Origin of the sequence: Ancylomarina subtilis, from assembly GCF_004217115.1 — a bacterium.
In the GTDB taxonomy this organism is placed as follows: domain Bacteria; phylum Bacteroidota; class Bacteroidia; order Bacteroidales; family Marinifilaceae; genus Ancylomarina; species Ancylomarina subtilis.
Map to the genome: position 1 here is coordinate 1 of NZ_SHKN01000005.1, position 57,671 is coordinate 57,671.

Genomic DNA, 57,671 nt, shown 5'->3' on the forward strand with positions numbered 1-57,671 from the left:
GCATTAAAAATGGGTGGTGGTGGGGCTAGTTGGTGGTCATTACGCCGAGGCTTCATAAAAGGCGCGAGCCGCCTGCGAGTGGGAGGCCGTGACTGACAAGTAAAACAAGGCACTTGTGATTGCCAGCCAGCGGTTTTTGGCGGTTTTTTTGAGGCTGGGTGGTTGTAGCTGGGTGGAGGGCAAGTCCAGCTATGTTTCATATCCTCATCTAATCAATACTAATCATGAAACATATTAGAATAGCCATTGCCCTTTGCCCAGGTGTGTAGGTAAAGGGCTTGCGATTGAGTTAAAATATGCGGTGGACTCTCCTTTTAGAAAATGGGAATCTATAAATTATCATTTTACTAATTAGATTCCCAGTGGCGGAGATAGCATTATTTTACGAAGAGCAAGTACTGTCCGTGGCCTCTCAAAAAAGATGACAAAAACCGATAGCGGCCGACCTAGCAGGCGAGCCTAAAATGAGCAATGGAGGCACTTTTGACTGGTGGATTTTGCTTGATAAAAATAGATAATCTTTATACACCCCTACCCTAACAATCATATACACTTAAATAATAAACAGCCACGAGACAAAAGGGCCGGGAATTGCTGTGAACGACGAAGGGCGGAGCGCGAAAAGTATGACAGGGTTGCGATAATAGAACTGAGCTCAAAACTTATTCGGAGCCTCAACAAAAGTGAGACCCCGAAAGTATTCTAATGAGTTAGCAACTTTAGGTAACAAATACCTGTTGGCAGTGGAACCTATTTCAATAAAAAATAGAAAGGATGAGGTTTAAAAACAGTGGAGCAGACAATAGGATTTTGGAAACCCCTGGCGAGCTTTTTGCAGCAGCCCGAGGAGAGAACGCCATATTTCCTTTTCAAACTTTAAACGCTGTCAAGCCTAAAAAAACACTAACAGTTTATTATACGAATCTTCAATTGATGTTTTATTATACTCGAAAACTAAATATTACTTTTAAGAAATAGTTGTTAGCAACAGAAAATTGTTACAGTTTAGAATCGACCATATTATAAAACGACTAGGATTAGGAATTACATAATTCAATTCACAGGCAATTGTTTTCCAGCATAAGTACCATAATTTTTTCCAGATACTTTTCCTTCTTTATAATAATCACACAATAACTTTAATGCTACATCAATATCATTTTTGTCTTCAATTTGAATTTTACCATCCTTACACTTTAACTCAAGATTAAATTCTTTACCCACCTGACGCATTAGAGCAATTGATTCAGTAGTAATATTATCTGCATTTCCAGTTTTCTGCAAACGAACAAGTTTTTTATGAATTGATGGTGTTTCCGCCACTTCTTTAGAAATTAACTCTACGCCTTCAATCATATTAGAATTTTTAAGAGATTCCACAACATCTTCGGCAACTTTCTTGAACTCTTCTGCTAATCCAACAATTTGTTCAAATTGAGTTTTCTTAAAAATATAGAACGCATCTTCCCAGAAAACACAATCAATTTGTTTATCCAAATTTACTGTTTCACCATGTAATAACTCTAACTTATTGCTCTTAGTACTAAAGTAAGTACGAATAGAATTCATTTTTCCTTTTTTACTCCCCTTTTTTTCATCAATAGCCACTTTCCCTGAAAGAATTTTACGAAACGTATATATCCATTCGCCCTCATTATCAAAACCAACACAATAAGCCCACATCTCCTCATCAAGAACAATAGATTCTATATTTTGAATTGTCTTAATTTTAGATTTTTTGGGTAGAACATTATAAATGACATCAGCAAATGATAAAGCTTTCGTTTTCATCTGATAAGTGAAAATTTGCTGAGTATCATCGGAGATCACATCATAATCTGAGACTTCAAAATTCTTTTTATGCATAAACTCTAACTGATCAACTGTCAAGTCATATAAATGTTCTCTTATATCAGGATTAACATCTACTCGATATAACTTATAGTCAAACTTATCCATTGATTTTGCCGATTTTTTCAACCCTTTTTTCAAAACCCTAGTTATAAAATATAATTGCAGGTTCTTAGGTGTGAGATCCTGAATCGTTTCAAGTAAATTCTCAATCATTATTTATTGTTTTAGAGTAATACATTTTATGACCAATTTCGTATATTTTTATTCTTTCATCTTCCTGAAGATATTTATCTCTAGAAATAATAAACCCTGTTCTTGTTGCATTGCTTTCTTCATAATCAACTTCATATAAAGAATATTTTATACTCAATACAGGATTAATTAAAACTAAGGAAGAGTTAATGTAAATTCTATAAATAATTAATATTAAAAACAGAATTGAAAACAGCTCAAACCAGTTATTTAACTCTAAAAAAACAAATGGAATAATATAAGTTGCGATATAGCTAATTGCTTCGCTGTTTTTATTTCGTATATCTTTTACCTTGACTGAAAAACCATTTTCTACATCACGATCCAAATTTGAAACTGTAAAAAGGAATCCAACATATCCAATTATGGAGATTAAGGTTAAAATAACTGATAAGCCAAATTTTGTAAGAAAGATTTCAAAAGCTTCAGAATTTACCCCTCCAAAGTGAAAGTATTTGTAATTAGAATTGAATTGTTTAGCTATCAATAACACAAACAGCGGCAAATAAGATGTGGCAAACAATGAAAATTGTGCCATAGATTGCAGTCTATTAGTTCCGTCTTTTGCCATTACCCTTACAATTATTTTGTCAAATAAAATAAACGTAAATCTAAAAAATTATTTAAACAAACTCGAAGTACGACGAAATTAATTCACTATATACAAAAGATATAAACATCTTCACCAACACATAATGACAAGACGTCATGACTACACAAGCAAACATGACAAAAATTGATAATACATTATAGTAATATATTTTTTTTTATATCACATTAATCATCTGTTCATCCCCAAGCGATGGACACTTAACAATTATTTGAAATTATAACATAGTATTGTTGATTTGTGGCAGGGAATTTGGGAAGTGATAGCAGACCGAAGGAATTGTGTCGGTCTGCTGTTTAGTCATTTAAGACATTTGTTTTTAGCGACACAAAAATATCACTTTTGACTGAAAGTAAAAAAGAAATCACAATTGCTTGAAGTAAGCAACTTCACTTGTTGAAACCATAAATATTAAGATATGGCTACAAACCCACCCAAAGGTGATGGACACAGAAATGGAGCCGTCCGAAAAAGATCTCAAACACATAATCCTAAAACGGATCAATATGTCAAAAGAGATACAGAAACTGGACGCTTTATGGATGTAAAAAAGGACGGTACTCCTTTCAAGGGTGTGCGTAAAGAGAAGTAAAGCAATTTCACTTTTTTATGAGTAGGTAAGTTATCTAGACCTTTGGAACTTAGATAAAAACATCTAATAATATTTTAAAAGTATGGCATATTACTATGTAAACAAGAATGCACAATCAAATGGAGATCATGAAGTGCACAAATCAGGCTGTTCTCATATGCCCGATACTGAGAATAGACATTATGTAGGAGATTATTCAAATTGTAGTGATGCAGTTAAAAAAGCTAAGCAAACTTACAAACAATCAGATGGTTGTTATTATTGCTGCAATGCTTGTCACACAAGTTAGATTATCTTAATAATTAAAAGCCACACAATTGTGGCTTTTAATTTTATGACATCTCATTATTATAATTTTAACAGTAGATTGCATAGAAAACCTTATTTCCCTGTTTCTAGATACTAATGTCATGCTAATGAGTTTCTGAGCATAATTAATTCCAATATACCATGAACAGAATTGTATTGGTACTATATTTGTTAACAAACAAAAAATTAAAAATTCAATACAACGAGAATAAAACAGTTATGCAGACTGAATATGACAAGAATAAACTAGTAGATAATGTTTATGCTCATAATATAAAACGTGAGGTGGTATATATTAAAGATGTACCAAGCGGAAGGAATGGCTATTACTGTATGGGCTGCGATCATCCTATGCAAGCGGTAAAAACAAAAATAGCGAATAGAAAATCTTTTTTCCGACACGATGTAACTGATGTCAAGATAGAGAGAAAATGTACATATTCAGATGTGGACTACAGGCAAAAATTCGCTAAAACAGTCTTACAAGAAATCAAACGTATTAAAGTCCCCACACTATACAAATATCCACCCAAAGGATGCGTAGGAGTCAAAAATCTCTTAGCTAAATCAAAATACATTACTGCCCATACTGTAAGGATTAACATGCCTTTTTACGAAGATAAAAAAGGTGAAATACAATATGGAAAAAATGAAGATGGAAAAGATAGATATCTTTTAGAGAAACCTGATGTCAGTTTCTTTGATATCGAAGGAAAGCCAATACTCTTTATTGAGCTCGTGACAAATCACAAACCAAATATTGAGAAAATACAAAATTACCATCGGTTAGGAATCGATACGGTACAAGTACTAGTCCCCAAAAGTTCACGAGAAGATATTGAAGAAGCATTTAAAATAACATCCCATACTAAATGGCTATACAATTATGAAGAATCAAGCACTGAATATATACAATCTGCCACTCCATCTACAGAAGGAATATCACCTATTGATAAAGACCAAAGACGAATTTTCGAAGAAACAATCTCGTGCAGATCAGTACGAATTAACAACCTTATACGATCAATTAAACGATGTTTGGAATCTGAACACTACAGAGGCATTGAAGATGGAATTAGATCAGAAACATCAAGAGTTAAGAGAAATACAGAAGGAGCTAGAGAACAATTGCGAGGAGTACAAGATAAAAGAAGAGAAGAAATACAACAAAAATATCGAGGACAGGAAAGTGAGCTTGAAGAAAAAGAGCGAGAACTTAGAGAAACAAGTGGAAATTTGGAAACAAGATATTATAATAAAAAAGGAGAACTTGAGAAAGCTCACAGAGAACAACAAGAAATTAACGGCGGAGGAAGTTCAAAAATTAAAGACATTGACAGCGCTATCGAATACAAGAAAAGTGTACTTGACAGAATTTTGGAAGAGCAGAAAAAATGGAATGAAGTGTCAAACCATTTTGAAGAAAACAAAGAAGAACTTAGAAAAGAATTTGGAGAACTTAAACGAACAGAACAAAATAACATTAAACGAATTTCAGAAAGAAGAAAAGATCTACCAGAACGATCTAAACAACTTGAAAATATCGAACGAGATAATTTTATCCGACTTAGAAAATCAACTGAAAATAATCTTAAAGAAGAACAAGAAAGAACAAATACAATATCAATCGAATTTAGAGAATCTGAAAAAGAAGAATCAAGAAGCTTTGAAATTGGAAAAGACAAAATCAGATCAGATACTCAGAAACGATCTGAACAAATATGTAGAGAAATTACTGAGGGAAAAATTAGAAAAAATGGAAGACTTACCGATACAATTGAAAAGGGTATTAAAGCCATCTCAGCCCTCGATGATATTGTTGAGGTACGAGAATTATATAAAAGATACGAGACTGCTGAAAAACAATTTAGAATGGGATCTTACAAAAATTGGAATGAGTGAATCTTATTTTTTTAGAAAATTAGAAGAATTAGGGATATTAAATAATTTGTGACATTCTATCGTCTTTTCTATTTTAATCCTAGCAAATCATATTAACATAAGACACTCTTAAAAATATGCATGAATATGACGCTATACTTTTAATACGATTTTAATTAATTTCTCGTCGATAATCTTGTGTAAATCCTTTTGGTTAGGATTCATATTTATAAAAATTGAGGCATCTGATTTGTCTGCCTCTATAATAATTAGATCATTTCGAAGCTGGATTATCTTTAATTTCCAAATACCCAGATCATTATAGAATGCATCTATAGAATACTGAATATAATCGTGGGAATCAAGTATCCAAATTTCTGCTTGAATCCCAAATTTCTCAGATGAATCTTTTGAGATCAAAAATCGTTTTTGAATGGTAAAACCTCCTTTTTGAAGATCCTTTTTTAATGTTTCTTCAGTCGAACCCCACTTACCATGAATTACTTTCCAAACCGGCCAAGTCATACTATTTCAATTTCGTTTACTTAAGCATTATTAACCTTAATTTAAATGGATAAAATCTTCTGGACACTTTTAGTGATGATGCCCATGCGAATGATGCTTTTGTTCAATATCCAATAATACACTTCCTGAGCCTTTAAGCAATCCAATTGCCCATTTTATAATTACCAGTGAACTTAAGATGGCTGCAATTGTATCAATAAATGGAATATCCCAAATCATGGCTACTGTCAATCCCAGTATAGCAGATAAACTTGTAAGTGCATCAGCAATAACATGAAGATATGCTGCTCGAATATTATGATCTGAATGCTCGTGGTCATGATGCAATAAAAATGCACTTATAATGTTTACAATAAGACCAATAATTGCAACAAAGATAGCTTCCTTAAAATTTATGGATACAGGATAAAAAAAGCGTTCAATAGCTTCTACCATGATTACTATCGCAAATATTAGAAGCATTAATCCACTACTATATCCAGATAAAGAAAGAATTTTATTCTTATCACCCGTGAATTTACCTTTTCTAGAAACCCTTCTTACTATTAAATATGCTAACCAACTTAATCCAATAGCAAGTACATGAGACCCCATATGAATTCCATCTGCAAGTAGTGCCATTGAGCCAGATGTAATACCGAAAAATATTTCAACAAGCATTGTCAGGAAAGTTAAAACAACAACCCAGCTTGTTTTTTTTTGATTTTTATTTAAGTGAGATTCGTCCATTGTGTATGATACTTTTTATTAAAAAAAATCAAAAGATATTCTGTTCTGCATTGAATTCCCGAACTTTTGGATTAAAGTCCGGGAATATAAATACCATTAATGCTTATGACCACTATGGTCTTCTTCTTTTTCAGGTGCTCTTTCATATTGACAACATCCTGGCAACTCGTTATAAATTTCATCTTTAGCTTTGTGCATCATCGTATCATGCCCAGCTTTGGCAATAGCCATATGCACTTTGTGAATGTCCGTTTTAGAACTTTCAAAAGCGACTTCAATCATCTTAGTCTCTTTATTCCAATCTGCTATAGTCACACCATCTACAGCAAGAGCAGCTTTTTCTATTCGCTTCTCGCACATACTGCAATTACCAAAAACTTTAAACTTAACGTTCTTTGTTTGAGCAGATAAACTCAAAGTACTAACAAAAAACAAACCGATTAATCCTACTAATTTTAATTTCATAATTTCTATTTTTTATCGTTAATAATAATTTTAAACACTAGCAGCCTGAATTACTCTTTTGATCGCCAGAATGACCGCAACCTGAATGAGAATCATGAGTTTTTCCATTTTTATGAGAATCCTTAGCGTGTTTATGACCTTTCTTCTTATCCTTTTGAGAAAGATCAATTCGATTATATTTACAACACCCATGAAGTGCACTATACACCTCATCCTTTGCTTTGTGCATCTCAGTATCATGCCCTGCATTTGCAATAGCCATATGCACTTTATGGATGTCAGTATTAGAACTATCAAAAGCGACTTCAATCATCTTTGTCTCTTTATTCCAATCTGCACTGGTAACCCCATCCACTGATGAAGCTGCTTTTTCAATACGGCTTTCACACATTCCACAATTCCCTGAAACCTTAAAAGATTCAGTTACATCTTGCGCTACACTTAAGGTTATTCCTAAGAAGGAAAAACAGATTAGACTTAACATTTTTCTGTACATAACATTACTTTTTATTAATTATTTTTAAATATTGGTTGTAAGTCTCATTCGACTTAAAGAAAAATACTCTTTTGTTATTCTGAGGATCCTGTCGGATAATGGCATCAGCTTTATCTACACTTTGCCCCGAGAACGGATCCAATGCGAATAATGCATTGTTCTCATTCCTCATTAATTTGCCTAAACAATTTTGACAGCAGCCCCAATAGGTTTTACTGTTAATTTCAATCGGTAAGGTTGGTCTACTCTTTATATCTCCTCTTAGCATACAAACCATACTATCGGTAATTATTTCCCCCTCAAATGAGGAATAATCCATTTTATCATCACTATTCAACACTGGACCATATACAATTATACCAGCAAGGAATACCAGTAAACCAAGGATTATTAATCCTTGTGCTTTGCCCTTTTTATGGGAAATATTTTTTTCTAGTTTTTTTCGATTTGATTTCGTCATGATTCATTCAATTTTATCAATGATTGTGATAATCATCATTTTGTTTTTCATCATCGTGGTCGTGTTTCTTTGAGTTTATTATTTCTTTCTTAGATAATACTCCTTATTCGTAGACCATTTTACCCACATGTATTCTGAGTAAGCCTAGATCCCAACTCAAGAATAAGCAGTACTGTAATCCTTGTGAATGCTAGAGATTTCATAATCTATCTAAGTCAAGTTATTATTCTAAAAATCATAATCTTCGTTTATGATTTTCGAAGGCGTAAAGCATTTGTAATAACTGAAACTGAACTAAAACTCATAGCAGCTGCTGCGATTAAAGGGCTTAATAAAACCCCAAAAAATGGAAACAAAAGACCTGCAGCAATAGGAATGCCCAAAGCGTTATATATGAATGCAAAAAATAAGTTTTGTTTGATATTACGCATTACACGAATACTTAAATCTCTTGCACGAACAATACCATTAAGATCACCTTTCACAAGAGTAATCTCGGCACTTTGCATGGCAATATCAGTTCCTGTTCCCATAGCAATACCAACATTGGCTTGCTCAAGTGCAGGAGCATCATTTATACCATCACCCGCCATAGCCACGATATGACCTTGTTCTTGCAATTCTTTTACTTTATTGAATTTATCCTCAGGTAAACAATCAGAAACATATTCATCGAGTTCCAATCCATCGGATATTGTTCTCGCAGTATTCTCATTATCACCTGTTAACATCACAACCCTAACATTCATTGCTTGAAGCTTTTTGATAGCTTCCTTAGATGATGGTTTTAATTTATCGGACACACTAATTATACCTTCCAATTGATCTTCCGCAATTAAAAACATAACTGTCTCGCCTTCGGTTTGCTTTTGCTTAACGAGCTCTTCCTGTAAATCTGTCAATTTAAGATTATGATCTCTTAACAATCTTTGATTTCCAAGACTAATGTTCACTCCTTGACAAAATGCCTTGACCCCTTTTCCTGTTAGCGACTCAAACTTGGTAACAGGTAATGGCTTAATATCAATATTAATGGCACCTTTCACAATGGCTTCCGCCACTGGATGTTCGCTTAGTGCATCAACTGAAGCAGCTAACTGCAATACATCCGAATTCCTTAATTTATTAAATGATTGATAAGTTTTAAGGGTCGGTTTTCCCTCTGTCAAAGTTCCTGTTTTATCAACAATTAAAATATCGACTTTATTCATTTCTTCTATTGATCTTGCATCCTTAACTAATACTCCAGATTGCGCTCCTCGCCCAGTTCCCACCATAATAGAGACTGGAGTAGCCAATCCCAATGCACATGGGCACGCAATTATCAAAACCGAAACCGCATTAATAAATGCGTATGCATATGCAGGTTCAGGACCGAATATTGCCCAAATAATAAAGGTGCAAATCGATATAGCAAGTACAACAATTACAAAATATTTGGCTACTATATCAGCTAACTTCTGAATTGGTGCTTTTGAACGACTGGCTTCATTTACCATCGCTATTATCTGAGATAAAAGCGTATCAGAACCAACCTTTTCAGCTTTAAAATCGAAAGATGTTTTACCATTTATTGTACCTCCAGTAACTTTATCATCTTTACTTTTTTCAGCTGGAATTGGCTCACCAGTTATCATACTTTCATCTATTACAGCTTCACCTTGAATAATAAAGCCATCAACTGGTATTTTTTCTCCTGGCTTAACCCTTAAAACATCACCGATATGAACCAGTTCAAGTGGAATTTCTTCTTCATTTCCATCTTTAAGTCTATGAGCAATCGGAGGAGACAGATCGAGTAAGGCCTTTATTGCTGCATTGGTTTTACTGTGAGCTTTTAGCTCGAGCATTTGACCAAGCAATACCAACGTGAGTATTACTGCGGCAGCTTCGAAATACAAATGAACATTTCCTAAAGAATCCTTAAATTGATTAGGAAAAATATCCGGAATTAGAAGAGCTAATACACTAAAGATATATGCACTACCGACTCCAATTGATATTAAAGTCCACATGTTCGGATTCCAGGTTCGAATCGATTTCCAACCACGGATAAAAAATTCTCTACTCGAATAAAAGACAACTGGAGTCGCTAAAATAAATTCAACCCATCCCCAAAAGAATTTAGAAGCAACTAAATCTAACTGTAGAAAACTAAAAAAATCAGACATCGCAATAATAAAAACAGGAATACTCAAAATTAAAGCAAGTCGAAATTTTTTCTTCATCTGTTGATATGCATTGTCATCACTAGATCCAGTTTCCTTTTCAGCAACCAAGTGCATTCCACATACTGGACAATCACCGGGTTCAGCATACATCTTATCTCCTTCACAACGCATAGGACAAAAATATGTACCATTGGATATATCAAGATTTTCACTATTGTTCCTTTGATGATGAACATGATCCTGATTATTTTTTTTGTTCACAGAAATCAGGTTCATATTGCAAACTGGGCATTGCCCTCCTTTGGAATACACCTTATCACCTTCACATTTCATAGGGCAATAGAAAACTCCTTGAAAAGAATTTGTTTTTTTTGCTTCCTCTGAACAACATTCATGATTTTTTTTGAACTCTTTATTCATAGCGTGAATTTTAGTAATTTTCAATCAAGTCAAGGGGTATCCAACCCTAATTGGAACTATAAAACTGACAACCCCACAACACTAAATCTTCATCTGACTACCAACACCTTGCACCTAAACATGTGCCTATTGGCATATTAAATTTGTTGGCTATTATTTCAAAGACAATTTTCCAGTTTGATTTCTATCAAGCTATATTGTCAAAACCTAGGGTACCTGAAAAAAGGAAATAGATAAAATTACTATTGCGAATATATCGTTCATGGTGTCAATTTCTAATACAAATAACCCTTCACAGACTTGCCACAACTACCCATCCACAATCAGAATATGAGAATCAAATCATTTTAGATTCAATAAATTATTTCCCTAAGTCACTCCTAAGGATGAATTTATTTTAAGTTATAGTAGAGAAAATTAGGGGACCAAAATTAGTTTTAAACCATATTATGGTCCCCACTCTTCAAAAACTAACCTAACCTTTGCTAGCTATAGTAAACTAGCACCCAAACAAAACATTTTAATAGAAATTTGACACAGACGACTTTAGAGTTAAAAAGAAGTCATCATGTAATTCTCTTGGCTTAAATTTTTCTTGATTAACCCCTAGATCCACGATAAATTGAAACATTTCAACTTTACTTATCTTAGTGCAATTATATTTTAGTTCTATTATATTTTGATAGCAAAACATATCAACAACCCCATCTATACCAAAAAAAAGAGTGTATAGAGATGTTATTTCAAAAGTTGTCAAATTGCTTTCTGCGATGAATTCAATTATTTTTAAATCATTCTCCATAACTATATAATTAAGGCAAATTATAAATTAGTGTTTCATCTCCATTATTAAACCTTTCACTAACATGCTTATAAACAAGCATTTTGACTCCTCCTTCAGTTGTAATTATCTCCATTTCATTACTATTTTCAACCCTTAACAAAGATTCACCACTCTCAGTGATTACATTGAGTGTAAAATTGATTTTGAAATATTCTTCAGCAGGATCTTCATAATTATCTGACATAGTATATTCGACGCAAGAATATACAAGCTCAACTTCTTCGTCCTTATTGAATGTTTTTTGGGAGATAAGTTTGACCTCATCTAAGAAATGATTTTCAGGTAGTGGAAGCTTCACTTTTTTCCAAAGTGTGTTATTCAAATTATATATGTAAATCGTTTGATTCTTTTTATCATACTTCACATACTTAAAAGATCCATCTTCCAATTTAATAGACTTGTATTTCGAATCCATTTTACCCTCATATTTGATTTGTGAAAATCCTGTAAAACAAAAAAATAATACTAATAAAACTGTTATTGCAGTTGCTTTCATAATCTTAGCTCTTTAAAGTTTGACTCGATTGTAAATACCTAACTGTTTCGCTAGTCGTGAGAGGATTCGTTACATTACCTGTTCTTAAGTAAAAAACAGTTCGGTTATTTTCATTTAAATAAACTGGTCTTTCAGATGGTTTTATAACAACAGTACAAATTTCTTTCTCATCAATTCGATGAAAATAGATATGAACATAAGAACATATATTGCGGCCAAAAGCATTAGCGATTATCGTAATTATTCTTTGTTGGAATCCATCTTTATTATTTTTCTTAAGAGTTAAATAATCATTTTCTAATCCCAAAATATTACTCTCATCATCTACACCAATAATTAAAGTTCCACCATTAGCATTAAGAAATCCAGCTATTGATTTTAGAATTACTCCCTCAAGGTTTTTATTGGTTTTAACTTGTCGATAATCGTGTCTGAGAGAAGATTTAAATTCAACGAACTCACTTTCTCCATTTTTTATAAGTGTAGGAATACTTTGTTGTAACAACTTCCTTTTTCCATGAAGCAGCCCATTCTTCTTTTTTAAAGACCTATAATATAACCCAGAGCCAGCTCCAATAGTAGCTCCAAGTACAGAGAAGGCAATAGACATTCCTATCATATGCAAACTAAAGGTGTGAGAAATATTTTCTGCAATTGTTTTTCCCAAACTAATTAAATTATAATCTGTCCCATTTGTATCAAAATCATAAATAAGCATGCTTATTGGGTGCAGAATAAAAAAACCAATTAACAGACCAACTATTGAATGTACGATCAACTCTTTGTTCCGAATTTGGAGATTTGCTTCTTTTATAATATTCATGATATCTTTTTTAGTTTATAATTCAGGAAGGAGCAATTGCTCCTTCCTTACTTAGAAATCACTATTTGATGGTTTCTTTTACCTCACCACATCCTATCATTGCATCACCAAAATAAGGGTTTTGGATATCTGCAGAATTACTTAACCAATATGCTCCTTTATCCCCATTCGCCATTGGACAGAATTGATAGAATGTTGTTACTTTATTCAAACCAAAAGATTTCACACTTTTGTAAAATGTCAGATTAAAATCTGCAAAAGCAGCTCGTTGAAGGTCAATATCCATTTTAGATGCAATTACTTTCAATTTGGATTCAAGTATTTTTAGATCCGCCATCCAAGACATATGAGCGTCACCTTTTAATAAGCTCATATCGATGCCTCCCAATTTTGACAATGATGTCTGTGATACCTTTTTCACTTCCGATGAATTAGAAGTAACAAAAGCCTTAGCTAACACTAAATATTCATTATAAAATGCTGTTAATTGCTTTTTAAATTTCACATCTACATCGAAGTTTTCAATTTTGTGTTTGGATTGATCCATTCCCATATCTCCATGATTATGACCTACAGGAGCAGCACCACCATCCGGGTTCATCATACTTCGTAAACCAACCAATTGAGCAGCAGCATCGATTTTAAACACGCCATTGGTTACAATTTCCTCACCTTCCTCTAAGCCTTCTGAAATCACATAATAGGCACCTGCTTCCGGTCCTAAAACAACTTCACGATATAGAAATGAAGGCGATTCACGATCTTGAATTTTCACATAAACCACTGATCGTTTCCCTGTCCATAAAACCGCTGATTTAGGCACCATGATTTCACTGCTGTTTCCAGCAATTTTTGATTCCAAAACACCTTGAACAAACATTTCTGGTTTTAAAACACCATTCTTATTTTTTGCCTCCAAGCGAACCTTAGCCACACGGGTTTTCCCATTGATAAAAGGATCTATATAAGTCACTTTTGCCGTATAAGATTTCCCTGGCAAACTCTTCAGATTAAAATTGACTTTATCTCCCAATTTAATCCAAGGCAGATCACTCTCGTAAGCATCAAACATCACCCAAACCTTTGAAAGATCCACGACTTTAAATAAGGCCTTCCCTTCTTTCACATAATCTCCCAAAGCAACGTGTCGCATACTTACGGTTCCCGTAATGGGTGATAAAATATTGAAATAGACCTGAGGCTCTCCTTTTTCTTCAATCGCTGCAATTTGCGTATCTGTTAAATCCCAAAGCTTCAATTTGCCTTTAGCAGCGGTATATAAACCTGGACGACTTTCTTTAAAACTAATTGCTTCTAACAACTCTTTCTGCGCACTCAGCAATGCCGGAGAATAGATGCTGGCAAGTTTCTCTCCCTTTCGAACCTGTTGCCCCGTATAATTGACAAAGAGCTTCTCGATACGACCACCAAAACGTGCCGTTAATTCTGAAATATTTCGCTCATCAACCTGAACTTTTCCCTGAAGATTGATTGTCTTAATTGGGGTTCCCTTTTCTACTCTTATAGTCTGAATAGAAGCCAACTTCGCTGCTGATTCCGACATGACGATTTCATTTGGATCCACATCATCTCCTCCTGACTGCATGCTTTTTAATGGAATTAAATCCATTGCACAAATTGGACACAAACCAGGCTTATCCTGCTTGATTTGTGGGTGCATAGAACAGGTCCAGGTTTGAGGATCTGCACTCTCATGATTATGATCTTCATGATTCTCAATCCCCTGTTCTGATGTATTTACATTACCCGAGCCGCCTGACATTAACCAGCCTAGAAACAAGCCTAGAACTAGAACACCAACAACTAACTTGTAATTCTCTTTAATATTCTTGATTATACTTTTCATCGTATTTTATTTTTAATTAATTTATTGCCACCCTTCGACTCCACTCGGGGTTCGGAATTAGTTACCCATTAAATAGGAGATAAATGAAACAGCTGCTTGCTTATCTGCTTTAGCTTTTTCTAATTCTAAATTATATTTCAAGACTTTGCGTTCCATTCTTAAGATTTCCTCGAAATTCATATTCCCAGTCGCATAGTTGGTTTCTAATAAGTGTAAAGCTTTTCTGGCCAATTCGAGTTGTGAATGAAAAAGATGGATGCGTCTTTCTCCATCACGGTATTCTTTCCATCCCTTTTCAAAAAGACTCTCAAGAATATTGCTTTTGTTATCCTGTTCAAGAGTTTTAGCTTTTTCCTGAAAAACCACCTCTTTCACCATAGCCTTGTACTTATTACGATAAAGAGGAATCGTTAAACCGATTTTAGGAAAAACAAAAGCATCGGTTCCAGGTAAATTCATATCACCCCTACCTGTTACGATATAATCAAAGCCGATATTGACATTAGGCTTTCCTGCCTTCCTGGCTACCTCTTTTTTGAAACTTAAAGCTTCTTGTTGAAAACTTAAGCTTAAAAGTTGGTGATTATTGCTTTGAATAGAGTCTAATATGGCCTCTCTGTTTAATGCCAAATCTGTACGCCATAATTCTTCCGGAAGCCAGATCTCTTTTTTACTGTCTTTATTCAATAAATTATTAAACATCACCTCCAAAACAAACTGCTTATCCTTAAGTAAAGCCAGCTGGTTTTCAAGATCCCCCATTTCAATCTCAATGCGATAACCATCGAGTGCAGATACGAGTCCTGCCTCTAACTTAATCTCAGACATCTTTCTAAAAGACTGAAGAATATCTATATTCTCGAGACTAATGGCAATGCCTTTTTTGTTAAAATAGAGATTGTAATACGTAGCTCGTATCTCGTGAAACAACTTTGCTTTAGCCTCTTCAAAGGCCTCATATTTAGCCTTTGCAGCTTGAATCGCACGATTCTCTTTCGCCTTTAATGTTCCAAACCAGGGAAACATTTGAGAGGCCGAGAATTTGAATTCCTGTGGTCCCATTCTTGTTTCTACAGGTTTTATAAAATAGGCAAATGCCACTTGCGGATCAGGCAATGCCTTTACCTGAGGTGCACGCTCCAATGCTGCCAAATAATCGTTGAACTTTGCTTTAAGTCCGGGATTATTTTCTGCAGCCTCTTCCAAATAGCTCCCAAGTTCGCTTTGTCCAAATCCTGAGATAGGGATCGCGAACAATAGAAACAGATAGAAACAGATCGATATATAATGTTTTTTTATCTTCATTTTCTAATCACTTACGTGTTGTAAATTTTAAACAATTTAAAAACCACCTCCCCCTTCGTTCCTCGGGGACTCCTCCTACCCTTCGACTCCGCTCAGGGATCGGGGGGAGAAATATTTGGCTCTTATTCTTGATTTATGGAATCTTGCTTCTTTATACCTCTTTCCTGCCACATGCTATAAAGTACAGGAACTACTAACATGGTTAATACCTCAATGGTCATACCTCCAAATAGTGGAATTGCCATCGGAATCATGATATCGGAACCTTTTCCTGTTGAAGTAAGTACAGGTAAAAGTGCAATGATGGTCGTAGCCGTCGTCATAATAGCTGGGCGAACTCTTTTTGAACCTGCGTCGATAATCAATTCCCGAACTTCCTTTACCGATTGTGCAGACTTCCTTTCTTGCAATTGCTTGATATAAGTACTAATCAAAACCCCATCGTCAGTCGCTACACCAAAGAGAGCGATAAAACCAACCCAAACGGCGACACTCAGATTAATGGTCTGAACTTGAAACAAGTCCCGAAAATTCATTCCTCCCAAAGAAAAATCTAAGAACCATGTCTGACCGTAAAGCCAAAGCATGATAAATCCTCCTGAAAGCGCAACGATAATTCCAGAAAATATCAACGAGGTCGAAACAACCGATCGGAACTGGAAATAGAGAATCAAGAAAATAATCATTAGTGATACAGGAACCACAATCATTAAACGCTTGGTCGCTCTAATCTGATTCTCATAATTACCTGTAAAGACATAAGAGACACCTGCTGGCAACATAAATTCACCAGATTCTAGTTTTTCATTAAGATATTTCTGAGCATTCTCTACCACATCGATTTCAGCAAAGCCTGCTTTTTTGTCGAAAATCACATAACCAACAAGAAAAGTGTTCTCTGATTTGATCATTTGAGGCCCACGAACATAATGGAATACAACTAAATCTCCCAAAGGAATCTGAACACCTGTTGGTGTTGGAATCAAAATCTTCTTTAAAGCTTCTGGGTTATCACGGTATTCACGTGCATATCTCAATCTCACAGGAAAACGTTCACGCCCTTCAACTGTTGAGGTCAATTTCATACCACCAATGGCAGAACTGATAACCGCTTGCATATTCTTTATGGATAAACCATAACGAGCAATGGCATCCCGGTCAATCTCCATTTCCAGATAAGGTTTCCCAACCACTCTATCTGCAAAAACAGACATGCCATTTACACCTTCCACTTGTTTAAGCAGTTTCTCTAATTCGAAGCCAACTTTTTCAATACTCTCCAAATCAGGTCCAAAAACTTTAATTCCCATTGGCGCACGCATCCCAGTCTGTAACATCACCAATCGAGTTTGAATAGGCTGCAACTTGGGAGCTGAGGTCAAACCAGGTATCGTAGCCTTATTGATAATCTCATCCCAAATGTCATTAGGTGATTTGATTTTATCTCTCCACTGACGGAAATATTCACCGTTTTTGTCAATCACTAAGTTTTCCTTTGCAATCAAACGGAATCCTTCTTCCTTGGGATTATAAACCGATCCATCTTTTAAAATAAAAGCGCCATCACGATCTACATTAAAACGCATTTTATGCCCATCCTCGTTTAGAATGTATTCTGATTTGTAATTAATCACATTCTCGTACATAGAGGTTGGGGCAGGATCGAGTGCAGAATTCACACGTCCCCATTTTCCCACTGCAGATTCTACTTCTGGTATGTTATTCAGTTTTTTATCAAGGATGCGAATAACCTCAAGGTTTTCTGCTATACCCGAGTGAGGCATGGTTGTAGGCATCAGTAAGAAAGACCCCTCATCCAATGATGGCATAAATTCTTTTCCAATACCTGGTAATTTTTTATCCAAGTTCTGATAAAGGGCCATTTCTTTCACAAAATTTGGTGCAAAACCAAACATCTTATCAAAACCTTGCCAGCTAGTTACACCGAATAGAACTATTAAGATTGGCAGACTCAAGAACTTCCATTTGTTACTTAAACACCAAGTTAAAATTCTTGAGTAGAAATATACAAAGCTTGACATCAATCCTAAAATCAAAGCAACAATCAGGATAACGAACATGAAATTAGCAAACATACTGTATTGCGCACCCATTGGCATCCAAGCCTTAGTCAGGAAGAACACAATCACCACAATTGTAATGGCAATATTGATAACATTTACTAAATATTTTTTACTCTCATTCCATCTATCAGTCATTAAACTATTTAATCCATAGGCAGAAATCACAATGGCAATATAAAAACCTGAAAAAACTGCAATAAGCAGACCTGCTGCAATCAAAAAGATACTCCAGATTTTCTTATACTTATTTTTATCTACTCGTATTGAAAAAATTAAATGAGCCAGAGTTGGAATAATAATAAGTCCAATCAAAAGGGCTGCAAGCATGGTAAAAGTCTTTGTAAAGGCAAGGGGTCTGAAGAGTTTTCCTTCGGCTGCTTCCATAGCAAACACAGGTAGAAAACTGACGATAGTCGTTGTAAGAGCCGTAATCACAGCACCTGCAACCTCAACTGTACCTTCGTACACCACATTCAGCAATTGCTTGCCCTTGGCTCCTAGATTCTTTGGCATATCAATATGCCTAATGATATTTTCGGTAAAGACAATCCCCACATCCACCATCACACCAATTGCAATGGCAATACCCGAAAGAGCCACAATATTGGCATCAACACCAAACTGACGCATGGTAATAAAGGTGATTAAAACCCCAAGTGGTAATAAAGAAGAGATCAAAAATGAAGCTCGAAGATTCATAACCAAAACGATCACAACCAGAATACTGATTAAAAGTTCCAGCGATATGGCTTCTTCAAGGGTTCCAAGCGTTTCTTTAATTAGACCAGTACGATCGTAGAAAGGTACGATGGTTACTTTCGAAACCGTTCCATCTTCTAATGTTTTAGATGGTAAACCATGTGTAATCTCAGCAATTTTTGCTTTTAAATTATCAATCGCCTCCAAAGGATTGGCTCCATAACGTGCCACAACAACACCACCAACGGCTTCTGCTCCACCCTTATCCAGACCACCACGACGAGTTGCCGGACCAAAATTGATTTTGGCAACATCCTTCAATCGTATCGGTACATTATTACGAACTGTAACAACTGACTTCTCAAGATCTTCAAGATTTTTTATATACCCCAAGGCTCTCACCAAATATTCAACGCGATTGAACTCAAGGGTACGAGCACCAACATCAAGGTTACTGTTCTTTACAGCAGCCATTATCTGAGCCACATTCACACCATGTGCTCTCATGGCATGTGGATCAATATCAATTTGATATTCCTTTACAAACCCCCCAATCGATGCGACTTCAGCGACGCCTGAGGCTGATGTTAAAGCATAACGAATTTGAAAATCCTGAAGACTTCTCAATTCATGAGGGTCCCAGCCGCCTGCTGGATTTCCGTCTTTATCTCGACCTTCAAGTGTATACCAGTAAATTTGACCCAAAGCCGTGGCATCAGGACCTAAAGCTGGAGCAACATCATCAGGCAAAGTACCTGATTGAAGCGAGTTTAGTTTTTCTAAAATTCGGGTTCGACTCCAATAGAATTCCACTTCCTCATCAAATATGATATAGATACTTGATAAACCAAAAATGGAATTACTTCTAATGGTTTTCACACCAGGTATTCCCAGTAGTGAAGTTGTTAATGGGTAAGATATCTGATCCTCGATATCCTGAGGCGAACGACCTGGCCATTCGGTATATACTATTTGTTGATTCTCTCCAATATCAGGAATGGCATCAACAGGAACAGGATCATTAGGTAAAATACCTGTATCCCACCCGAACGGAGATGTTACAATACCCCAAGAAATAAAAATAGTAAGTACCAGAAATGTAACCAGTTTATTCTCGAGGAAAAAACGGATGAATTTATTCAGCATAGTTATTCAATTATGATTTATTACTCAACTATAAATTACATTACATATCAACAAGATAGCTAAATCTAGTTAACATATAGATAAAATTGAATGATAAATCACAGTAAATAAGTCTGCAAACTTGAAAGTATGGTTTGAATTTTGGGTGGCGGAATAGTGTTTCTCAAAGAATACACTTTAGCCTTAATTGGATCTTCTACCTTAATTAGCTCAATTAAAATTGGCAATACAATTTCAAATTGAGTAAAATCAAAGGAATATGATGAAATTGAAAAATCATTTTCAATTTTAATCGTATAAGCCTCGTCATGGCAACATCCTTCAGGATTTTCACAACAAGATTGAGTTACTGATAAAAAAGACACATCTTTTACATTACCTCCACAATAATGTGCGGAAAAAGTCATACCTGTTGTAAGAACAAATATTACTAAGGTTAATAATGTATGTGTGATTTTTTTTAACATCAGAATAATTTATAACACAAAACTAGAAAATGTTTAGACAAGCTATGTGTATAATTTTATAAAAAATGTATACAATTTTAAACGTACAGTTATTAAATTTCATTAATTGGGCTTCGTCCAATATTCTTATTTTTACTAAACTCGCTTGGTGTTAATCCAGTTATAGATTTAAACTGTCTAGAAAAATGCTGACTTGAACTGTAATTTAACTGATATGCAATCTCACTTATATTTAACTCTTGATATAGAAGTAATTCTTTTGCTTTTTCTATCTTCTGGAGAATCAAATATTTTTCGATTGTATGTCCTTCAATCTCTGAAAACAGCTTGCTTAAAGAGGCATAATTATGCCCTATCATTTTAGGAAGATGCTCAGTTAAATGTCCAATTTTTTCAGGTTGATCTTGATAGTGAACAATTTTTATAATTTCATTTTTGATCTGTTCTATCAATTGTGTTTTTTTATCACTCAAAAGCTCAAATCCTATCTCCTCTAATGCCATTTGAAGCTTTAAGATTTGTTCTTCGTTTAAAGCGTAGTTCAATTTAACAGAACCTAATTCCACATCAATATAATGCAGGTTTAATTTCTCAAAAACCGTCTTAACTGCCATGATGCATCTAGGACACACCATATTTTTAATGTTGATTTTACATTGTTCCATACAGTAAATTTAAAATGTGTTATACCATTTTATGCAAATTTCCACAAAAAGGTATTTCAAAAGAAACAAAATAAGGAAACTATTTAGACAAGCTCACATTGATAATAGAATAATTTAAATTTTCTATTCTTTAATAGTTGTTCTGTTCAAAAATGATTTATACTTCATGATATAAAAAAACACCCTTAATAAATTTAAGAGTGATTTCTTTTTATGAATTAATCCCTTGATTTACATGTCTGTTTGCTGTCTTAATCCCTGGAATTGAAAATCTCTGATTTTTCCCTTAATAGTGTAATCGAATGTCTGGTTTCTCATACCAAAACCTCCAAAGTGTAAATCATCAGAAGCATGTTCTTCATTCATGTGGTTCATCCACTCTGAGTGGCCAGTGCTTGTTCCACCCATCATTCCACCGTTTGAACTACCACTTCCCATCATATGGCCATACATCTCTTCGAAAGCAGCGTCGTCATGACACAGCATAATACTATCGTTATTCTGAAAATAATTCATAGTAAATGTGGTATCCAATTCACTACCAAAACAATGAATTTCGACCTGTCCATTACCCAACTCGCTCACAACCGCTGTTCCATCCTGACTTGCATCAGATGTATTATTAGACGTACTTTTTAATCCATCTTTATAAGAAGGACATACGAGGATTTAGACTGTAGTCCCAACAGAACCCCGACAAAAAGAATTTAAGCTCTGTTTATTAACGACTTATGGGATTAAAAACATTTTAACGTCCCCTTATTTGTCACCCTTAGAAATTTAGACTGACTATTGAACTCAATTAGTATTAACGGTTGGTGGTATGAACAGTTTGACTTCCCTCGGCACAACCGTTTTCAATTTTCACTAAACTTGATTAAAAGCTATGACCTAAGCAAACCACAGCACGCCAAATTATTTTAACGCGTGTTAGTAAAAGTTTTTATTCAATTTCGTAACTGCTAATTAAGTTATTCTTTGATATATATCTTCCCACAATTTTGAGCATAATTACTACCCCATTCACTTAGCGATTTTATAATTGGGATTACAGATCTTCCTAAATCACTAAGCGAATACTCCACTTTTGGTGGAACTTGGGGATATACTTTCCGATAAATAAACCCGTGTTTTTCCATTTCTCTTAATTCTTTAGTAAGCATACGTTGGGAGATGCTCGGAATAGCTTTTTCTAATTCGTTAAAGCGCAAAGTATCATTTCCAATTAAATGCCATAAAATAATCCCTTTCCATTTTCCAGAAATCATAGATAAGGTTAACTCAATTGGGCAATTGTAGTACTCACCCTTTACTTCAATAAAATATTTCAGTTTAGCCTTCATAGCTGCAAAGATAATAAAGACGCCTATACTTACCTAACTGGTGGTACATCACAAAACTGTAAGTACTTGTTTGGAGGTTGGGTGATCCATACCTTTGTTGTGTAATAAATGGAAATTAATTTAAAGTTATGAAAGCAGTTGTTATAGAAAGTTATGGAGATCATACACAGTTTCTGGTAAGAGAAGTATCTAATCCCGAAATTACTGATGATCAAGTTTTAGTTAAAGTGGAGGGTACAAATATTAATCCTTCTGATTTGATGATTCGAAAAGGCTTACTTCCTTTTATACAGGAATTTCCTGCCATATTACATACGGATGTAGTTGGTGAAGTTGTAAAAATCGGAAATAATGTAGAAAAATTTAAAGTTGGACAAAGAGTTATTGGTTTTGCAGGGGTCCTTAGCGGACGACAAGGTGCATTAGCCGACTTAATGGCTATAGACGAAACATTGCTTGCATCTGCTCCTGATCATTTGAGTTTGATGGAACTGGCCGCCTTACCAATGATTAGCGTAACTGCATGGGAAGCTGTTGTTGATAAAGCAAAATTACAAAAAGGAGAAACTGTCCTAATTCATGGTGGAGTAGGTGGAGTTGGGTCTATTGCGGTACAAATTGCAAAATCGTTGGGAGCAAAGGTTTATACTACTGTTGGGAACGATAAAGATGTTGAGTTAGCATTGCAATTGGGAGCTGATTTCGCCATTAACTATAAAAGCAAATTAGTAAGCGATTATGTGAATGAATATACATCAGGCAAGGGCTTTGATGTTGTTATTGACACAGTGGGAGGACCCAATTTTGATATATCTCTTAAAGCTACAGCTTTATACGGACGCTTAGTTTCGACTTACTTATGGGATAAAGTTGATTTATCGGAAGCTGCTCAGAAAAGTATTAGCGTATTTCCTATTAATATATGGATACCAATGATGGCTAATATTCGACTTGATTATCATAGCTCCATTCTTGAAGAAATTGGCAAGTTGGTTACTTCAAACCAATTGAGACCATTAGTAAATAGTAAAGTATTTAATTTTAATGAGGTGGCAGAGGCTCATCAATTTGCTGAATCTAAAACTGAAATTGGGAAAGTAGTATTGTTAAATAACTGATTTGAGAGAGAATATAAACCCATGATTTAATATCATGGGTTATATTTCGCAATAACTATTACAGTTTAAAAAAGATTAATCAATACCTTTTGCGCTACCATTAGGTTTAACTTTTAAATTATGAATAATTTAAAACAAACATTAGCTTCAATCATATTGTTTTGTGTATGTTCCTTATTGGTAAATAACATATCAGCTCAGAATAATCAAACTAAGTCTTTACGTTTTACAAAAAACGAAACAGGAAAGCATGAGTATGCTAACATTGCTAATCTGCCTTCTACTTTTGGTGTAGGTGAGTTTACACTTGAAATGTGGATTAAACCAGATAACTCATTTCCAGTTGGGCCGACTCCTTGGCCACAAGATCCATTCCCATTAAAGCAGGAAGATGTTAATCAATGGGCCAAAAACGAAGATCAATTAACTAATTGGTCAAACTCCAGCGAAGAGCCTTATTCTTCGACTGGTTGGTGGTGGCATGGTAATTGGCTTCTAGATGGTTTTTCAAGAAATTATGGAGATAGAGATGGAAGTTTTGCCTTACAATTTTATGGTGGAGGAAGACTAAGATGGCTCTTTGATGACGGTACAGGTCCAAGTGCCGACAAAGGTTATGTATATTCTGTGGGTGTATATCCTGCAACAGAAACACCTTCTCTTTTAGATGGGAAGTGGCATAATATTCAATGTGTTAGAAGATGGATTGGAAAGTCTGAAGCACAATTGGAATTATGGGTTGATGGAAAGATTATTGATAAAAAGGTGATTCCAACTCGTGTAGATATGCAAAAACAATTTTGGAATGATTGGGGAGTTGGAAACCCTCCTGGTCTTAAAGGGTGGCTTATTGGAGGAGAAGAACAGGCTTCTAGTGGCGTTCTTGTTGATTATTATTGGCATCAATTTGAAGACTACAAAGGTTTAGTGGATGAACTTCGTTTCTGGAACAAGGCAAAATCACAAGATGAATTGCAAAAACATTGGAATAAAGCAATCACAAAGAACATTTTTGGATTGGTTGGATATTATTCCTTTGAGAATATCAACATTCCTAGCAATTATCTTATAAAAGATAAAATTGAAGAAAATAAAGCAATAATGTCACTACATAAATTTGATTTACAAAATTTATCAAATGAAAATGCACCGATTAAATAATTTACATTCCGTAATGTGTTATGGATATATTGGGTTTTATACCCCCTTTAAATATTTCGGTGAAATTATATTAATATATCTATTCTCTACTAAATTTTCGTCTTTCCTTTTCCATAATCCAAGATATAAAATATTTAAATCTCTATATCTTAAGTCACTGTCCACGTAAATGGAGCAACTTCAATGACCTAAATACAAATAATCCTCCTAAGCATACACTTAAGAGGATTATATGTGACCCCAACAGAACCCAAAACGAAAAACATTAAACTTTGGAAACTAGCATATTAGTGGTGATTTAGCGTTTTAATGTACCCTTATTTGGCACCTCTGTAAATATTATTTGTTCATTAGGACTGGGCTGTCAATCTAATAATTATTTTAAAGCCTATGAGATTCGATTATTTCATAATTAGTTCCCCAACTTTAAAATCCTAAATGCACCCTTTACTACTATTAAAAACACAATTGCCCCAATGATTAAATCAGGATATTTTGATTGTGTTAACAATACCAATACACCTGCAATGATAACACCAGTATTGATAATTATATCGTTTGATGTAAAAATCATGGTGGCTTTCATGTGCGCTTCTTCGCTTTTTGATTTTTGCAATAAATAAAGGCATATTGAATTGGCAATTAGTGCCAGTACAGATACGATAATCATGATTTGAAAATTTGGCACTTCTTCAAAACTAATAAACCTGCGTATTACTTCTGTAAGACCAAGCAGGGCTAATGCCAATTGAAAATAGCCACTCAACTTTGCAACTTTTTTCTTTCGTATCACAGTTGAACCTACTGCCCAAAGGCTAAGACCATAAACCAAAGCATCTGCCAGCATATCCAATGAATCGGCAACCAAACCCATTGATTTTGAAATAAAACCCGTGGTAATTTCTATTATAAAAAAAACAAAATTGATAATCAGAACTGTCCAAAGTAGTTTTGACTGTACACTTGGATTATCAATAAATTCATCTTGCTGAACAATGATAGTTTCTTTGCATTGAGCGCCTAAATTTAGTTCTTTCAATCGTTTTCCTATTTCCGTACTTTCTTCGGAATGAAAGACGGTAAGTTTCCGGTTTTCAATATCGAAAACCAGGCTTTTAATCACGGGAAGCCCTTCCAGTTTCATCCTGATAAGGGATTCTTCGGAGGGGCAATCCATTTTTGAAATATGGAACGTACTCTTAAACATTGTCGATTTGTTTTTAATGTGAATTATTAAAACAGCAAGTTGACCAAAATATTAGGACAACCTGCTGCTCATTCTGCGATTATTTTACATCGTTTCAAGTCCTGTTTTTATACGGTGTACACTATCAACATTAGACACATATATTAATCCGTCTCCAGGATTGAGCGTTTTACCGTATTTTGAAATAATACAAACAACTTTTTCCACAAAGCTATCATAGACTACTATTTCAATTTTAGCAACGGGACTGTCTGTAACTGCAAATTTATCTGAAACAAATGCTTTTTCATCTTGAAATTTCCCTGTTCCTTCAGCAAGAGAAATTGTCATGTTCTCAAAGCCATTGTCTTTAAGTTGTTGAACAATTTCATTCACTTTGTTTGGTCGCACAAATGCTTTTATTTCTTTCATTTTCATTAATTTCATTAGTGATAGTTATGTTTTTTTGTTAATCATCATCTCCGGTTTCTTCTTTTTTCATATCTGCCAAAAGATAATAGGCTGCATTCATCACTATTTGAGTATCATCAGCTAAAGAATCAAGCAAATGGATTTCTGTATAACCATCGTCTTTCTGCCCGGTTATCACCTCTTTCATTCTGAAAGCCATTTTATTATCATCATCATCCATATTATATTCTTCTTGACTTTCACTTTTTTTGTGTTCATCATATTCGATTTCTTCAAGAGCTTCCTTATCCTGTATGAATATGTATGATTTCGTTCCTTCCTTAACTATTGCATCATTAGGTAGTGTTAAGGTATAGTTTTCATCAGTGTGCAAACGTCCGTTGATATACATACCAGGAATAAGATTTCCGACATTTTTTTCCAAACGAGCGTGAATAGAGACTGCTCTTGTATTCGTTTCAAACTCTTTCCCAATTGCAAAGACTGTTGCCGTAAGTTCTTCATTCGGTCGATTCGAAACTGTAAAAAGAATTTTTTGACCTTCTTTTACAAGATGGACATCTTTCTCATAAATCATAAAATCGGCATGAATTGTAGTGATATCGGTAATTTCAATCAGTTTGTCTTTTGCATCCACATAAGTGCCTACATTAATATTAATTTCATTTACATAGCCACTTATTGGAGATATAATGTTTATAGTGTTTGAGATTTCACCTTCTTTAACTTTTTCAGGAGAAATAAGTAATAATTTCAGTCGTGCTTTTAAACCTTCATATCTTGCTTTTGCGGTATTGTATTCAGCTTTTGCTTGTTGGTAATCTTTACCTGCACCAACATTGTTTTCAAACAGTTCTTTTTGTCGTACATATTCCTGTTCTAAGTATTCAAGTTTATTGGCAATCACAGAAAAATCCTCTTGAAGGGCTATGTAATCGGGATGTTCAAGGACTGCAAGTAATTGTCCCTTACTTACTTTATCACCATGAAATACTTTAATCTCTTTTACATTACCTCCAACTATAGCCGTAACCTCAGCAATACTAGATGGCGGAACTTCCAATTGCCCGTTAGTTTTTACCACCGTTGTTAAATTGCGCATCAAAAAAACTCCTAGTTTTAAATCAAGGGCTTCCCGTTGTTTTTCATTTAACATAACCACTCCCTCGGGACTATTCTCTTCATGTTCTTCATCTTGATGGCTATCCTTATTTTTGGAATTGCACGACATTAAGCTTGCAATGGCAATAAATGCTATAAATATTTTTGTTTTCATCTGTTTCTATTTTATCTATTTGTCAGATGGAACTCCCATGAAATTTAATCACCCTTTTGTATGTAAAATTTGGATGATAAAATGTACATGGTCGGTTCATCATTATCTTATTTTATTGATTATTTACCAGTAATATATTTCAGTTGGGCAGACAATTCAAAATACTCTGCCTGTTGCTTTAAAAAATCCTGTTTTGTTTTGATTGCCATTTCCATATTCTGAATAAACTGAACATAGTCAATACTACCGAGGCGATACGCCAGATTGGATGCCTGAATTTGTTCATCAGCCAATGGCAAAGCTTCCTTTTGATAGTAATCGAGAACTTCTTGTAAAGTGAGGTATCTACTAATCTGTTGATTATATCCAGCTTTTATTTCCAGTTTCTTTTGTTCGTATTGCTGACCAGCAATCTGGAAATTTATTCTTGTAGCTTTGGTTTTGCCGGATTGGGAAAAAAACAATAGTGGAACAGATATTCCCGCTTCCCATCCATAAAATCCTGAATTGCCGTCAACTGATTGCAATTTATATCCCAAGTCTAATTTAGGTAGGAAATTAGACTTTTCTGCTTTCCATGCTGATTCTGCAACATCGATTCCAGTTGAGTAATAATTCAGTAATGGACTTCCATTCAGGTAATTTTGCCCAGAAACAATATCAAAAACATGCTTTTCCAAATTCAGAATGTTAACATCAAATTCAGTAGGATATAAAAGGTATTGATTTAGAATTTGCAAGCTTGCATAATAGTTACTTTCAGCTTTCTTAATATTTACCTGTAATTCTTTGTATTTGGCCGATGCTGAAAGATATTCAATTTTAGAAGTTGCCTGAGTCTTGTATCTTAACTCCGCAGCTTTCTGGAAATTAGCGTACAAGCTATCAAGCTGTTTGAAAAGCTGAAATTGTTGTTTGGCATAGACGGCATTGTACCATGCCATACTCACATCACGAGCCAATGAATATTCGGTAAGGTTCTGTCCCGATACAGCTTGTTGTGTTCGGGCATTGGCTAATTTACTTTTTGAAGAAATACCAAATACATCGATATCCGACTGAACAATTCCTAATTGGTTTTGAACTCCTGGCATGCCATTTCCCACTTCTTCCTTACCTGTGTAAATTGATGTCCTGCCTAAATCATAAGCAGTAGCCTTAAGTGCTTTTTGTTTGTCAACTTCCAAACTGGCTGCCTTTATAGAAGGGTAGTTTTCTTTAGCCCTTTCAATAGCCATCTTCAACGTTAAGGTTGAATCCTGAGCCTTTGCATTTCCAGAAAAGCCTACACCTGCTAATATAAATAGCATAGATAATACAGCTGTACCAGGCTTAGGAAGCTTTATTCTTTTCCCTTTAGATTCAACAAACTTATAGAGAATCGGTAGCACAATCAGTGAAAGTAGAGTTGACGTGAGCATCCCCCCAATCACAACGGTAGCTAAAGGCCGTTGTACTTCTGCACCGGCAGACATTGATACCGCCATTGGTAAAAAGCCTAAAATATCCGTTGAAGCGGTTAATAGTATTGGTCGGATTCGTCTAATAGACCCCTTTTTAATAATTTCGTTAATGTGTAACTTGCCTTCCGCTTTGAGTTCGTTAAAACCACTAATCAATACTAATCCATTGAGGACAGCCACCCCAAACAGGACAATAAAACCTACCCCAGCAGAAATACTAAAAGGCATATCTCTTAAATACAAGGAAAATATCCCTCCAACAGCGGCAAAAGGTACTGCTACATAAATCATGAGGGTTTGTTTGAACGATCTAACAGCGAAAAACACCAACATGAAAATTAATGCCAAAGCAAGCGGAACTACAAGAGACAATCTTTTTGAAGCCCTTTTTAGATTTTCAAAAGCACCCCCATATCGAATATAATAACCCGTAGGTAGCTCCAATTTTTCATCTAAAGTAGCTTGAATTTCCTCTACAAGCGACTTGACATCCCTGCCTTCTACATTAATCCCTACATAGGTACGCCTGTTCGTATTATCACGACTAATTTGCATCGGACCCGGCTGATAACTTATTTCAGCAACTTCTTTTAATGGTATTTGATTACCATCGGGTAGATTTACAAACAGATTCCGGATATCGTCAATGCTTATGCGGTGCTCCTCGTCCAATCTAACAACAAGGTCGAACATTCGCTCACCTTCGTAAATACTTCCTGCAACCCCACCACTAAAAGCCGATTCAACAATGGTATTCAGTTCTTTAATAGTCAAGTTGTATCGACCAAGTTTATTGCGGTCGTAATGAACTGTAATCTGAGGCAAGCCACTTGTGGCTTCTGCTTTTACACCTGCGACACCTTCAATACCCGTAATAAGTCTGGCAATTTCTTTAGCTTTGTCAGCCAGTATATCCAAGTCATCACCATAAAGTTTTATGGCGACATCTTCACGAACACCTGTCAGCAATTCATTGAAGCGCATCTCAACAGGTTGAGTAAACTCATAATTGATACCGGGCAATACACTGATTTTTTCCCTGACTTTATCAATTAATTCCTCTTTTGATTCTGCTTTTGTCCATTTATCTTTTGGGGTCAATATCACAAAAATATCAGCAATGTCAAGTGGCATAGGATCCATGGGTAAATCTGCCACCCCAATTCTACTTTGAACACTTTCTACTTCATCAGGAAAGTTCTCCAAGACAATTTGTTCCAACCGGGTGGAGGCTTTTGTCACTTCGGTTAATGAGGTACCAGGCTTTAAAAACGCCTGAAAAGCGAAATCACCTTCATCGAGTTTTGGAATAAATTCGGCCCCCATTCTCGTAAACAAAAAACCGCCTGAGATTAATAATACCAGAGCAATTGCAATTATAATACGGCTTTTATTAAGTGCCCAATCAATTACAGGGCTGTATATCTTTTCGAGTTTTCCAATAAATTTATCTCCCCATGATTTTTTATTTGTTTTAGGTGGTTGAAGAAATGAGGCTGCCATCATAGGAATGTATGTAAGACATAATACCACCACACCTAATACAGCAAAGCCGAATGTCATAGCCATAGGAATAAACATCTTACCTTCAACGCCTTGCAAGGCTAAAACGGGTATGAAAACGATCAAAATGATTAGCTGTCCAAAAAATGCAGAATTCATCATTTTGCTTGCTGAATTATAGGCAATTTCATTACGTTTTTGTTGTTCCAGCTTTGTTCCTATAAAGCTTTTCCTATGAAGGTGAAAAATCATACTTTCAACTATAATGACTGCACCATCGACCAATATTCCGAAATCAAGAGCTCCTAAACTCATCAGGTTTGCCCATACCCCAAAAAGATTCATCATGATAAAAGCAAATAATAATGCCAATGGAATGGTTGAAGCTACAATTAAGCCACCTCTCAGATTTCCCAAGAATATCACCAGAATAAAAATTACAATTAACGCTCCCAAAGAAAGGTTCTCGGCAACAGTCGAAGTTGTACTTTTTATCAGCTTGCTGCGATCGAGAAAAGGTTTTATTATCACACCTTCAGGGAGTGATTTTTGTATTAAGGCCATCCGTTCTTTTACTGCCTTAATCACTTCGTTCGAGTTCCCCCCTTTCAGCATCATCACAATGCCACCGACAGCGTCACCTTTCCCATTTTTTGTAAACGCGCCAAAACGGACAAAACTACCGTATTTGACTTCTGCTACATCCCTTATAAATATTGGTTGACCGTCAATGTTTGCGACTAAAGTATTTTTGATATCATCAATCGACCTCATTAATCCTTCACCCCTGATAAAATTAGCCTGAAAGTTTTTTTCAATATATGCCCCACCCGTATTCTGGTTGTTGTCTTTAAGGGCTTCAAATATATCCGACATAGCCAATCCCATACTCCTGAGTTTGTCAGGATTTATTGAGACCTCATATTGTTTTCCCCTGCCACCAAAAGAGTTAACCTCCACAACACCAGGCAACATAGCCATTTGACGCTTTATAATCCATTCCTGCATGGTTCGAAGTTCCATATCATCATAAACGGTATCAAAACCAGGCTGCACTTCAAGCGTGTATTGATATATTTCGCCTAATCCAGTACTGATAGGAGCCATAAATGGTTCTCCAAAACCTTCGGGAATTTTTTCTTTCACCTCGGTTAATGCTTCACTAACCAATTGTCGTGGAAGATATGTCCCTGCACTTTCTTTAAAAACGATAGTTACAACCGAAAGCCCAAATCTAGAAACACTACGTATTTCTGTAACATCAGGCAGGTTTGCTACTGCCAACTCAACCTGATAGGTAACAAATTGTTCAATGTCTTCTGTGCCTAAATTGGGCGCAGTTGTGATGACCAATACCTGATTGTTTGTTATATCGGGCATAGCATCAAGTGGCACTTTGTTCATGGAATATATTCCACCTAAAATCAGACCAATAGTCATCAGCCATATTAGTGCCTTATTCTTTATTGAAAAAGATATTATTTTGTTTATCATTTGATTTCTTTAAGTTTTTGTTGTGAATATGGTTAATGATAAGGCATTTACCTATATGATATTAACCATAAAAAAAACTGTTATACACGCTGTTTCATATCAAGAAAATGATACGTGAGCGTGTTGCTCAATTATTAAGAAAGTATAAATGAATTATATTTTGGGTGGTTGCCAGATAGAGGCAACAGGGCTTGGGAATGTAAATTCTTTATATTTAATATCTAAAGTAATTTCTACTAAATTGATAAAAGAAATATTAAACAATGAGGGAAAAGATAGGGTTTGGCAACATTGACAAAAACAAAATGGGGAACATAAATCAACATCATTTGTCTGATTTGGGCTTTGTTTTGACAATTCAAAGGAAGCAGAATTTGTATCGGCAGTAATATTATCATTGCAAGTCATGGCTGTTAAAACCATTACATACACTGATAATATTACTGCTATATATTTCATTTGCAAATTCATCATTTCTTTAAAGTACAATGATAAAGATACACTAAAGTTCATGCAACTGGGTTGCAAAGTTAAACCTTGCAGTTCGAACAAATACCTTTAATAACAAAATTTGCATTGGAAAACTCAAATCCATCTGGTAAATCAGGTTGCGGTATAGGTGAATCTTTGAGACAATAAGTTTTCCCACATTTATTGCATGAAAAATGTATATGTAAATATTCAGGTTCACAGGTGCAAAAATCTTCGCAAAGCGCATATTTTCGGGAACCAGTACCGTCTTCAATCGAATGAATAAGTTGGTTTTCTTGAAATGTCTTTAGAGTTCTATACAAAGTTGCCCTATCAGCATTTTCAAATTTTTGTTCTAATTCGGGCAGGCTGATTGCTGTTTTTTCTTCAATCAAAATCTGTAAAACTAACTGTCGCATGGCAGTTGGTTTAATGTTCTTTGATTTGAATTTGCGGTCTAATTCCTTTTTCATCCTATCCAATATTAAATTGTAGGTAATAACTCAAAGATAACAATTCATCATAGGTGCTGCAATGTCGCTTGAGTTTCATTTTATTTTTTGAAGGGAATAAAATAACTTTCTCCAAGCTTCCACTATATTATCATAAGAATTTTCTTTTTTCGCCTTGATCCTAAAACGAATATTTATATTCTATTATTGATATTATTTCTTATTTAAGTTCTGAAAAAGTAAATACACAAAGGAAATTTCCAGGTATATGTTCACCAATTATCCATTATTTCCTATATCCTCATACACAATTACACAATTACACAATTACACAATTACACAATTACACAATTACACAAAATTAAAATTTCCAATTAAAAATAACACTATCAAATCTGTCAAGTTTACGTAATTAAATTTCATGATTAAAACTTAAGCTGACCAGTTCGAATGCATCTCTATTCTTACACTGTTCTGCGATTAGCCTAATTATACGATGGCACACCTTAGTAAGATTGTCAGGATAGGCTTGTTCATAAACGATCTTATGCAGGATGTTACAAAAGCCCTCTCTCCTATTCCTTCTACTTCTAGTTAAGATGTTTTGATATAGTGGTGGTAAAGTATCGACGAGCTGATGATTAGCGCTGAGCATTTCTTTTGCGATGTCGTTGGCGTAGACCATAAAAGTATTTAGGACTGGTGAGAAGCGTCGGAAGTCTTTTTCCTGAGAATAGGACTGAACTAGCTTCTTAGGTGAATCTGACATGAAGTATCGAGGGTGCTTGATCACTGTCTCGATGGCTTCGAACAGGGCCACCTTTCTCTCGAGTTCGAACTTGAGGTCTAAAAGATCTTTGAGCTCGAGTTGTGCTTGATCCAGGATTCGGATGAGGCCTGGAGATAATAAAGATTCGTTTTCTAAAAAGAAACCTATCAGGATATTAATTTGCTTGGATAGGTTGTCGAGGTAAGTTTTTATTGTTTGCATAACGAAAGAATTACGAATTAATAATTACGAATGACGGCTAATAATTATGAGTTAGGAATTACAAATTACATTTCGACAGGCTCACCGGGTTTCGTCAAATCTTCCGATTTGGGGTTTTAAAGGGAAATGCTGCTGCGGCAGCATTCCCTTTAAAACCCTTCTTTTATCGGGTCCACTTTTTTCCTTGCCTGGATATGCTTTTTCAGACTGGGTTTTGTGCGCAAACAGATGTATGAGCTAATGGCGTTGGAAAGCTGGATTTTGACCTGGTTGTTGTGAATGACCAGTTGCCAGGCTTCCTCATCGCCATAAATGCGACAAAACTCGAGTTCCTCGATTGGCAAGAGCAAGGGTTTAAATCGATGTTTCATCTTTATAAAGCCTGCATCCCATGCTTTTTGTCGGTAACGGACAATGGTGGATTTACCTAAATTCAGAACCTTAGCCAGATAATCTGCTGGAAGATCACGGTAGCGACAATTCGAAGTGGTACGCCCTTGTTTTCGTGCCGACTGCCTTGCTATCCTATCTTTGTAATGAAGGTAATAGGTGACCACCGCTGCATAGATGAATGGGCGGAAGTTATTGAAATTCTGCTGCTCGTATATGGCACCGGTAGCAGATTGAAAATTGAGTTTTTTAGCCAGAACTAAATAGCTCACGACTCTTACAGATTCGCGTTTGGAATTCATTATCACCCAGCCATTCTTCAACAACCATGCGAGATTGGACAGAAGTGTTTTCGGTGACTTTATTTCTAGTGCCAAGCGTGTTTTTTCTCTTTGATCCTCATCCCAGAAGACATAACCCGAGCCCTGGCTTTTCAAGTACAAGAAAAGTCGTAGTGGATTGACCTTCCTGTTGGAAAGGGCAAAGACTAAGAGTTCTATGGGGATGTTCATAGTTTGCATAGCAAACGATTTGAAATTATGAATTAGGAATTGCACTTCGTCCTTCGGCAGGCTCAGGAACCAAGCTCTGTGACCAGATTGGACTAAGAGCTTAATGCGGGCTGGTAGTTCTTTTCCAGTGCTTCTTTTATGTCACTAGTTTTGTAGAGGGTTTTGCCTCCAAACTGAATGAAAGAAATTGTGGCTTCATCACGGTACTTTTGAAGCGTGCGTTTACAGATCTTGAGTAAGGTGCAAACTTCATCGGTATCGAGATAGGTATCTCCTAATGGGTTTCTCTCATTTAGGGAAAGTTGTTTGAGTTGGGTTTCTACAGATTTGATTTTATCCGCAAGTTCTAAGAAAACTTTTACTAATTCTTTTTCTTGTTGCATAACGATCAAAGATTAAGAGTTAAAAAGTCGAAAAGTCCAATAGTCTAAAGAACTGATTCGTCTTTGCCAAAGCTTTGAATGGCTACAACAAGTTTAGGAAGGCTTTTACTTATTAATGGGTAAGTGTCATGTAAAAAAAATTCAACTATTTTATTGAAACATCTTGTGAATGAGGAATAATAAAGCTTTTAAGGAAACAATATTTTTGTTCCATTATTCAATTTACTTTAAGGTGCACTGAACTGCTTCTACCAATGGGTCACTTACCCTGAAGTGTCATCTGATTTTCAACCAATTAAACCAAACACTACTAATCATAAACCAAAAATATAGATCTGATTATCAAAATTTAGTTCTTATCACGAAGAGAAAAAATGTCTATTGCTGATATTAATTTTTGAAGAAAGGAAGTATTATTTAAGCGGGTAGAAATCTTATGGATCCTACTTTCATGTTCTGATATTTGATCCATATTAAAAAAACAGGATAGCTGACTTATAAGTTCTTTTCTCGAAAGCTCTCCTCCATCCTTTCTTTCGAAACTATTTGATTGATCAAGAGCTAATGCTAATTCCAGGAAATCAGCAGTATTCGCTTTCCATTTAATATTTGAAGTTTTAATTGATGATTTTTCATTTAAATGAGATAGGTCTTTCAAACAATCCAATGTAGTTTCAAAATATAGGCTTAAAGGACTTCCATAAAAATCATCTCCCTTTTTAATAAATTCAGATTCAAATTGACGTCTTGTTTTCTTGAGATAATCAATTTTATCAGGAATAGATTCAATACCACTAATCTCATTTTTTAAACGCATAAATCTCGCATAAGACCTTTGATCGCAGTCGTTATTAGAATTATTTTTTGTGCAAATAGAACTCAAGCAATTAGAATATTGTTCTCTATAATTCTTTATCAGCTTAATCAATTTTTTAATAATCTTCTTTTGAAACTTAAAATATTTTACCAATCGAGATAAATCATTGGGATCGACATACACGCAAGAAACCGTTGAGTTTACTTTGGAAACAATTCTTGTATTTCCTGGTAACTGTTCAATATTTGGCTGATCACCAATCTGTTCCTTAAGCAATTCAAAAATATGCTGTAACATCTTCAAATAAATGATCTTTTCTGAATCAGAACTTAATTGAGAAATATACGACCTCAAATCATTTACAAATTCGAAATACAATTGACTTAGGTAATTTTTAAAATCTTCATAATTCTCATGTGAATTAAAATAGACTTTATATGTGTCAATATCTTTTTCAAAAGCAATGGTTGCAAGTGACAATTCATTTCTAAGAGCGATGAAATTAACTTCTTTAATCATACGAAAAGTTCTTTTCATCTAAATTAATTCAATTTTCATCACAAGTCAATAATTTATTGTAAAATTAAATCATAAAGAATTTAAAGACAGAAGATAAGCTCTCTCTCACAAAAGACATTAAGATGAAAAACACAATTTACCTAATAGGACATTAACGACTAATATTGGAAAATCCTTATAAAGTTATTAGTCGATTGGCCGCATCTAAAACTTCGTTTTCGAAGCTATCAAGATAGATTTGTGTTGTCCTTTCTGTTGTGTGACCAAGCCCTTCAGAGATAATTGCCGTTGGTATACCAGAACGTTTTGCTATAGTTGCCCAGGAGTGACGAGCGACATATGGTGTGAGTGTAATAGGTAATTCTAAGATCTTCCCTACCTGTTTTAATTTTGTACGATTTCTGGTCGCTCTTGCTGCATAGAGCTTATGCATTTCTGCATGATTTTGTTCTAATAAAGGAAACACGTAGTCACTAGGATTTTTTAAGTCGGAGTATTTCTCTATAATCTTTAATGCAGGTGCCACGAGAGCAATAGTATATTTCTGAGAGGTCTTTTGTCTGGAATAATTAATGCGCTCGTTAAACACATTCAGAACCTTTAAATGAGCTATATCAACAAACGATATCCCCATACAATAGAAACTAAATATAAACAAATCTCGAGCTTGTTCCTTGCCTGGATCTGAACTAAGATCAAGATCCCGAATTTGTATGATTTGTTCTTTAGTGAGTGCTCGTTTTTGTGTTTTCTCAGATTTTACTTTATAATGTAAAAATGGATAGTTTTCTCTTTTTGCAAATCCCTCTTTTATAGCTCTATTGTAAATGGCACGAATCGTACGCATGTAACATGAAATTCCATTAGTTTTCATTCCATTAAAGATCATGTGGGTTTCAAACTGTTTTATGAGGGTGTAATCTATTTCTTCGAAGCTGATAGATTCCTTACCCATAAACCGAATAAGAGCTGAAGATGCACTTCGATACGCACTGGCATTTCCCATCTTATTAATACTCTCGAGCTCTTGTATTAAATTATTTGCGTATACATTGAAAAGTGCTCCTGATCCAACATTATATCGTTGTTCAATATCTTCGACTGTATATAAATGATTCAATGCCTCTAAATCGTTAACAATTTCCATAAGCTTGAGTAGGCACTTTCTAATCTCTATGTTTTTGCGTTTATAGAGTTGTGAAAAATTCTTAACCTTTACGTCTAAGAGGTTTTCCATTTCATCCCAATGATCTTTAAGAACTGATATCTTCATTGGGAAATACTTAAGTTTTCTCCTGTGAGAAACTCTAATCATTACTGGATGAGTTCCATCTTTATACTGTCTAGATGTAAAAAGTACTGCTTTGATCCTTGCCATATCAATTCGCTTTAAATTCCAGAAAGTTTAAACATAGTTTAATCTTTTCCCTCTTAAAGCTACATTATTTTTCATTTTAGAACAAACACAACAAAGCAACAAAAGGCACAAAACACCCAACAACAAAGGGGTCTAGAGCCTAAAAAACACAAAAGAGGATGATAGCTAACTATCATCCTCTTTTGCTCTGCGAGCAGAATAAAAATTTAGCTACCATCTATGCTGTAGCTACCAAAGGTTCCTCAAGGCGCAATAAAGCTTCTTTTGCTGCCATTTGCTGAGCTTCCTTCTTAGAAGCACCAATTCCTGTCCCCATCATGTTACTCTCAACCTCAACCTCTGAAATAAATACAGGCAACTTCATTTCCTTATCTAATCCATCTTCACGAGTATCGAAAACAACGTCTTTCTTATTTTTTTGAGCCCACTCAATAAGCTTACTCTTAAAATTTGTTTCTACAGTAACAACTTCTTCAATATTGATGTAGTTACGAAAGATTTTATCTTCAATAAAAGTTTTAGTTACAGAATACCCTTGATCAAGATAAATTGCTCCGACCAAGGCTTCGAATGCATCACCATAAATATGTTTATTATTATTCAGATTCACATTCGACATGACTTGCTTATTCAATCCAATCTTAAGCGCCAATCTGTTTAAAGATTCACGACTAACAATTTTAGATCGAATTTGAGTAAGAAATCCCTCACTCTTATTGGGAAAGTATTTGTAAAGTATATCAGCCGTAATAGATCCTAGTATGGCATCACCTAAAAATTCGAGACGCTCATTATTCATAGGAACTCCATCCTTACTTGGAATGGATGCTGATTTATGCACCAATGCAAGTTCGTACAATTCAAACTTATTAGGAACAAATCCCAAAAGATCAAAAGACAATCCATAAAACTCCCTCTTAGGCAAGAATCGAAGTTTTATGGATTGAATAATAGATTTAATCACAAATTATTCAGTAAATGATTTAATAATTACTGAAGCATTGTGTCCACCGAAACCAAACGTGTTGCTCAAAGCCGCTCTGATTTCGCGTTTCTGAGCTGTGTGTAGAGTTAAGTTTAGTTTTTCATCAATATCAGGATCTTGTTCTCTGTGATTGATAGTTGGCGGTACAGTAGAGTTTATAATTGCTAAAATACTAGCAATAGCTTCAACTGAACCGGCAGCTCCCAAGAGGTGACCTGTCATTGATTTTGTGGAACTAATGTTCATTTTATAAGCATGTTCACCAAAAACGGATTGTACTGCTCTCAATTCTGGAATATCCCCTACTGGAGTTGATGTTCCATGAACATTGATATAATCCAAATCTTCGGGTTGCATGTTTGCGTCGTTCAATGCCATTTTCATCGCATTGATGGCACCACGTCCTTCTGGATGTGTTGCAGTCAAGTGATAAGCATCACCAGACATCCCTCCACCAACAATTTCAGCATAAATCTTAGCACCACGAGCCTTAGCGTGTTCATATTCTTCAAGAATAAGAGCACCAGCTCCCTCTCCCATTACAAAACCATCACGGGTCTTACAAAATGGACGAGATGCTTCTTTATACTCCTCATTATTAGTTGAAAGGGCCTGCATCGAGTTAAAGCCTCCTAATCCTGCTTCATTAATTGAAGCTTCTGAACCACCTGAAATAAAAATATCAGCTTTACCCAAACGGATATAGTTCATTGCATCAATCATAGCATGAGTGGAAGAAGCACATGCAGAAACTGTACCGTAGTTCGGTCCCTGGAAACCATATTTCATAGAAATATGACCGGCAGCAATATCAGAGATCATCTTAGGAATAAAGAAAGGAGAGAAACGAGGAGTTCCGTCCCCGTTTGCATATCCTGTAACTTCATCTAAGAAAGTCTTAATACCGCCAATTCCAGAACCCCAAATAACTCCGGCTCTTGTTAAATCTTCCGCTTCCAAATCGAAACCCGCATCCTCAATGGCTTCTTTAACAGCTACTAAAGCAAACTGTGTATAAACATCAAGTTTACGAACTTCTTTACGATCGAAATGATCCTTCGGATCGAAATTTTTAACTTCGCAAGCAAACTGAGTCTTGAATTTTGAAGCATCGAAATGAGTGATTTTATCCGAACCACTCACACCATTCTTCAAACTCTCCCAATACTCGGCAATATTATTACCGATCGGGTTAATGGTTCCAAGACCAGTTACTACTACTCTTCTAAGTTCCATAAAAAAGGTTCTGGGTTAATTAATTACTTAGCGTTTTCTTCGATATAAGAAATAGCGGCACCTACAGTCCCGATGTTCTCAGCTTGATCATCTGGAATAGCGATGTTAAATTCTTTTTCGAATTCCATGATTAACTCAACAGTATCCAATGAATCAGCTCCTAGGTCGTTAGTGAAGCTAGCTTCAACAGCAACTTCTGTTTCATCAACACCCAATTTGTCAACAATGATTGCTTTTACTCTAGATGCAATATCAGACATAACTTTAAAATTTTAGATTAATATTTAAAAAACTAATTAATTTCTAACTCTGCAAAGAAATAAATATAGATTATAAAATCAAACTTATTTCCACATAGTTGGTCGCAAAGATAATCCTTTTTCTCTCTCATGTGAAAGGTTTTTCAATTAAATTCACCCCCACAAAACATTAATTATTGATTATCAGTCGATTAAGCGCGCACGATTATACACTCCCCAACAACATCATACCAATAATTATTAAAGGAACACGCATAAATTCCTGAATAATAAGTAAAACAAGGCCAGATGCCCATAATCAATCATTGTATTAAAATTGATGATAATCAAAGGAGTATAAATTCATTTATTCATTAACTTTGCGAGCATAAACACCAAACAACAAGCATGAAAAGAATAGCCATTTTTGCTTCTGGATCAGGAAGCAACGCTGAAAATATTGCTAATTATTTCAAATCAAATCCTGAAGTTGAAATATCAATCATTCTAAGCAATAAGAAAGATGCCTTTGTTCTCGAAAGAGCAAAAAAACTCAATATCCCAGGTCAAACTTTCACCAGAAATGACTTTTATGAGAATGACTCAATCATTAAATTATTAAAAGAAAAACAAATTGATCTGGTTGTACTGGCAGGGTTTTTATGGCTTATACCTGAATCATTAATAAAGGCTTATCCAAATGCAATTATAAATATCCACCCGGCTCTTCTTCCAAATTATGGAGGAAAAGGGATGTATGGCATGAATGTTCACAAGGCCGTTATTGCAAACAAAGAGAAAGAAAGCGGCATAACTATTCATGTGGTTAATGAAAAATATGATGATGGAGAAACGATTCTTCAAGCAAAATGCCAGGTCGCAGAAAATGACACGGCAGAAGATCTTGCTAACAAAATTCATGAATTGGAGTATGAATACTTCCCTCGTACCGTTGAAGAATATCTGAACAAGATTAAATAATAGTTCAGTTACAAATATCAAAAATGGGAGATTGTTTATTTAAAACAATCTCCCATTTATATTTTCCTTCAATATATATTAGTTCATTACTTGCACACTAGAGTCAGAGACAACTTCCTCTTTAGCCAAAGCTTCTTCATAACCCAATTCTATCAAAAGCTGATTTTTAATTTTAGTATAAGCTTCAATATTTTGTTCTGAAACCGGAGCCACAGGTGGTGATTTCATTTTTAATGGATTAATAGGCTTCCCATTTTTATGCACCCTAAAGTCCAAATGTGGTCCGGTAGCCAAACCACTTGCTCCCACATATCCAATTACTTGCCCCTGTTTCACACGCGAACCAACACCAACATGTTTTCCAAATCGTGAAAAATGCATATAAGTGGTTGAGTAAACTGAGTTATGCTTTATTTTCAAATAGCGACCACCACCATTTTTCTGATTCCCTTTTTTAACCACTACACCATCACCAATAGCCATCACAGGAGTTCCTGTAGGTGCTGCATAATCGATACCATGGTGGGGGCGATATCGCTTCAGAACAGGGTGAAACCGATGATTAGAAAATTTTGAACTAATTCGTGAATAATGCAGAGGTGCTTTTAAGAAGGCTTTCTGTAAACTTTTTCCTTCTTCATCAAAGTAACCTTCTTTCTCACCATCCTTAAATGCAAAAGCATAGTTATCCGAATTGTGATGTATAAAATTAGCAGCAATCACATTAATCTGATGAATCGATTCGCCATCTATCATTTCTTCATCGTAAATAACATGAAATTCATCCCCTTTACCTATACCGAAGAAATCAATCGTCCAGGCATATATATCAGATAATTTCATTGAAAGCAAAGGATCAGCATTGGCATCAACCATCGCATTCCACAAGGATGATTCAATCTTACCTCTAACCTGCTTACGAACTTTAGTTATTTCCTTCTGTCCCTTATAAACCTGAATGGTATCCGTTAAATCAAAAACGATATATTCCTTGGGGGTGTTTTCATAAATAAAATATTCAGCTGTCTTTAAACTATCCTTCGTAAAAAGCATAGCATATTTTCGACCTGATTTTATCTTACGAACATTAAAAACCTTTTTTGCCTTTTCTGCAATCTCATGAATAAGCTTGGACGAAACCTTGTGTTTGTCTAGAATAACAGAAAGCGTTTGATTGCGCTTTACCTTATACTCTTCGAGTTGGAAATTATCAATGGGGAAACCATATTTATAATTGACCTCCTGATTCTGAACAGAATCGATTAAAACAGGTAAAGCTTTGTCAGCTGGAGTTAATTCTATATCCGTTCTATTCTTGTAAAAAAACACACCTGCAAGAATCAGAACTGGAATAATTAGGTATTGCACCTTTAGGAAACGCTTCATAAAATAATTAAATCTTCTAAATGAAAATTGGTCGGATTTCTTTATCATATCGGCCATCCATCCTCACAATTCTATTCTATCGGCCGACATCGTCGCCGAAGTTAATATTTATAAAATGCTGATACAAATTGCCGGGTGGTAGATTCATCTACACCCGGCAATTTTAACATTATTAAACCTCTTGGTTTATATTCCTTAAGAAAGATCCATTATTTAATCTTATCAAAGCCCTGTCCGTAAACACCCATGACTGATCCCATCGAAATAAAAGCATCAGGATCAACAACTTTAACCATTTTCAAAATAGCTTGCGAATCCTTTTTCTTAGCCAAAAGCATCAAAACTTTAACTTCTTCCTGGGAATATCCCCCTTTAGCTTGAAGCTCAGTCAGGCCTAAATCAAGTTTAAAAACAACTTCATTTCTAATCTCATCGTATTTCTTCGTGAAGATAAAAATCTGAACAGATTGCTTACTCCCCTCAATCACCATATCAACACAATATGCACTCACACCCATAGCAACAAAACCATAGACAACTTGTTCGATCGAATTTGACAGAAAATAGGATGATGAAATAATAATTAAATCCAATGTCAGAAGAAGCTGCCCCGGACTGTAATTTCGATATTTATTTATCATCATGGCAATAATATCGGTTCCCCCGGTACTACCTCCCTGAGATAGAATAATCCCGGCACTTGCTCCGGCCAAAATTCCCCCGATTATAGCACACATAAAACGATCGCTAACCAAAGGCTCAGTAATAATTGATTGCAAAAGCCACAAAAAGAAGGATAGAACAAAAGTTGCAAATATGGTTTTTATACCAAAACCAAAGCCCAAAACTCTCATAGCCATCACAAGTAGCAATCCATTTATTATAAACACGGAATACCCTACCTTGAAACCTGTCGCAAAATAGATAATGGTTGCGATACCACTTACCCCTCCACCAACAATTTCAGATGGTATTAAGAAACCTGTCCAGCCAATAGATCCAATAAAAAGTCCTATTGCGATAATAAAATACGACTTAAACTGTTTGGTAAAATCTAGAATCTTTGTCATGATATAATTTTAAAATCATTTTCCCTATTGGGATTTTTTTTCGGCCGCAAAGCTAGTAAGAATTTGCTTACGCACGAATTTCTTCGAAACCTGAACCATAGACTCCCATAACCGATGCCATTGAAATAAATGCATCCGGATCGTAATGTTTAACTAATTTAAAGACCTGGGGCGTTTCATGTCTGCGAACAACCACCATCAATATTTTTCTATTTTCCTTAGAATACCAACCAATACTATCGATAACAGAAATTCCACGGTTAAGCGTTTCCCCGATTTCATCAGCTATTTTCTCATGCTCGCTAGTTATAATAAACATCTGCGCAGACTGCTTAGCCCCACTTATCACCATATCAATTGCATAGGATGCTATTCCCATTGAAACATAACCGTAAACAATAGTAGGCACATCATCAAAAATAATATAAGATGACGCTATAATAAATACATCAAAATATAAAATTATCCGTCCAGGGCTGATATTCTTATACTTATTTATAATCATAGCAATAATGTCGGTTCCCCCGCTACTTCCGCCTTGAGAAATTGTAATTCCAACTCCGGCACCACCTAATATTCCCCCTATAATGGCAGCCATAAATTTGTCATCTACTAAAGGAACTGTAAATATTTTTTGTTGAAAACTAAGAAAAACTGAACCTAACAAAATGGCATATATGGTTTTCGCACCAAATTTAGGCCCCAGAATTTTTAAGGCAATGACAATCAAAAAACAATTGATGATAAAGTACGATGCGCCCACAGGTATAGTCTTTCCCGAACCATAAAATATTAAAGTCCCAATACCACTCACGCCACCACCAATAATCTCTGAAGGAATTAAAAAGGCTGTCCAGCCAAAACTATAAATTGCCAATCCCAATGCAATGATTAAATAGGATTTCAATTCTGAGGTGTTCAATTTCATTTTCTTAATTGTTACTTTTAAAGGTTATACTTCCAAATTGATAAAAAAAAAGAAAGCTTTAGTTTCATTGAGTAGTCAATGAAACTAAAGCTTTTAAATATGAGTTATTAGCTTTCTGTCTAGACTACTATGTTTATTATTTTTTTAGGAACAATGATTACCTTTTTAGGGGTTTTACCATCAATCCACTTTTGAGCCTGTTCACAAGTCATTACAGCCTGTTCAATTTCATCTTTACTAAGACTCAACGAAAGTTCCAGTTTAAATCTCATCTTTCCATTAAATGAAACTGGGTACGAATGCACATCTTCTTCCAGGTACGATTCATTTAAGACTGGGAAAGCGGCATCGGTAATACTATTCTTATTTCCACAAAGTGCCCATAACTCCTCAGTAATATGTGGTGCAAAAGGCGCTAAAAGAGCAAGTAATTCCTCTAAAATAGCTTTCTTATTACACTTAACACTATTCAACTCGTTCACACAAATCATAAAGGCTGACACAGATGTATTAAACGAGAATCGCTCAATATCATCCTGAATTTTCTTAATTGACTTATGCAAAGTCTTGTATTCTGCTTTAGTCGGCTCATCAGTTGAGATACAGAACTCGTTCTGGTCATTGTGAAACAGACGCCACAATTTCTTCAAAAACTTATGCACACCATCGATTCCATTCGTATCCCATGGCTTAGACGCTTCCAAAGGCCCTAAGAACATTTCATACAAACGAAGCGTATCTGCTCCGTATTCTTCAACAATCACATCAGGATTAACCACATTAAACATCGATTTCGACATTTTCTCTACAGCCCATCCACAAATGTATTTCCCATCTTCCAATACAAATTCAGCATCAGCATACTCAGGCATCCAACTTTTGAAGGCTTCAGTATCTAAAACATCATTTTTTACAATGTTTACATCAACGTGAATTTGAGTTGTGTCATAATCCTTTCTAAGACCATATGACACATATTTATTGGTATTCTTAATACGATATACAAAGTTTGAACGACCTTGAATCATACCCTGATTAATCAGTTTTCTGAAAGGCTCGTCTTTGCAAACCTTACCTATATCGTAAAGGAATTTATTCCAAAAACGAGAATAGATCAAGTGACCTGTTGCGTGCTCAGTTCCTCCAATGTACAAGTCAACATCCTGCCAATATTCATTTACCTCTTCAGAAACCAAAGCTTCCTTATTTCGAGGATCCATATAACGTAAATAGTAAGCAGATGAACCCGCAAAACCTGGCATTGTATTCAACTCAATAGGGTAACCATCTTCCGTTGTCCAATTTTGGGCACGTCCCAATGGTGGCTCTCCAGTTTCTGTTGGTAAATACTTATCAACTTCCGGTAATTCAAGAGGCAACTGATCAAGATCCATCATTTTTGGCATGCCATCCTTAAAATAAACTGGGAATGGCTCTCCCCAATAACGTTGTCTTGAGAAAATTGCATCACGCAAACGGAAATTAACCTTGCGTTTACCCAATCCTCTTTCTTCAATTTCATTATTTGCTTTTACAATAGCATCCTTCACATCCAGACCATTCATAAAGTCTGAATTGATCATTTCACCCGACTTGGCATCGTATGATCCTTCGCTTAAATCACCACCTGAAACCACTGGTACAATCGGCAAATCAAAGTGTTTCGCAAAAGCATAATCACGACTATCATGAGCAGGAACGGCCATAATAGCACCCGTTCCATATCCAGCCAATACATAATCACTCACCCACACAGGAATCGCTTCTCCTGAAAATGGATGTATCGCATATGAACCTGTAAATTCTCCACTAACCGTCTTCACATCGGCCATACGTTCTCTTTCTGTACGCTTTTTAGTGGCTGCAATATAAGCTGCAATCTTTTCTTTATATTCAGGTGTGGTTAATTGATCAACCAACTCACTTTCCGGAGCCAGAACCATAAAACTCACACCAAAAATTGTATCTGGACGAGTGGTGAAAATTGTCATCGCAACGTCAGAATCCTTCACCTGAAAGTCCATCTCAGCACCTTCTGAACGACCAATCCAGTTGCGCTGAATTTCTTTCAAAGAATCTGTCCACTCCAACTTCTCCATATCCTCAAGTAAACGCTTGGCATATGCAGACACGCGTAAAGACCATTGACGCATTTTTTTCTGCTCAACGGGATGTCCACCTCTTACAGACAGACCTTCTTTAATTTCATCATTCGCAAGAACAGTCCCTAATTTAGGACACCAATTCACCATTGTATCGGCCAAATAAGCCAAACGATAATTTAATAGAATACCGTCTTGTTCCTTCTCAGACAAAGAATTCCACTCTTCTGCAGTAAAAATATCTTCCTGAGATGTGGCAGCGTCCACATTGGCATTTCCATTTGCCTTAAACTCTTTGATCAAATCAGAAATCGCTTCGGCTTTTTGAGTCTTATTATTGAAGTAATGCTTAAACATTTCAACAAAAGCCCACTGTGTCCATTTATAATATTCAGGATCACAAGTACGAACTTCTCTATCCCAATCATAAGAGAACCCAATCTTATCTAACTGTTGACGATATCTTTTAATATTAACCTCAGTAGTAATAGCAGGGTGCTGACCTGTTTGAATTGCATATTGCTCAGCTGGCAAACCATACGCATCATACCCCATTGGGTGCAATACATTAAATCCTTTTAAACGCTTATAGCGAGAATAAATATCAGAAGCAATATAGCCAAGTGGATGACCGACATGCAAACCTGCACCTGATGGATAAGGAAACATATCGAGTACATAAAATTTTGGTTTACTTGTATCAACATCAACTTTATAAGTCTTGTTATCAACCCAAAACTTCTGCCACTTTTTTTCTATTTCTTTAAAATTGTATTCCATGTTCAATAGCTAATTAGATATGAATTCCGAATTAAATCGGATTTAGGTCGCACTAAAACCCAGATGACCTCTTTCTTTCAATCTGATTGATAAATAAATAATATGGACTTCAAAGACTCAGCAAATAAATACATCACCAACACCCAAGAAAATCCAACTCTTCATTAAGGCGCAAAATTAGTAAAAGTTTGAAATAAATGAGGACTTTATTTTAGGAAAGAGAAATTATTAAATTTTGGCTACTAGAGCTTTAGCCAATCATCAGTATATTTTAATAATTTGTGCTTGAAGCAAGAACATTTTTAAACAAATAATTGGATTTATTTTCTAAATTTGTGTTCGAATTGGCTCCATAGTTCAGCTGAATAGAACGTCAGATTCCGGTTCTGAAGGTCATGGGTTTGAATCCCATTGGAGTCACATAAATAAAGCTCGAAGTAGAAACTTCGAGCTTTTTCTTTTTCCCAAAAATTAAAATAAAAAAAAGGAGTCCGATAAGGACTCCTTTTAATTATATATCGAATAATAAATTATTCTGCAGTTTGTCTGGTTGAATAATTCAACTTAAGTGAACTTGCTTTTCTAAGCTCCTGCTTAATGTCAGTTACAATACCCATTTTAGTGTATTGATCAACTTTCAATGAAGTAGTCAGCTTATTTCGCAATTCCTCTTTTCTTGCTTCACGTTCTGAAGCAATAAAAGATTGAATATCTCCAACAGTTGCAAATTGGTCGTTCAACTGGATACGAGGCTCTGTTCCAAAAGTTTTTTGAAACTTTCTCATAGGCACACCGACATAGATGTTACTTACAAGATCCTTTTTCTCCAATTTAGTTACCTCTTTCGCTTCCGGAACCATAATATCTACATTCAAGTCAACTTCTCTCATAGTTGTTGCAACCATAAAGAAGAATAACAACATAAATACAATATCAGGAAGAGAAGCTGTTGATATGGCCGGTAACTCCTTGGTACCGTCTTTTCTAAACTTTGACATTATTTACCTCCTGTATTTCTTGGTTCAGCTTCAGAAATCTGTACTGGGATATACTTTCTAACGGCAGCTTGCTGATCCTCATTAAGCTCCTCGTATTTTCTACCCCATTTCTGCATTGACTTCTCATCTTTTAACTCACGAGAAGCGGCTGCAAGTTCATCCTGAACGCGAATATAAGTTTCATATCTTGTTCCACGGTCATTCTGTAACGAAATCAATCCCTTTGAAACCATAACGTCACCAAAATAAGGAACGCTCTTTATGCTTTTTTCAGGAAGATTTTCTTTGTTTGCAGGATTCAGGAAGAATTCTTTAGTCTTATCACGTAATTGTGAAATACTTAGAACTTCTCCGTTCACCAACAACTCATTGTTACGATTCACCAATATGGACAAAACATTACGTTGTTTGACCTTTACATCATCATTCTGTTGTTGATCCTCTGGAATCGGTGGCAACTTTTTGTAGATACCTGTATCTACATCCATTGTAGTTGTCACCAAGAAGAAAATAAGCAACAAGAAAGCGATATCGGCCATCGAACTCGAATTTATCTCTGGTGTTTTTCTTGCCATAATATTATTTCTTAAGGTTTACGATTCGAGGTTAATCGAATCATTGTCTTAGCGTAATTTTCTCAATGTCTCTGTCACTACGATAGAAACGATAGCACCTACACCCAAAATGTACATGGTATAAAGAACCGTATCAGCAAACTTTAATGCCCCAACATTATTGTCTTCACCTGTATAACCAGGAAGGTTCAATAATGTACCATCAGACATAGAATATGCGATCAAGATAATTAATCCAAGACCTGCAAGTCCAGCTAATCCCTTAATTGCCCCCTTTGGATCAGATACAATCTGTAAAACAGGGAACAAAATTGACAAGCCAACAGTGATATAGAATAATGCCTTAGCCCAATAAATCAACGAATCGGTATAAACCGGTGTTTGATGAGCCTGATTAGGCACGTCTCCCCCAAAGTAAAACATGGCTACAAAAACAACTGTAAGACCAAGCATTACATAGGTAAGAATATTTAAATATTTACTCAATGTATTTGACATAGTCGGAAATTATTTTTTCAAGTTGTATTTTACTAGGATATCAAGAAGAGAAATTGAAGCATCTTCCATGTTATTTACAATACTATCAATTTTAGAAGTACAATAGTTATACACTACCTGTAGAATCATCGCAACGATCAAACCAGATACAGTTGTAATCAAGGCTACTTTAATACCACCAGCTACAGCAGCAGGAGAGATAGTACCCATAGACTGAATCGAGTCAAACGCATCAATCATACCGATTACTGTACCCATGAAACCTAACATAGGAGCAAGACCGATCATCAATGAAATCCAAGAAAGACCTTTTTCCAATAGACCCATTTGAACTGAACCGTAAGCGATTACTGATTTCTCAACAACCTCTACACCTTCATCCATACGATCAAGACCTTGATAGAAAATACTAGCGATAGGTCCGCGAGTTTCTCTACAAACTTCTTTAGCAGCATCAACACCACCATTATTCAAAGCGTCTTCTAAATTAGTAAGTAACTTCTTAGTATTTGTAGTTGACATATTCAAGTAAATGATTCTTTCGATAGAAAGAGCCAAACCTAAAATAAGAGTCAATAATACAAAACTCATAAACATCGCACCACCTTGGATGAATTGTTTCTTTACTACAGCGTGAAATGAAGTACTCTCTACTTCTTCTTCAGCAACTGGAGCTACTTCTTCTACAGCAGTTTCTTGAGCTGCAACTTCCTCAGTATTTTCATCCTGAGTATCTACGGTAGCTTCGGTAGTTTGAGCTGTCTCATCTTGAGCAACTACATTAAATGATGCTCCAAAATTCAGCATCCCGATAACTGCTATAAATGCAAATAACTTTTTCATAGTCTGTTTTTCAAATTTTAATTAACGAAATTATTTTTTACAAAATTAAACGGTTACTTTTTAAAAAATTGATTAACAATAATCAACTAAATTTTCCTTTTAAAGAATGTGTCAAAACCTCTTATATTATCTATATCTCACTCCTTTTCTTATGTAATACAAGATGATTTTAACAGTGCACCAAATTACAAAAAAAAAGTGAAAAACAAATTTTCTATTGGCATAATTCGCCTTTGATGGACTTATTTAAAAAGAATTTTATCTTATCTGAATCAAGCTGCTGTCCAAGTAAAAACATTAGCTTAGTAATAGCAGCCTCTGTGGTGATATCATAACCACTAATAACACCCATTTTTAATAATTCAACACTCGTTTCATACAAGCCCATATCCACACTTCCCGAAGGACATTGAGTCACATTATATACAATAAGACCATTATCAATAGCTTGTTTAATTGAATTCACAAACCAGGCATCAGTTGGCGCATTCCCTGCTCCGTAAGTTTCAATTACGACAGCTCGTAATCCTTCAATATTCAGAATAGCATCAACCGTTCTCTTATTTATTCCTGGAAATATTTTAAGAATGGCAATATTCGTATCCAAATCGGTATTAATAGTAAACTCTTTTCCTGTGGCCTTCTGAATTGAGGATTCATTGTAATGAATATGAATACCAACCTTTGCTAAATTCGGATAGTTGTACGAATGAAAAGCATTAAAATATTCAGCATTGTGCTTGGTTGTTCGATTTCCTCTGAAAAGTTGGTTTTCAAAAAGCACACAAACTTCCGGAACGATTGCTTTACCATCCTTATAATCGGCAGCAACTTCAATAGCCGTTATTAAATTTTCTTTACCGTCCGTACGGATCATACCAATTGGCAACTGAGACCCGGTCAACACAACAGGTTTGTCAAGATTATCCAGCATAAAACTTAAAGCAGATGCCGTATATGACATCGTATCGGTTCCATGAAGCACAACAAAACCATCATATTTCTCATAGTTTTCCTTAATAAGATTCGCAATCTTAATCCAAACATCCGGATTTAAATTCGATGAATCAATCAATGGATCAAAAGCTATAGAAGATAATTCAAAACCGAATTTTTTAAGCTCAGGTACCTGTTTTAAAATATGATCAAAATCGAAAGGCTTTAAAGAACCATTTGCCGGATCTTTTACCATCCCAATGGTTCCCCCGGTATAAATTATCAAAATTGAAGTCTTCATATATTTTAAAATTTCATATTTTCAACATCCCGATCATTATCGGAGGATTATTAATACTAACACTATCCGGATGAAAAACAGTTTTCATCAAAATTAACTCAACACCTATTAAGAAATTTCAACGATCTCACACTGTCCCTTTATATTCTAAATAATTTTCTGGCATTGAGGCTTGTTATTTCTGCCACCTCATCAAAACTCAAATTATGAATCTCAGCCAATTTTTCAGCAACATAGGCTACATAAGCTGATTCATTTCGCTTCCCACGCTTTGGAGTTGGTGCCAAATATGGGGAATCCGTTTCCAAAATCAAATGTTTCATCTCGATTTCCCTGACAACGTGATCTAATCCAGAATTTTTAAATGTAAGAATACCATTTAAACCCAATAAAAATCCCATATCAATTGCCTTATTGGCTTGATCCAAATTTCCGGTAAATGAATGAAACACCCCATGAAGATTTTTCAACCTAAAAGATTCCAACACTTCAAATATTTCCGAGAAAGAGTCCCGAGCATGAATTACCACAGGTAATTCCTTTTCAACTGCCCAATTTAATTGTTGTTCAAAAACAAATTGTTGTTCTTTCAGAAACGTTTTATCCCAATACAAATCAATTCCTATTTCTCCAATTGCTATAAAACCTTCCTCTGACAACCATTTTTCACAAATCAGCAACTCCTCCTTATAATTCTCCTTCACCGAAGTTGGGTGCAATCCCATCATTGGCAAACAAAAACCAGGATAATCTCTAACCAAGTTGAGCATGGGGCCAATTGATTCCGAATCAATATTGGGTAATAGAATTTGTCCCACATTGGCATCTTTTGCCCGCTGAATTGCTTCTGCAATATCATCGTTAAAAGCCTCAGAATAAATATGGGAATGTGTATCGATAAGCTTCATACTAAAATGTATTGATTTTGACTATCCAAGAATCTTGGGGTTAATGAAAAAAAGCCGGCTAAGCCGGCTCTTTTATATATTTAAAGCGTTAGAGGATTATACACATCCTTGAGCTAACATTGCTTCAGCAACTTTTACGAAACCACCGATGTTTGCACCGTTTACGTAGTTGATTTTACCATTCTTAGTACCGAAACGTACACAAGTATCGTGAATATCTTTCATGATACGAGCTAATTTCTCATCAACTTCTTCAGCAGTCCAGTTGAAACGTAGTGAGTTTTGTGACATTTCAAGACCTGAAACAGCAACACCACCCGCATTAGCAGCTTTACCAGGAGCAAAAGCAACATTCTCAGTTAAATAAAGCATTGCTTCAGCAGTACAACCCATGTTAGATGTTTCAACAACATACTTACATCCGTTTGCAACAAGAGCTTTAGCATCCTCTTCGTTCAATTCGTTCTGAATAGCACATGGGAAAGCCATGTCACACTTCACTTCCCAAGGTTTTTTACCTGCGAAGAATTCAGCACCAAATTTCTCAGCGTAAGGAGCTACAACATCATTGTTTGAAGCACGAAGATCCAATAGATACTCAATTTTCTCAGCATCTAAACCTTCTTTATCGTATACATATCCATCAGGACCTGATACAGTAACAACTTTAGCACCTAGCTCAACTAATTTAAGAGCAGCACCCCAAGTTACATTACCAAAACCAGAAAGAGCAACAGTTTTACCTTCTAATGTTTCATTGTTTTCAGCAACCATATGCTGAGCGAAATAAACAGCACCAAAACCAGTTGCTTCAGGACGGATCAAAGAACCACCAAACTCAAGTGGCTTACCAGTTAATACACCAGTAAATTCGTTACGAATTCTCTTGTATTGTCCGAAAAGGTATCCGATCTCACGACCACCTACTCCGATATCACCTGCAGGAACGTCAGTGTTAGGACCAATATGCTTACACAACTCAGTCATGAAACTCTGGCAAAAACGCATAATTTCGTTATCTGATCTTCCTTTTGGATTGAAGTCAGAACCACCTTTACCACCACCCATAGGTAGAGTAGTCAATGAGTTCTTGAAAGTTTGTTCGAAACCTAAGAATTTAAGAGCACTTAGAGTTACCGAAGGGTGAAAACGTAAACCACCTTTATATGGTCCGATTGCGCTATTAAACTCAACACGGTAACCACGGTTAATTTCTACTTCACCATTATCGTTGAACCAAGGCACTCGGAACATGATAGTACGTTCTGGCTCACACATTTTTTCAAGAAGTTTTGCATTCTTGTATTTAGGATTTGAATCGTAAGTTTCCCATACAGATTCGATTACCTCTTGTGCTGCCTGGTGAAATTCAGCTTCACCTGGAGTTCTACCCTTAAGGGCTTCCATGAATTCATTAATCTTTGCTTCCATGTCCTAAGTATGTTATGAAATTAAAATAATGTTATTGTGATACAATTGTTAATATTTTGGTTCAAATGTATATAAATTTTAAGAACCTCAATTTTTTTTCGCAAAAAAATTCAAACGTTTTAAAAAAATATTTATTGCTGATTATCAGTAATTTAACTCATTATCAATTCTGCTCTACAACATCATGCAGAAAAAAAGAGATTTTTCAAGAAGTCAAAGCGTAAATTTTGCCGGGAAGTGCTCTAACAAGCCCCTCGAATTCCATTTTTAATAGCAAACTTGAAACCCGACTCATGGGTAAATTTGATTTTATAGAAAGCATATCAATTCCTAATTTTCCTTCATGGCTTAATAATCCAACGATCAAATCTTCCTCCGGGGAAAGCTCGACAAACATTTTCGCCTGAACCGCATCCTTTTTGCTCAAATCATTCTCCCAACCCAGAATATATTCAAGATCAGAAACCGACTCTATCAAATGAGCTTGATTCGTTTTAATCAGATGATTACAACCTTGCGAATAGACATCCCCGATCCTACCGGGAAATGCGAACACATCCCTATTATATGAATTTGCAATTTCAGCTGTTATCAAAGAACCGCCCTTTCTGGCAGATTCAACAACCAAGGTGGCATCAGCCATACCAGCTATAATTCGATTTCGACGAACAAAGTGTCGTGGATCGATAACACTTTTAGAATTAAATTCAGAAATCAGACCTCCCTGCTGAATTATCTCTTCGGCATATTTACGATGCTGTGCAGGATACATCAAATGAAAACCATGTCCGACAACGGCGACTGTTGGCAACTTATATTTCAGTGCCGCCTTATGTGCACAAATATCGATACCATAAGCCAAACCACTCACAATAACTGTTTTCTCAGCATGAGAGGCAAGAGCCTTTATAATCTTATCGCAGTTTTCTTTTCCATACTCAGTAGCATTGCGCGTGCCTACAACACTTAATATACGTGACGCATTAAAATCAATATCTCCTTTATAATAAAGTGTCGTTGGTGAATCAGGACAATTCAATAACCGTTGAGGAAAATTCTCATCAAGATAGAAAACAACGTTAATGTCATTGTCTTCAATAAACTTCAGTTCGGCTTCTGCCTCACGAAGAGCCACATCCCGATCCAACTTTTGTAAAATATGCTTACCTATACCAGGAACCTTTAGTAGTTCTTGCTTTTTCACTCTAAAAAAAGCGTCAACACCTCCGGTATAAGCAATCACCTTTCTGGCATTAATACTGCCAAGACCATTCAAAAAGCTAAAGGCTACTTTATAGAGTGTTTCCATTGTTTGGATTTAGAACATCCAAATTAAAAAATTGTATTGGGAAATCAAAAAAAGCAAGTTGTTACATATCAAATGCAAAACCAATAGTTACAAAACCCGCATTACCATATCCCAACTCGGTAAAGATGTCGATATTCTCACTGATATTGTATCGGCCTCCAATTAGAATTCCAAGATCGAACAACACATTATTCTCCTTTATATTAATCCCTTTTTCAGACTTTATATGCTCCAGAGAAAAACCCGTTTTCAGTGATGTATACAATTCCACACCAAATTCAGGAGATATATTTATCGCATCCAATAAATCATTCAGGTCATATGAAACAACCCCTCCAAAACGATAATACTTATGGGTAATTTCTGAGAAATCGTAAAACAAAGATTCATTCTTCTGACCTGCAAATCCAAGATAGGCACCTAAACGAAAGCCTTTACGCCAAGGCTTATCTGCCTGAATTAAAAATGTAGGGTAATGTGTTTCATCTCCATTTTTAAAATTATGATCGAACTTGCCATATTTTGCAAAGGGTAACCCAACTTGAATTCTAACCCCTTCCTCTTTTTCTTGTGAGAATAAGGATAATGATAGAAAAACGATGGTGATGGAAAAAAAATATTTTTTCATATGCTTACAAAACGTAACTCTTTTAAAATAAACAACTTTACGACTCCTTCTTTGAATACTTCAAAAGAGAGTTCAATATCTCTGTTTTCTGATTTTTTGACAAAGCTGACAAACTTATTCCCGGATATTTGGCCAACCCCTTTGCACTAATTTGATAAAGGAATAAATCCTCGCGCAATCCCATACTGCGTTTTTTAAGCTCAAAATGCGAAAAGGTTTGCTTACTTATTTCGATAGATTTAAACTTATCATGAAAAGGATGTAAAGGATAATATCGCATGATGATTTTATCATCGGTATCCTTATAAATAATAAAATTATACTCCCGCACTAAATTAAGTCCTATAAGTAATACATAAATTACAAACAGACCTGCGATAAGCAGATTCATATGCGCTGGATTTTGATATACCGTAAGAACCGTCAGCCCCAGATAAACAAAAGTAATGATGTAATAAAAAAGCTTAATGTTTGCTGCCCGACTTTGATTGCTAAGTGTCATATATGTATCAATATAAATTTAGAGTATAATATTACGTCTTATTTTAGTAGAATAAGCCAATATTTTAAAATTCTGCGAGTTTGACATCACTCGCTAAAATACTATATTTGACCAAAGTTAGAAACTATAAATAAGTTCGCAAATGAGTCTTCAATCTTACGATTTAATTTTTACTGAAAACATAGAAAAAGAGCTTGGTAGAATTTTGGAAACTTATTCCAAATCAAAAATCTTTATCCTTATGGATTCAGGTGCACAGGAACACTGCTGGCATCTCTTATCAAGTAATGAAAACCTACAGGATATTCCCAAATTGATAATCGATTCTGGCGAGCAAAACAAATCACTTGACTCAGTTGTAAAAGCCTGGGAATTCCTAAGCCAAAATGGCGCCAACCGTCACAGCCTGGTCATAAATATTGGCGGAGGTTTAATGACTGACCTGGGAGGATTTGTTGCATCCACCTTTAAGCGTGGCTGTCACTTTATTAATATACCCACCACACTCCTATCTCAAATTGATGCTTCAGTAGGTGGAAAAACCGGTTTTAATTTCAATGGTTTAAAAAACGAAATAGGTGTCATCAACCAACCCGATATGGTAGTTTTGAGTCCTGAATTTCTGAAAACCTTACCTATGAAAGAATTCAAATCAGGTTTTGCTGAGATGTTGAAACATGCGATCATATACAGTCAAAACTACCTTGATGAACTGATAGCCTTTAATTTTGAGAATATTAATTACTCCAAATTACTAACATTGATTAGAAAATCCGTCGCTGTAAAACAGGAGTTTGTCATGAAAGACCCAATGGAAAGAGATGTCCGTAAGGTTCTGAACTTTGGACACACTATTGGTCATGCATTCGAAAGTTATGCACATCATCACAAACTTGAACTTTCACATGGTGAGGCTGTAGCTCTCGGTATGATAGGCGAACTCTATCTTTCAGTAAAGAAAAAAGCATTTCCGCAAGATAAATTTG

At 35.4% G+C, this 57,671-nt stretch carries 53 protein-coding genes and 1 tRNA gene (1 of these 54 running past the window's edge); 8 read left to right on the plus strand and 46 right to left on the minus strand.

Going from position 1 to position 57,671, the window contains the following annotated elements; all coding sequences use genetic code 11:
- Window positions 1-1,053 precede the first annotated feature (1,053 nt).
- Entirely contained in the window at window positions 1,054-2,067 is a 1,014-nt protein-coding gene (locus EV201_RS14995) for a Kiwa anti-phage protein KwaB-like domain-containing protein (protein WP_207224514.1), read from the minus strand.
- Complete coding sequence (locus tag EV201_RS15000; RefSeq protein WP_130308463.1) at window positions 2,060-2,677, minus strand: hypothetical protein; 618 nt, start codon at window positions 2,675-2,677, stop codon at window positions 2,060-2,062. The genes EV201_RS14995 and EV201_RS15000 overlap by 8 nt, the downstream gene beginning before the upstream one ends.
- A gap of 457 nt (window positions 2,678-3,134) precedes the next feature.
- Here EV201_RS15000 and EV201_RS16445 point away from each other — a divergent pair, with 457 nt between their 5' ends.
- The 3 genes from EV201_RS16445 to EV201_RS15010 all read left to right on the plus strand — a co-directional run bounded on the left by EV201_RS16445 (window position 3,135) and on the right by EV201_RS15010 (window position 5,519).
- Complete coding sequence (locus EV201_RS16445; RefSeq protein ID WP_165389677.1) at window positions 3,135-3,308, plus strand: hypothetical protein; 174 nt, start codon at window positions 3,135-3,137, stop codon at window positions 3,306-3,308.
- 82 nt (window positions 3,309-3,390) lie between these two features.
- A complete protein-coding gene (locus EV201_RS15005; protein WP_130308464.1) occupies window positions 3,391-3,597 on the plus strand; it encodes a hypothetical protein in 207 nt (68 codons plus the stop codon).
- A 161-nt stretch (window positions 3,598-3,758) separates the two neighbouring features.
- Window positions 3,759-5,519, plus strand: a complete 1,761-nt coding sequence (locus tag EV201_RS15010) for a hypothetical protein (protein WP_130308465.1) — start codon at window positions 3,759-3,761, stop codon at window positions 5,517-5,519.
- Window positions 5,520-5,651: 132 nt separating this feature from the next.
- On the opposite strand, the gene EV201_RS15015 is transcribed toward EV201_RS15010, so the two are convergent.
- The 16 genes from EV201_RS15015 to EV201_RS15090 all read right to left on the minus strand — a co-directional run bounded on the left by EV201_RS15015 (window position 5,652) and on the right by EV201_RS15090 (window position 22,503).
- On the minus strand, window positions 5,652-6,023 hold the full coding sequence (locus EV201_RS15015) for a hypothetical protein (protein WP_130308466.1): 372 nt from the start codon (window positions 6,021-6,023) through the stop codon (window positions 5,652-5,654).
- A gap of 69 nt (window positions 6,024-6,092) precedes the next feature.
- Entirely contained in the window at window positions 6,093-6,752 is a 660-nt protein-coding gene (locus tag EV201_RS15020; RefSeq protein WP_130308467.1) for a cation diffusion facilitator family transporter, read from the minus strand.
- 96 nt (window positions 6,753-6,848) lie between these two features.
- On the minus strand, window positions 6,849-7,217 hold the full coding sequence (locus EV201_RS15025) for a heavy-metal-associated domain-containing protein (RefSeq protein ID WP_130308468.1): 369 nt from the start codon (window positions 7,215-7,217) through the stop codon (window positions 6,849-6,851).
- Between the two features lie 37 nt (window positions 7,218-7,254).
- Window positions 7,255-7,713, minus strand: coding sequence for a heavy-metal-associated domain-containing protein (locus EV201_RS15030; protein ID WP_130308469.1), 459 nt, complete (start codon window positions 7,711-7,713; stop codon window positions 7,255-7,257).
- 4 nt (window positions 7,714-7,717) lie between these two features.
- Window positions 7,718-8,173, minus strand: coding sequence for a hypothetical protein (locus EV201_RS15035; protein ID WP_130308470.1), 456 nt, complete (start codon window positions 8,171-8,173; stop codon window positions 7,718-7,720).
- A gap of 248 nt (window positions 8,174-8,421) precedes the next feature.
- Entirely contained in the window at window positions 8,422-10,764 is a 2,343-nt protein-coding gene (locus EV201_RS15040) for a copper-transporting P-type ATPase (RefSeq protein WP_130308471.1), read from the minus strand.
- A gap of 520 nt (window positions 10,765-11,284) precedes the next feature.
- The gene (locus EV201_RS15045) at window positions 11,285-11,566 is read right to left on the minus strand and encodes a hypothetical protein (protein ID WP_130308472.1); all 282 of its coding nucleotides are present in this window, start codon (window positions 11,564-11,566) and stop codon (window positions 11,285-11,287) included.
- A 10-nt stretch (window positions 11,567-11,576) separates the two neighbouring features.
- The gene (locus EV201_RS15050; RefSeq protein ID WP_130308473.1) at window positions 11,577-12,104 is read right to left on the minus strand and encodes a hypothetical protein; all 528 of its coding nucleotides are present in this window, start codon (window positions 12,102-12,104) and stop codon (window positions 11,577-11,579) included.
- A gap of 4 nt (window positions 12,105-12,108) precedes the next feature.
- On the minus strand, window positions 12,109-12,927 hold the full coding sequence (locus tag EV201_RS15055; protein WP_130308474.1) for an AlbA family DNA-binding domain-containing protein: 819 nt from the start codon (window positions 12,925-12,927) through the stop codon (window positions 12,109-12,111).
- A 61-nt stretch (window positions 12,928-12,988) separates the two neighbouring features.
- Window positions 12,989-14,794 carry an efflux RND transporter periplasmic adaptor subunit gene (locus tag EV201_RS15060; RefSeq protein ID WP_130308475.1) on the minus strand — a complete coding sequence of 602 codons (1,806 nt, stop codon included), beginning with the start codon at window positions 14,792-14,794 and terminating at the stop codon, window positions 12,989-12,991.
- Window positions 14,795-14,851: 57 nt separating this feature from the next.
- A complete protein-coding gene (locus tag EV201_RS15065) occupies window positions 14,852-16,099 on the minus strand; it encodes a TolC family protein (protein ID WP_130308476.1) in 1,248 nt (415 codons plus the stop codon).
- Window positions 16,100-16,221: 122 nt separating this feature from the next.
- Window positions 16,222-20,028, minus strand: a complete 3,807-nt coding sequence (locus EV201_RS15070; RefSeq protein ID WP_130308477.1) for an efflux RND transporter permease subunit — start codon at window positions 20,026-20,028, stop codon at window positions 16,222-16,224.
- A 98-nt stretch (window positions 20,029-20,126) separates the two neighbouring features.
- On the minus strand, window positions 20,127-20,495 hold the full coding sequence (locus EV201_RS15075) for an HYC_CC_PP family protein (protein WP_130308478.1): 369 nt from the start codon (window positions 20,493-20,495) through the stop codon (window positions 20,127-20,129).
- Window positions 20,496-20,587: 92 nt separating this feature from the next.
- Window positions 20,588-21,160 (minus strand): helix-turn-helix domain-containing protein, encoded by a 573-nt coding sequence (locus EV201_RS15080; RefSeq protein ID WP_130308479.1) that lies wholly within the window; start codon window positions 21,158-21,160, stop codon window positions 20,588-20,590.
- A 231-nt stretch (window positions 21,161-21,391) separates the two neighbouring features.
- On the minus strand, window positions 21,392-21,745 hold the full coding sequence (locus EV201_RS15085) for a hypothetical protein (RefSeq protein ID WP_130308480.1): 354 nt from the start codon (window positions 21,743-21,745) through the stop codon (window positions 21,392-21,394).
- Window positions 21,746-22,131: 386 nt separating this feature from the next.
- Complete coding sequence (locus EV201_RS15090) at window positions 22,132-22,503, minus strand: winged helix-turn-helix transcriptional regulator (protein ID WP_130308481.1); 372 nt, start codon at window positions 22,501-22,503, stop codon at window positions 22,132-22,134.
- A 128-nt stretch (window positions 22,504-22,631) separates the two neighbouring features.
- Between EV201_RS15090 and EV201_RS15095 the strand changes: the two genes are divergently transcribed.
- Together EV201_RS15095 and EV201_RS15100 are read left to right on the plus strand one after the other, a co-directional pair.
- A complete protein-coding gene (locus tag EV201_RS15095; protein ID WP_130308482.1) occupies window positions 22,632-23,621 on the plus strand; it encodes a zinc-binding dehydrogenase in 990 nt (329 codons plus the stop codon).
- Window positions 23,622-23,741: 120 nt separating this feature from the next.
- The gene (locus tag EV201_RS15100) at window positions 23,742-24,782 is read left to right on the plus strand and encodes a LamG domain-containing protein (protein ID WP_130308483.1); all 1,041 of its coding nucleotides are present in this window, start codon (window positions 23,742-23,744) and stop codon (window positions 24,780-24,782) included.
- A 412-nt stretch (window positions 24,783-25,194) separates the two neighbouring features.
- Here the strand turns inward: EV201_RS15100 and EV201_RS15105 are convergent, their stop codons facing one another.
- From EV201_RS15105 to EV201_RS15170, 14 genes are all read right to left on the minus strand, one after another.
- Complete coding sequence (locus EV201_RS15105) at window positions 25,195-25,989, minus strand: cation transporter (protein WP_130308484.1); 795 nt, start codon at window positions 25,987-25,989, stop codon at window positions 25,195-25,197.
- Window positions 25,990-26,073: 84 nt separating this feature from the next.
- Window positions 26,074-26,400, minus strand: a complete 327-nt coding sequence (locus EV201_RS15110; protein WP_130308485.1) for a P-II family nitrogen regulator — start codon at window positions 26,398-26,400, stop codon at window positions 26,074-26,076.
- Window positions 26,401-26,437: 37 nt separating this feature from the next.
- Window positions 26,438-27,676, minus strand: a complete 1,239-nt coding sequence (locus tag EV201_RS15115; RefSeq protein WP_130308486.1) for an efflux RND transporter periplasmic adaptor subunit — start codon at window positions 27,674-27,676, stop codon at window positions 26,438-26,440.
- Between the two features lie 119 nt (window positions 27,677-27,795).
- On the minus strand, window positions 27,796-32,136 hold the full coding sequence (locus EV201_RS15120; protein ID WP_130308487.1) for a CusA/CzcA family heavy metal efflux RND transporter: 4,341 nt from the start codon (window positions 32,134-32,136) through the stop codon (window positions 27,796-27,798).
- Between the two features lie 153 nt (window positions 32,137-32,289).
- Window positions 32,290-32,649 (minus strand): DUF6660 family protein, encoded by a 360-nt coding sequence (locus EV201_RS15125; RefSeq protein WP_130308488.1) that lies wholly within the window; start codon window positions 32,647-32,649, stop codon window positions 32,290-32,292.
- Window positions 32,650-32,666: 17 nt separating this feature from the next.
- Window positions 32,667-33,080 carry a Fur family transcriptional regulator gene (locus EV201_RS15130; protein WP_130308489.1) on the minus strand — a complete coding sequence of 138 codons (414 nt, stop codon included), beginning with the start codon at window positions 33,078-33,080 and terminating at the stop codon, window positions 32,667-32,669.
- 391 nt (window positions 33,081-33,471) lie between these two features.
- Window positions 33,472-34,050: a hypothetical protein gene (locus EV201_RS15135; protein ID WP_130308490.1), complete on the minus strand. Its 579-nt coding sequence runs from the start codon at window positions 34,048-34,050 to the stop codon at window positions 33,472-33,474.
- Between the two features lie 149 nt (window positions 34,051-34,199).
- Window positions 34,200-34,742: a hypothetical protein gene (locus EV201_RS15140; protein ID WP_130308491.1), complete on the minus strand. Its 543-nt coding sequence runs from the start codon at window positions 34,740-34,742 to the stop codon at window positions 34,200-34,202.
- A gap of 302 nt (window positions 34,743-35,044) precedes the next feature.
- Window positions 35,045-35,335, minus strand: coding sequence for a helix-turn-helix domain-containing protein (locus EV201_RS15145; protein ID WP_130308492.1), 291 nt, complete (start codon window positions 35,333-35,335; stop codon window positions 35,045-35,047).
- Window positions 35,336-35,684: 349 nt separating this feature from the next.
- A complete protein-coding gene (locus EV201_RS15150) occupies window positions 35,685-36,671 on the minus strand; it encodes an RteC domain-containing protein (RefSeq protein ID WP_130308493.1) in 987 nt (328 codons plus the stop codon).
- Window positions 36,672-36,846: 175 nt separating this feature from the next.
- Window positions 36,847-38,049 carry a site-specific integrase gene (locus tag EV201_RS15155; RefSeq protein ID WP_130308494.1) on the minus strand — a complete coding sequence of 401 codons (1,203 nt, stop codon included), beginning with the start codon at window positions 38,047-38,049 and terminating at the stop codon, window positions 36,847-36,849.
- A 217-nt stretch (window positions 38,050-38,266) separates the two neighbouring features.
- Window positions 38,267-39,013 (minus strand): ribonuclease III, encoded by a 747-nt coding sequence (gene rnc, locus EV201_RS15160; RefSeq protein WP_130308495.1) that lies wholly within the window; start codon window positions 39,011-39,013, stop codon window positions 38,267-38,269.
- Between the two features lie 3 nt (window positions 39,014-39,016).
- On the minus strand, window positions 39,017-40,270 hold the full coding sequence (fabF, locus tag EV201_RS15165; RefSeq protein WP_130308496.1) for a beta-ketoacyl-ACP synthase II: 1,254 nt from the start codon (window positions 40,268-40,270) through the stop codon (window positions 39,017-39,019).
- 23 nt (window positions 40,271-40,293) lie between these two features.
- A complete protein-coding gene (locus EV201_RS15170; RefSeq protein ID WP_129255248.1) occupies window positions 40,294-40,530 on the minus strand; it encodes an acyl carrier protein in 237 nt (78 codons plus the stop codon).
- 387 nt (window positions 40,531-40,917) lie between these two features.
- Between EV201_RS15170 and purN the strand changes: the two genes are divergently transcribed.
- On the plus strand, window positions 40,918-41,490 hold the full coding sequence (gene purN, locus EV201_RS15175; RefSeq protein ID WP_130308497.1) for a phosphoribosylglycinamide formyltransferase: 573 nt from the start codon (window positions 40,918-40,920) through the stop codon (window positions 41,488-41,490).
- A 78-nt stretch (window positions 41,491-41,568) separates the two neighbouring features.
- Here the strand turns inward: purN and EV201_RS15180 are convergent, their stop codons facing one another.
- The 4 genes from EV201_RS15180 to leuS all read right to left on the minus strand — a co-directional run bounded on the left by EV201_RS15180 (window position 41,569) and on the right by leuS (window position 47,756).
- The gene (locus tag EV201_RS15180) at window positions 41,569-42,876 is read right to left on the minus strand and encodes a M23 family metallopeptidase (RefSeq protein WP_165389678.1); all 1,308 of its coding nucleotides are present in this window, start codon (window positions 42,874-42,876) and stop codon (window positions 41,569-41,571) included.
- A gap of 209 nt (window positions 42,877-43,085) precedes the next feature.
- On the minus strand, window positions 43,086-43,946 hold the full coding sequence (locus tag EV201_RS15185; RefSeq protein ID WP_130308499.1) for a YitT family protein: 861 nt from the start codon (window positions 43,944-43,946) through the stop codon (window positions 43,086-43,088).
- Window positions 43,947-44,013: 67 nt separating this feature from the next.
- Complete coding sequence (locus tag EV201_RS15190) at window positions 44,014-44,874, minus strand: YitT family protein (RefSeq protein WP_130308500.1); 861 nt, start codon at window positions 44,872-44,874, stop codon at window positions 44,014-44,016.
- Between the two features lie 119 nt (window positions 44,875-44,993).
- Window positions 44,994-47,756, minus strand: coding sequence for a leucine--tRNA ligase (leuS, locus tag EV201_RS15195; protein WP_130308501.1), 2,763 nt, complete (start codon window positions 47,754-47,756; stop codon window positions 44,994-44,996).
- Window positions 47,757-48,102: 346 nt separating this feature from the next.
- Between leuS and EV201_RS15200 the strand changes: the two genes are divergently transcribed.
- A tRNA-Arg gene (locus tag EV201_RS15200) sits at window positions 48,103-48,176 on the plus strand.
- A 110-nt stretch (window positions 48,177-48,286) separates the two neighbouring features.
- On the opposite strand, the gene EV201_RS15205 is transcribed toward EV201_RS15200, so the two are convergent.
- The 10 genes from EV201_RS15205 to EV201_RS15250 all read right to left on the minus strand — a co-directional run bounded on the left by EV201_RS15205 (window position 48,287) and on the right by EV201_RS15250 (window position 56,574).
- Entirely contained in the window at window positions 48,287-48,754 is a 468-nt protein-coding gene (locus EV201_RS15205; protein ID WP_130308502.1) for an ExbD/TolR family protein, read from the minus strand.
- Window positions 48,754-49,329, minus strand: a complete 576-nt coding sequence (locus tag EV201_RS15210) for an ExbD/TolR family protein (RefSeq protein WP_130308503.1) — start codon at window positions 49,327-49,329, stop codon at window positions 48,754-48,756. The genes EV201_RS15205 and EV201_RS15210 overlap by 1 nt, the downstream gene beginning before the upstream one ends.
- A gap of 48 nt (window positions 49,330-49,377) precedes the next feature.
- Entirely contained in the window at window positions 49,378-49,827 is a 450-nt protein-coding gene (locus tag EV201_RS15215) for a hypothetical protein (RefSeq protein ID WP_130308504.1), read from the minus strand.
- Window positions 49,828-49,836: 9 nt separating this feature from the next.
- Window positions 49,837-50,670, minus strand: a complete 834-nt coding sequence (locus EV201_RS15220; protein ID WP_130308505.1) for a MotA/TolQ/ExbB proton channel family protein — start codon at window positions 50,668-50,670, stop codon at window positions 49,837-49,839.
- Between the two features lie 214 nt (window positions 50,671-50,884).
- Window positions 50,885-51,907: an asparaginase gene (locus EV201_RS15225; protein ID WP_130308506.1), complete on the minus strand. Its 1,023-nt coding sequence runs from the start codon at window positions 51,905-51,907 to the stop codon at window positions 50,885-50,887.
- Window positions 51,908-52,047: 140 nt separating this feature from the next.
- Complete coding sequence (locus tag EV201_RS15230; RefSeq protein ID WP_130308507.1) at window positions 52,048-52,815, minus strand: TatD family hydrolase; 768 nt, start codon at window positions 52,813-52,815, stop codon at window positions 52,048-52,050.
- 96 nt (window positions 52,816-52,911) lie between these two features.
- Entirely contained in the window at window positions 52,912-54,246 is a 1,335-nt protein-coding gene (gdhA, locus tag EV201_RS15235; protein WP_130308508.1) for an NADP-specific glutamate dehydrogenase, read from the minus strand.
- A 205-nt stretch (window positions 54,247-54,451) separates the two neighbouring features.
- Window positions 54,452-55,555, minus strand: coding sequence for a DNA-processing protein DprA (gene dprA / locus EV201_RS15240; protein ID WP_130308509.1), 1,104 nt, complete (start codon window positions 55,553-55,555; stop codon window positions 54,452-54,454).
- Window positions 55,556-55,616: 61 nt separating this feature from the next.
- The gene (locus EV201_RS15245) at window positions 55,617-56,183 is read right to left on the minus strand and encodes an outer membrane beta-barrel protein (RefSeq protein WP_130308510.1); all 567 of its coding nucleotides are present in this window, start codon (window positions 56,181-56,183) and stop codon (window positions 55,617-55,619) included.
- 37 nt (window positions 56,184-56,220) lie between these two features.
- A complete protein-coding gene (locus EV201_RS15250) occupies window positions 56,221-56,574 on the minus strand; it encodes a hypothetical protein (RefSeq protein WP_130308511.1) in 354 nt (117 codons plus the stop codon).
- Between the two features lie 253 nt (window positions 56,575-56,827).
- Between EV201_RS15250 and aroB the strand changes: the two genes are divergently transcribed.
- Window positions 56,828-57,671 carry the 5' portion of a 3-dehydroquinate synthase gene (gene aroB, locus EV201_RS15255; RefSeq protein WP_130308512.1) on the plus strand. It continues 218 nt past the right edge of the window, so 844 of the gene's 1,062 nt are visible here — the first part of the coding sequence; its start codon is at window positions 56,828-56,830; its stop codon lies beyond the right edge, outside the window.

What these genes read in the sequence shown, in the direction of transcription:
- EV201_RS15115 (WP_130308486.1), bottom strand. Translation starts at nt 27,676, where the DNA reads ATGAAAACAAAAATATTTATAGCATTTATTGCCATTGCAAGCTTAATG.
- EV201_RS15105 (WP_130308484.1), bottom strand. Translation starts at nt 25,989, where the DNA reads ATGTTTAAGAGTACGTTCCATATTTCAAAAATGGATTGCCCCTCCGAA.
- EV201_RS15210 (WP_130308503.1), bottom strand. Translation starts at nt 49,329, where the DNA reads ATGGCAAGAAAAACACCAGAGATAAATTCGAGTTCGATGGCCGATATC.
- EV201_RS14995 (WP_207224514.1), bottom strand. Translation starts at nt 2,067, where the DNA reads ATGATTGAGAATTTACTTGAAACGATTCAGGATCTCACACCTAAGAAC.
- EV201_RS15050 (WP_130308473.1), bottom strand. Translation starts at nt 12,104, where the DNA reads ATGAAAGCAACTGCAATAACAGTTTTATTAGTATTATTTTTTTGTTTT.
- EV201_RS15065 (WP_130308476.1), bottom strand. Translation starts at nt 16,099, where the DNA reads ATGAAGATAAAAAAACATTATATATCGATCTGTTTCTATCTGTTTCTA.
- EV201_RS15190 (WP_130308500.1), bottom strand. Translation starts at nt 44,874, where the DNA reads ATGAAATTGAACACCTCAGAATTGAAATCCTATTTAATCATTGCATTG.
- EV201_RS15135 (WP_130308490.1), bottom strand. Translation starts at nt 34,050, where the DNA reads ATGCAAACAATAAAAACTTACCTCGACAACCTATCCAAGCAAATTAAT.
- EV201_RS15075 (WP_130308478.1), bottom strand. Translation starts at nt 20,495, where the DNA reads ATGTTAAAAAAAATCACACATACATTATTAACCTTAGTAATATTTGTT.
- EV201_RS15000 (WP_130308463.1), bottom strand. Translation starts at nt 2,677, where the DNA reads ATGGCAAAAGACGGAACTAATAGACTGCAATCTATGGCACAATTTTCA.
- EV201_RS15020 (WP_130308467.1), bottom strand. Translation starts at nt 6,752, where the DNA reads ATGGACGAATCTCACTTAAATAAAAATCAAAAAAAAACAAGCTGGGTT.
- EV201_RS15220 (WP_130308505.1), bottom strand. Translation starts at nt 50,670, where the DNA reads ATGAAAAAGTTATTTGCATTTATAGCAGTTATCGGGATGCTGAATTTT.
- EV201_RS15015 (WP_130308466.1), bottom strand. Translation starts at nt 6,023, where the DNA reads ATGACTTGGCCGGTTTGGAAAGTAATTCATGGTAAGTGGGGTTCGACT.
- EV201_RS15185 (WP_130308499.1), bottom strand. Translation starts at nt 43,946, where the DNA reads ATGACAAAGATTCTAGATTTTACCAAACAGTTTAAGTCGTATTTTATT.
- EV201_RS15130 (WP_130308489.1), bottom strand. Translation starts at nt 33,080, where the DNA reads ATGAAAAAGGAATTAGACCGCAAATTCAAATCAAAGAACATTAAACCA.
- EV201_RS15205 (WP_130308502.1), bottom strand. Translation starts at nt 48,754, where the DNA reads ATGTCAAAGTTTAGAAAAGACGGTACCAAGGAGTTACCGGCCATATCA.
- EV201_RS15250 (WP_130308511.1), bottom strand. Translation starts at nt 56,574, where the DNA reads ATGAATCTGCTTATCGCAGGTCTGTTTGTAATTTATGTATTACTTATA.
- EV201_RS15100 (WP_130308483.1), top strand. Translation starts at nt 23,742, where the DNA reads ATGAATAATTTAAAACAAACATTAGCTTCAATCATATTGTTTTGTGTA.
- EV201_RS15005 (WP_130308464.1), top strand. Translation starts at nt 3,391, where the DNA reads ATGGCATATTACTATGTAAACAAGAATGCACAATCAAATGGAGATCAT.
- EV201_RS15045 (WP_130308472.1), bottom strand. Translation starts at nt 11,566, where the DNA reads ATGGAGAATGATTTAAAAATAATTGAATTCATCGCAGAAAGCAATTTG.
- EV201_RS15180 (WP_165389678.1), bottom strand. Translation starts at nt 42,876, where the DNA reads ATGAAGCGTTTCCTAAAGGTGCAATACCTAATTATTCCAGTTCTGATT.
- EV201_RS15060 (WP_130308475.1), bottom strand. Translation starts at nt 14,794, where the DNA reads ATGAAAAGTATAATCAAGAATATTAAAGAGAATTACAAGTTAGTTGTT.
- EV201_RS15150 (WP_130308493.1), bottom strand. Translation starts at nt 36,671, where the DNA reads ATGATTAAAGAAGTTAATTTCATCGCTCTTAGAAATGAATTGTCACTT.
- EV201_RS15070 (WP_130308477.1), bottom strand. Translation starts at nt 20,028, where the DNA reads ATGCTGAATAAATTCATCCGTTTTTTCCTCGAGAATAAACTGGTTACA.
- dprA (WP_130308509.1), bottom strand. Translation starts at nt 55,555, where the DNA reads ATGGAAACACTCTATAAAGTAGCCTTTAGCTTTTTGAATGGTCTTGGC.
- fabF (WP_130308496.1), bottom strand. Translation starts at nt 40,270, where the DNA reads ATGGAACTTAGAAGAGTAGTAGTAACTGGTCTTGGAACCATTAACCCG.
- EV201_RS15080 (WP_130308479.1), bottom strand. Translation starts at nt 21,160, where the DNA reads ATGGAACAATGTAAAATCAACATTAAAAATATGGTGTGTCCTAGATGC.
- EV201_RS15155 (WP_130308494.1), bottom strand. Translation starts at nt 38,049, where the DNA reads ATGGCAAGGATCAAAGCAGTACTTTTTACATCTAGACAGTATAAAGAT.
- EV201_RS15010 (WP_130308465.1), top strand. Translation starts at nt 3,759, where the DNA reads ATGAACAGAATTGTATTGGTACTATATTTGTTAACAAACAAAAAATTA.
- EV201_RS15230 (WP_130308507.1), bottom strand. Translation starts at nt 52,815, where the DNA reads ATGAAGCTTATCGATACACATTCCCATATTTATTCTGAGGCTTTTAAC.
- EV201_RS15030 (WP_130308469.1), bottom strand. Translation starts at nt 7,713, where the DNA reads ATGTACAGAAAAATGTTAAGTCTAATCTGTTTTTCCTTCTTAGGAATA.
- purN (WP_130308497.1), top strand. Translation starts at nt 40,918, where the DNA reads ATGAAAAGAATAGCCATTTTTGCTTCTGGATCAGGAAGCAACGCTGAA.
- EV201_RS15040 (WP_130308471.1), bottom strand. Translation starts at nt 10,764, where the DNA reads ATGAATAAAGAGTTCAAAAAAAATCATGAATGTTGTTCAGAGGAAGCA.
- gdhA (WP_130308508.1), bottom strand. Translation starts at nt 54,246, where the DNA reads ATGGAAGCAAAGATTAATGAATTCATGGAAGCCCTTAAGGGTAGAACT.
- EV201_RS15025 (WP_130308468.1), bottom strand. Translation starts at nt 7,217, where the DNA reads ATGAAATTAAAATTAGTAGGATTAATCGGTTTGTTTTTTGTTAGTACT.
- EV201_RS15110 (WP_130308485.1), bottom strand. Translation starts at nt 26,400, where the DNA reads ATGAAAGAAATAAAAGCATTTGTGCGACCAAACAAAGTGAATGAAATT.
- EV201_RS15055 (WP_130308474.1), bottom strand. Translation starts at nt 12,927, where the DNA reads ATGAATATTATAAAAGAAGCAAATCTCCAAATTCGGAACAAAGAGTTG.
- EV201_RS15140 (WP_130308491.1), bottom strand. Translation starts at nt 34,742, where the DNA reads ATGAATTCCAAACGCGAATCTGTAAGAGTCGTGAGCTATTTAGTTCTG.
- leuS (WP_130308501.1), bottom strand. Translation starts at nt 47,756, where the DNA reads ATGGAATACAATTTTAAAGAAATAGAAAAAAAGTGGCAGAAGTTTTGG.
- EV201_RS15170 (WP_129255248.1), bottom strand. Translation starts at nt 40,530, where the DNA reads ATGTCTGATATTGCATCTAGAGTAAAAGCAATCATTGTTGACAAATTG.
- EV201_RS15095 (WP_130308482.1), top strand. Translation starts at nt 22,632, where the DNA reads ATGAAAGCAGTTGTTATAGAAAGTTATGGAGATCATACACAGTTTCTG.
- EV201_RS16445 (WP_165389677.1), top strand. Translation starts at nt 3,135, where the DNA reads ATGGCTACAAACCCACCCAAAGGTGATGGACACAGAAATGGAGCCGTC.
- EV201_RS15035 (WP_130308470.1), bottom strand. Translation starts at nt 8,173, where the DNA reads ATGACGAAATCAAATCGAAAAAAACTAGAAAAAAATATTTCCCATAAA.
- EV201_RS15090 (WP_130308481.1), bottom strand. Translation starts at nt 22,503, where the DNA reads ATGAAGGCTAAACTGAAATATTTTATTGAAGTAAAGGGTGAGTACTAC.
- EV201_RS15225 (WP_130308506.1), bottom strand. Translation starts at nt 51,907, where the DNA reads ATGAAGACTTCAATTTTGATAATTTATACCGGGGGAACCATTGGGATG.
- EV201_RS15215 (WP_130308504.1), bottom strand. Translation starts at nt 49,827, where the DNA reads ATGTCAAATACATTGAGTAAATATTTAAATATTCTTACCTATGTAATG.
- EV201_RS15245 (WP_130308510.1), bottom strand. Translation starts at nt 56,183, where the DNA reads ATGAAAAAATATTTTTTTTCCATCACCATCGTTTTTCTATCATTATCC.
- EV201_RS15120 (WP_130308487.1), bottom strand. Translation starts at nt 32,136, where the DNA reads ATGATAAACAAAATAATATCTTTTTCAATAAAGAATAAGGCACTAATA.
- EV201_RS15145 (WP_130308492.1), bottom strand. Translation starts at nt 35,335, where the DNA reads ATGCAACAAGAAAAAGAATTAGTAAAAGTTTTCTTAGAACTTGCGGAT.
- EV201_RS15125 (WP_130308488.1), bottom strand. Translation starts at nt 32,649, where the DNA reads ATGAACTTTAGTGTATCTTTATCATTGTACTTTAAAGAAATGATGAAT.